Source organism: Effusibacillus dendaii, from assembly GCF_015097055.1.
GTDB lineage: Bacteria > Bacillota > Bacilli > Tumebacillales > Effusibacillaceae > Effusibacillus > Effusibacillus dendaii.
Genome location: NZ_AP023366.1, coordinates 2,706,590 through 2,752,500, shown reverse-complemented (window position 1 = coordinate 2,752,500; position 45,911 = coordinate 2,706,590). Strand labels below are relative to the sequence as shown.

Sequence of the window (45,911 nt, the reverse complement as noted above, 5' to 3'; positions counted from 1 at the left end):
AATTTCACCCCTACCCCCAGCTCATCCCCGCACTTTTCAACGTGCGTGGGTTCGGACCTCCAGTAAGTGTTACCTCACCTTCATCCTGTCCAGGGGTAGATCACTCGGTTTCGGGTCTGCGACTCCAAACTTTCGCCCTCTTCAGACGCGCTTTCGCTGCGGCTCCGCATTCTCTGCTTAACCTCGCCTGCAATCGCAACTCGCCGGTTCATTCTACAAAAGGCACGCCGTCAGACTTTAACGTCCTCCGACTGATTGTAGGCACACGGTTTCAGGTTCTTTTTCACTCCCCTCCCGGGGTGCTTTTCACCTTTCCCTCACGGTACTGGTTCACTATCGGTCGCCAGGTTGTATTTAGCCTTAGGAGGTGGTCCTCCCGGATTCCCACGGGATTCCTCGTGTCCCGCGGTACTTGGGGTCCGTCTCGGAGATGGATCTGTTTCAGATACGGGACTCTCACCCTCTGCGGTGGGCTTTTCCAAACCGCTTCTCCTACACATCCATTTTGTAACTCCTCATGAGACGCCCCGCAACCCCAACCTGCAAGCAGGTTGGTTTGGGCTTCTCCGCGTTCGCTCGCCGCTACTGACGGAATCACTGTTGTTTTCTTTTCCTCAGGGTACTTAGATGTTTCAGTTCCCCTGGTCTGCCTCCTCGCTGCCTATGGATTCAGCAGCGGGTACTGGACCATTACGTCCAGTGGGTTCCCCCATTCGGATATCCCCGGATCTCAGCCTGCGTACGGCTCCCCGAGGCGTTTCGGCGTTCGCTCCGTCCTTCTTCGGCACCTGGCGCCTAGGCATCCTCCGTGTGCCCTTTGTAGCTTAATCATCTACATCGGTTTTACTCGGTATCTTCCCAGCTAATTGTGAATTGTATACTCGCTCCCCAATCTCTTTGGGTCCCCGCCAAAGTATTCGGTGTTGCTCCAACGCTTCACTTCACTTTGGCCGGTAGATGAGTTACCTCGCAATTTTTCGTTTCTCATATTCGCTATCCAGTTTTCAAAGAACAAAATTCAACGGAAGATGTTGATATCACGGTGGCATGTGCGACCGCAACCCTCAAATCTTTCCACCTGAAGAAACTCTTCCTTCTCTCGAAGGCTGTCGTTCCTTCAAAACCAAATCGTGTAGAGAAGCCTGTGTGTTCGTGCTTGTGCTCTTTCGAGCTCCTTAGAAAGGAGGTGATCCAGCCGCACCTTCCGATACGGCTACCTTGTTACGACTTCACCCCAATCATCGATCCCACCTTCGGCGGCTGGCTCCCTTTCAGGTTCCCTCACCGACTTCGGGTGTTACCAACTCTCGTGGTGTGACGGGCGGTGTGTACAAGGCCCGGGAACGTATTCACCGCGGCATGCTGATCCGCGATTACTAGCAATTCCGGCTTCATGCAGGCGAGTTGCAGCCTGCAATCCGAACTACGAACGGTTTTCAGGGTTTCGCTCCAGATCACTCCTTCGCTTCCCGTTGTTCCGCCCATTGTAGCACGTGTGTAGCCCAGGACATAAGGGGCATGATGATTTGACGTCATCCCCGCCTTCCTCCGGTTTGTCACCGGCAGTCACCTGTGAGTGCCCAACTCAATGCTGGCAACACAGATCAAGGGTTGCGCTCGTTGCGGGACTTAACCCAACATCTCACGACACGAGCTGACGACAACCATGCACCACCTGTCTCCGCTGCCCCGAAGGGAAGGTCTATCTCTAAACCGGTCAGCGGGATGTCAAGCCCTGGTAAGGTTCTTCGCGTTGCTTCGAATTAAACCACATGCTCCACTGCTTGTGCGGGCCCCCGTCAATTCCTTTGAGTTTCAGTCTTGCGACCGTACTCCCCAGGCGGAGTGCTTACTGTGTTGACTTCGGCACTGATGGGTGGACCCCACCAACACCTAGCACTCATCGTTTACGGCGTGGACTACCAGGGTATCTAATCCTGTTTGCTCCCCACGCTTTCGCGCCTCAGCGTCAGTTATCGGCCAGCAAGGCGCCTTCGCCACTGGTGTTCCTCCACATCTCTACGCATTTCACCGCTACACGTGGAATTCCCCTTGCCTCTCCGATCCTCAAGCCATCCAGTATCCAGGGCCATCCCGGGGTTGAGCCCCGGGCTTTCACCCCAGACTTAAATGGCCGCCTGCGCGCGCTTTACGCCCAGTAATTCCGGACAACGCTTGCCACCTACGTATTACCGCGGCTGCTGGCACGTAGTTAGCCGTGGCTTCCTCCTTGGGTACCGTCACGCCATGAGCATTCCCTCTCTCAGCCATTCGTCCCCAAAGACAGAGTTTTACAACCCGAAGGCCTTCTTCACTCACGCGGCGTTGCTCCATCAGGCTTGCGCCCATTGTGGAAGATTCCCTACTGCTGCCTCCCGTAGGAGTCTGGGCCGTGTCTCAGTCCCAGTGTGGCCGTTCACCCTCTCAGGTCGGCTACGCATCGTCGCCTTGGTGAGCCGTTACCCCACCAACTAGCTAATGCGCCGCGGGCCCATCTGTCAGTGATGCCGTAGCACCTTTTACAACCCTTAGATGCCTAAAGGCTGATTATCCGGTATTAGCACCCGTTTCCAGGCGTTATCCCAGTCTGTCAGGCAGGTTACCCACGTGTTACTCACCCGTCCGCCGCTGGCTTCCAGAGAGCAAGCTCTCTTTCCGCCCGCGCGACTTGCATGTATTAGGCACGCCGCCAGCGTTCGTCCTGAGCCAGGATCAAACTCTTATATCATGGATGATATACTCCGCGTTGCCAACAGGACGTTGGCGCTCTTAGCGGAGCCACCTCTGTGAATGGATCCCGTTCCATAGGAATCGGGATTTCCTTAAGAATCAATCTGGCTCCCTACACGATTCAGTTTTCAAAGAACGACTTAGATCACGGATGATCTATCCCGCGTGTTGACATGGATGTCAACGTTCTTAGCGGGGTTTCCTTATCTAATTGTGCTTAGCGTTGCTTGTGCCCCTCGGGTGCTTGTGCCCTTTGGGTACAAAGAACGACTCAGTCTTAACATTCACGAGCACCTTGAGCGCCGCGACAAATGCTATCTTACCATATCCGAACACACACTGCAACTGGTAAATTCAGTCACCAAACGGATTTTTTAGAGTTGCGATTCATTCGCTTCGTTTCGCAACAACAGATGTTATCTTATCACGCACCTGAACAGAACTCAATGATAGATACCAAACAAAACGATACAAAAGAATCCGTTTATTTTCTTTGTATGTTTATAATCACACATTTCCTTTTACTTCTTCTAGTTTTGAGGCCCAAATTCGCCTCTAAACGTTTGCTATCCTTATAATAGTACGCTTCATCCATATATAATCTCAAAAATTCTCCGTACGCAGTCTACAATTGTGTGGATGCCCACATTGCGTTTTTAGGAAAAATACGGTAGGCTAATACATAGAAAAATTCAAAACAAATATCTATTTGTGGGAGGGAATTACGCAATGGCACATCAATTACCACCGCTTCCGTATGACAAAGCGGCTCTCGAACCGCACATCGATGCTATGACGATGGAAATCCACCACGACAGGCACCACGCTACATATGTAAATAATCTGAACGCCGCTTTAGAGGGCAATGCGGACCTGCAGAACAAGAGCTTAGAAGATCTTCTTCGCAACATCAACACCGTACCTGAAAACATCCGTACCGCTGTGCGCAACAATGGCGGCGGTCATCACAATCACTCCTTGTTCTGGGAAATTCTAAGCCCGAACGGCGGCGGTCAACCGACAGGTCCTGTGGCTGACGCAATCAACAGCAAGTTCGGCGGATATGACAAATTTAAAGAAGAATTCGCTAAAGCAGCAGCCGGTCGTTTTGGCAGTGGTTGGGCATGGCTCGTAGTTGATCAAAACAAAGAACTGCAACTTTACAGCACCGCAAATCAAGACAGCCCGTTGATGGACGGTCATACTCCGATCCTCGGACTGGATGTTTGGGAACACGCATACTACCTCAAATACCAAAACAAGCGCCCGGATTACATTGCGGCATTCTGGAATGTAATTAACTGGGATGAAGTGAACAAACGTTACCAAGCAGCTCGCGGCTAATTAGCACGAACACTTTTCCACATACAAAAAGCCCATTTTCTCCTGATCGGAAAAAATGGGCTTTTACCTTTAAGAAACACAATACACTTCCTAGTCTCCCGTTTTATTCCCTACCTGTTGACGCAAATACGCATCAATAAAAGTGTCAATGGCTCCATCTACTACAGCGTGGACATTCCCTACCTCTTCCCCTGTTCGGTGGTCTTTAACCAACGAATACGGGTGAAAAACATAAGACCGAATTTGACTGCCCCACGCAATATCCCGTTGCTCTCCCCGGATATCAGCCAGCTCTTTTTCACGTTCTTCCAATTGCCGTTCATACAATTTAGCCGCCAAAATCTTCATGGCAGCAGCCCGGTTTTTAATCTGTGACCGTTCACTTTGACAGGTTACTACAATGCCTGTTGGAATGTGGGTGATACGAACAGCCGAGTCAGTGGTATTGACATGCTGCCCCCCTGCCCCGGAAGAACGATAGGTATCAATCTTCAAATCTGTTTCGCGGATTTCCAGATCCACATTTTCATCCATTTCCGGCATCACATCAACTGAAGCAAATGATGTATGCCGTCTACCCGATGCATCAAACGGCGAAATGCGAACCAGCCGGTGCACGCCCCGTTCCGCTTTCAGGTATCCATAAGCGTTATATCCTTTAATTAATAACGTAACACTCTTGATTCCTGCTTCTTCACCCGGCAGGTAATCGAGAGTCTCCACCTTATACCCTTTATCTTCCGCCCACCGGGTATACATGCGAAGCAAAATAGACGCCCAATCCTGCGACTCCGTTCCGCCCGCACCAGGATGAACCTCCAGAATCGCATTGTTTTGATCATACGGTTCGCTCAACAACAATTGCAATTCAAAATCGGCCATCTCCGCCCCGAGTTTCTCAATTCCCTGCTCCACTTCATCGAGGAGACTTTCGTCCCCTTCCTCACGGGCCAGTTCCATTAAAACGTCCAAATCCTCTTGCTGGCGCGATAGCTTTTCCATCCGATCAACAAGCGATTTCATCGCATTGGATTCATTAATTACTTTTTGTGCCGCATCCTGGTCATCCCAAAAATTCGGCTGGGCCATCTGCTCCTCCAGAGCCGCTATCCGATCTTTTTTATCAGGCAGGTCAAAGAGACCTCCCAATATCAGCCAACCGCTTGGCCGTATTTTGCAACTCTTGCCGAAGTTCCCCCATTGTTTTGCTTGCCAAAATCCTTCACCTCTTACTGAATGTTTCCAAACGCTGACCCTTCAAATTTGGCGTTTTGTGGTTCTGCTTCAGGCGTTTTGTGGTTCTTGCTCATGAACCGAAATATTCGTCTTAAATATATAGAATACCACTTCTTCCCGGATGCTATGAATCATCTCGTCAAACATTCGGTATCCCTCAAACTTATATTCCACCAGGGGATCACGCTGACCGTAAGCACGCAGATGAATCCCTTGTCGGAGATGATCCATCGCGTCGATGTGGTCCATCCACTTTGCATCCACCGTCCGAAGCAGTACCATTTTTTGCAGCTCCCGCATGAAAACGCCCAATCGGTTAGTCCGGTCTTCGTATTCCTGCATGGCAAGATCTAACAAATACTCACGCAGTTCCTCTGGATCCGTTCGTCGGGACAACTCCTCCAGATTGGTTTTGCCATCGGACAGGATCTGACGCTCCATATACGCAAGCAGACCGTTCAAATCCCAATCCTCCGGAATCGTGTCCGCTGAACAATAGGTTTCCACCGCATATTGCACCAGATCCTCGACCATGCTTTTTACAGCATCGGACAGATCATCCCGTTCCAACAATTCGCGACGCTGTTTGTACATGACTTCCCGTTGCTGATTCATGACGTCGTCATATTTTAATACGTGCTTCCGAATATCAAAATTGTTTCCTTCCACCTTCTTTTGCGCACTTTCAATGGCGGAAGTAACCAAACGGGCTTCAATTGGCTGATCTTCTTCCAGACCCAACCGCTCCATCATGTTCATAATCCGTTCTGATCCGAACAAACGCATCAGATCATCTTCCAGCGACAGGAAAAATTGGGAAGAGCCCGGATCGCCCTGGCGCCCCGCCCGTCCCCTCAACTGGTTATCGATCCGTCTGCTTTCATGACGTTCTGTACCAATAATATGCAGTCCACCGAGTTCCGCCACACCATCTCCCAAAATGATGTCAGTCCCCCGCCCCGCCATATTGGTTGCAATCGTAACAGCCCCCCGTTGACCGGCAAGCGCAATAATTTGTGCTTCCCGTTCATGCTGCTTCGCATTCAACACTTCATGTTTGACGCCACGTTTTTTCAAAAGCTCAGACAGATATTCCGACTTTTCAATCGAAGTGGTACCCACCAAAATCGGTTGCCCTTTCGCATGGCGCTGGACAATCTCCTCAACCACCGCATTGAACTTGCCCCGCACATTTTTGTAAACTACATCCTGCAGGTCAATCCGTTGGTTGGGTTTGTTTGTCGGGATCACCACTACATCCATGCCATAAATGGAGCGGAATTCTTCTTCCTCCGTTTTGGCAGTACCGGTCATACCGGATAACTTTTCATACATCCGGAAGTAATTCTGCAAAGTAATGGTAGCCAGTGTTTTACTTTCGTTTTGAATCTTGACTTTTTCCTTTGCTTCTATGGCCTGATGCAGCCCCTCGCTGTAGCGGCGTCCATGCATGAGACGGCCTGTGAACTCGTCAACGATGATGATTTCATCACCCTGCACGACATAATCCTTATCCCGCTTCATCATATGATGGGCTTTCAAGGCCTGCGTGACATGATGATGGATCGCGGTGTTTTCAGGGTCAAACAGATTTTCAACATGGAAAAACCGTTCCGCCTTCTGTACACCCTGTTCCGTCAGAACCACAGAGCGAGCTTTTTCATCATGTGCAAAATCGGCCTCGCGTAAACTGGAGACAAAAATATTGGCACGCACATACAATTCATTCGATTCTTCCGCTTGACCGGAAATAATCAAAGGAGTTCGCGCTTCATCAATCAAAATCGAATCCACTTCGTCCACGATGGCATAGTAAAGCGGACGCTGCACCATCTGATCAAGCGACACCACCATATTGTCACGCAGATAATCAAATCCGAATTCATTGTTGGTTCCGTACGTGACGTCACAGGCGTACGCTTGTTTTTTTTTGCGCGGGTTCCATTCCGTTAATGTTCAGACCGACCTGCAAACCGAGAAAACGATGGACTTGTCCCATCTCCTCGGCGTCACGACGTGCCAGGTAATCGTTCACCGTAATGACGTGGACGCCTTTACCCGTCAATGCGTTCAGATAAGAAGGCAGTGTTGCGACAAGCGTCTTACCTTCCCCGGTACGCATTTCCGCGATACGTCCTTGATGGAGTACAATCCCCCCCAACAGCTGCACATCATAATGGCGTTTGCCAAGTACACGTTTCGCCGTCTCCCTTACAACAGCGTATGTTTCGGGCAGCAAATCATCAAGCGGTTCCCCATTGGCAAGCCGCTCCTTAAATTCAATCGTGCGGGCTGCCAACTGTTCGTTTGATAATCCTGCCACCGAGGGCTCCAAGTGGTTGATAATCTCCACCACTTTATACAATTTTTTAACTTCTCGTTCGTTTGTGTCTCCAACAATTTTCTTCAGGAGTCCGATCATAGTTTGGTTCCACTCCTCTCCTTCTCTAAATTCATCTATATTGAATGAACCGGATTTTTGAGCTTTTATACAACGTCTAGTATACCATCCTTTTCGTGTGTGTCCAAAAGAAAAAAAGGTGACAATGTCACCGAAATTTAACATGCCTACCTGGTTACCCGCTACCGAAACTTCCTGTCAGTCGCCCCGCTTGCTTCCTGATCCCCCCGCACGGCCCCTGCAATCACAGACACACTGAGTACCAGTCCCCATACATTAGATGTGAAATGTACCAAAATCACAAACAAGATCGCAAGAATCGTTTCGGTCAACCAGGAATGAATCGGATATACCTTTTTTAGGTTCCAATAGAGGATATGAGCCATTTTTACTGCTAAAAGAAAAACAACGACTTGGGCTGCACCGACAACGAACGACATTGTCGTTCACCTCCTGCTCCATCGTATGCAAGAGGGAATAGGTTAGTGCCTAATACAAAAAGACCAACCTTTCGGCTGGCCCTTGTCGCTTTATCTTTCTATTCAAAAGCTGGGTTCGATCAAACCGTAGTTGCCGTCTTCCCGTCTGTATACGACATTCACTTCATTCGATTCTGCATTCGAGAATACAAAGAAACTGTGGCCAAGCAAATCCATCTGCAGCACCGCCTCCTCTGCCGTCATTGGCTTAAAGGCAAATTTTTTGACGCGAACAATTCTGCCCGTTTCGTCGTCTTCTTCCACTGCCACAGCCGGCCCCGCACCATTTTCCTGAAACAGCGTTCGAATTCCCGCTTCCCGAAAACGGCGATTCAACTTTGTTTTGTGCTTCCGGATTTGACCTTCCAGCTTTTCAGCCACCAAATCTATGGAAGCGTACATGTCATCCGAACGTTCTTCCGCTCGCATGATGATGCCATTCAGTGGCATTGTCACCTCAACGATGTGCAAATCGCGAATCACCGATAAGGTTACCTGCACTTGTTTGGGAGGTGTGTCGAAGTACTTTTCCAAGCGTCCAATCTTCTTTTCCACATAGCTGCGCAACGCCTCTGTAACATCAAGATTTTCCCCACGCAATTGGATATTCATAGGGTACTCCTCCTTCCCTTGTTCTATTGTTATTCTCGATGCGCCCCATAAAAACCTTCCTGAAACAGAAATTTCACATCGAGAACATATACCTTTCACAATTTTCACAATCCGGTTTGTGCTCACATCTAGTTTTACCGAACCGAATCAAAAAAAGACCTCGGAATCAAATTAATTCCGAGATCCTCTCTGCCAAAAACCTAAAGCACCTTGCTTAAAAATTCGCGCGTGCGCTCGTGCTGCGGACTGCCAAACAGTTGCTCAGGCGCCGCATCCTCCAAAATCACACCCTGATCCATAAACAGCACACGATCACCCACTTCGCGGGCAAATCCCATCTCATGCGTGACCACCACCATCGTCATGCCTTCTTGCGCCAGAGACTTCATGACATCAAGAACTTCCCCCACCATTTCCGGGTCCAACGCCGAGGTAGGTTCATCAAACAGCATCACTTTCGGCTGCATAGCCAATGCTCGCGCAATCGCCACACGCTGTTGCTGACCGCCTGACAGTTGGTTCGGAAGCTGTTCCGCTTTATCGGACAAACCGACTTTTGCAAGCAGATCGCGCGCCCGTTTTTCAGCCTCCTGCTTCGATACCTTGCGGACCTTCAGCGGAGCCAGCATGATATTCTCAAGCACGGTCATATGCGGAAACAGATTGAACCGCTGGAACACCATCCCCAATTCTTCCCGCACTTTATTAATATTGGTACCCATATCATGAATGGCCTTCCCGTCCACTTCCACTTGACCGGATGTAATCTCTTCAAGACCGTTCAGGCACCGTAAAAATGTGCTTTTTCCTGAACCGGAAGGTCCAATCACACACACCACTTCACGCTCTTTAATCGTACAAGTTACACCTTTCAACACTTCATGTTTCCCAAAAGACTTGCGGAGATCCTTAACGCGAATCAACTCCGTACCTCCTTTCAAGCCACGCAACAAGCAAAGACAGTCCGAGTGTCATAACCAGATAGAAAGCAGAAATGGTCAGATAAGGTTCCCATACACGCGTGGTGGAACCGAACACCGTCCTTGCCGCATATGCCAATTCTCCCAAGCCAATCGCTGACACGAGCGACGAATCCTTCAACAGAGCGATCGCTTCATTCCCAAGCGGCGGGAGCATGCGGCGAAACGCTTGCGGAACAATAATATAACGCAGCGTCTTGGGGTAAGATAATCCCAAGGAACGAGCTGCTTCTGCTTGTCCTTTGTCAATCGACTGGATGCCTGCACGGAAAATTTCCGCAATATAGGCCCCGGAATTAAGCGTCAACGCCACAATGGCTGACAGAAAAACGTTCCAATCAGACAGTTTGATCGTCCGGGCCAGATCACCCGATATAATCCACCCATCCGTTTGGTTGATCAGCAGCGGCATCAAGCCGAAATGAACGATAAGAATCTGAACGAACAGCGGTGTGCCGCGAAAAAACGTTATATAAACAATCGCCGGCCAACGGAATAACAAAGTCACGATATACTTCCAAATTCCGTGCTTTACATAGGCCAAACGTCCGATTCCCGCAAACAGACCGATAATCGTACCCAATACGACAGCGATGACCGTCGCTTCAATGGTGGTTACGGCACCTTTTACAAATAACGGCCAATATTCACCAATAATCTCCCAACGAAAATGCATCCTACACACCCTTCGCTATGCAAAAAGTAAATCTCCCCATAAACACTCGAAATTACTATAGCATATCAAAGGGTAACTTACTAGAATTCATTAAATGGAAAAAGCACGACCGTTTGCTGTACAAACAGGCCGCGCTTCTCACGCATAAAACAACCCCTTATTCCTTGTTACCGAAATATCCTTACTGTTTCTTGCCAAATATCCTTACTGTTTCTTGCCGAAGTATTGCTCATAAATTTTGTCGTAAGTGCCGTCCGATTTGATCTTCTTCAAACCGTCGTTTACTTTGTTCAACACGTCTGTATTGCCTTTTTTAACGGCAATTCCGTAATATTCCTTCTCAAACGCAGGATCATCCACCATTTTGAACCCTTGTGCCGTGTTGTTCTTGACGTAGTTGATAACAACTCCGTTGTCAGCTACAACTGCTTCCACCCCGCCGTTTTGCAATTCTTTCAAAGCGAGCGGCGTACTTTCAAAACGCTTGATGTCCGGGCTGTCTTTGCCAAGCAGTTTGGTAACAACTTCATCACCAGTAGTTCCTGTTTGAACGCCTACTTTTTTCCCTTTCAGATCATCGAATTTGGCGATCTTCGAATCTTTGGAGACCGCAATCAATTGCTTTGCTTCAAAATAAGGGTCGGAGAAATCCATATCCTTTTTGCGGTCATCCGTAATCGTAATGGCAGAAATCAGCATATCGCGTTCACCGTTTTGCAATGCTGTAAAAATCCCTTCCCAAGGCGTATTGACAAACTTGACTTTGAATCCAGCCTTGTCTGCCACCGCTTTCAACAAATCAATATCAAAACCGACAATTTCCTTCTTTTCCGTTTCCGATTCAAACGGCGCGTAGGCAGCATCGGTACCTACCACGTATTCTTTCGCTTGCGGTGCCGAACCCCCACCGTTGTTCGGAGCGGGTGCCTGTCCCACATTTCCGCCACCACAGGCGGTAAGCGTTGTTCCCAACAGTAAAGATGCTACAGTCAGTGCAAATCCTCTTTTCATTTGCATCATTTTTCCCCTTTTCCAATAAAAAATGGTTTTCTTCTTTTGATCGTACATCAGAATACAAGATTAGAATACATGAATTAAAATACACTGCGAGGAATGAAATTGCAATTATAAGCGTCGAGGTCCCCTCTGGAAATATATTACATCCCAACTTGTCTGCTGATCATCCAGCCCACCATTTGCAAATCAGTTTCACTGTCAATGTCCCATGACCGTTCCTTTGGCATCAAACAGGCAACCGTTTCTCCGCTTAAAAAGGTTCGATTTTTCAACAACCACTCACAATTCGCCACATAAACGGCCCCATTAAGCACATATACACTGGGCAAATCCTGCCTTCTGGAAATGGCTGAACCCTTGTCCAAAATCGGCACAAGCCGTTCCTGCCTGTCCAATTCATACATCCAATAGGGACTTTTATCCGGACAGGTAACCGTCACGCAGGCATTTGCCTGTTTTTCCAAACACCGTTCTATGCAGCTATCAATATCATCCACCGTCCGCAATGGAGAAGTAGGCTGCAACAACACCACATAATCGTATTTTTCAGGAAGAGTCTCCATTGCGTGTAAAACAGGATCGATACCCGGTGTTGTATCTTGTGCGAGTTCTGATGGACGAACAAAAGGAACCTCACATCCCCATTGATTTGCCACGCGTATGATTTCGTTATCATCAGAGGAGAGAATGAGCCGATCTATATACTTTGACTTTTTAGCTTCCTCAATCGTCCAGGCAATGAGGGGTTTCCCACCCACATCTCTAATATTTTTGTGTGGTACCGCCTTCGAACCGCCGCGAGCAGGAATCATGGCTAAAACCGTTTTTCCTGCAATCATCCGAACACCTCCCAAAACTCCCCATTTGCCCGATCAAAATCATCCTTGCGGCCAATGTCCATCCAATATTCCCGAATCGGAAAAACAACCGTTTCACAGTTAAGCTCCATTAATTTTTCATACAGACTTGGCATATCAAAGTACTCGCCTTTGGGGATTAGTTCCAGCGCGGCAGAATCCAATACATAGATACCCGCATTGACAAAAAACTTGTGTATTGGTTTTTCATCTATTCCTATGAGTTTCAGTTTATCAACTTTAACAACGCCGTAAGGGACCTGAAAATCATATTCACGAACACACATGGTAGCCTGCGCATGGTGTTCAAGATGAAAATCAAGCAACTGTTGAAAATTCACTTTTGTAAGCAAGTCACCGTTCATTACCACGATTGGATTCGAAGGTTTTTCCGGCAGCAAGCCTAACGCTCCAGCCGTTCCCATCTGCTTGTCCTCACGGATATAGCGAATTTCAACACCCCACCGGGAACCGTCACCAAAATACTCCTCAATCATTTCAGCCTTATAATTCACTGACAAATAAAACTTCCGAAACCCATATTCAATAAAATTTTCCATAATCGTTTCAAGAATGGGTTTGCTTCCCACCCGCAGAAGTGGTTTGGGCGCCTCATCTGTCAAAGGTCGCAAGCGAGTTCCCAGTCCGCCTGCCATTAACACTACCCAATTGTCCCTGTAATTGGATTTTAACAAATTGTCCAGGATTTCAATTCCGACCACAACCCCTTGCTCGTTCACAATCGGAATCTGGTGAAGACGTTTTAATTTCATTATGGCAAGAACTGTTTCTTTGGCTTCCGTTGACCTGGCTGTTATAGGATTCGAGTTCATTACTACTCGAACTTCTTCATTTAATGAAATACCTTTCAGGATCCCGCGTCGAATGTCTCCATCCGTAACTGTACCCAATAAACGATTCTGTTCATCAGCTACCAAAGCAATTTTCATTGCTCCTGCGTCTATAATCTCTATTGCCTTTAAGATAGGTGTTGATGGGGAAATCAATATTTCTTTCCAACGGGTCATAGTTGAACCTCCTTTGCAGGTACACCGAAAACTGTGGCACCTTCAGGCACATCCTTTAGCACCAATGCTCCTGCACCTATTATGCTGTTTGCACCAATTCGAACCCCTTGAATTACGGTAGCCCCTGTACCTATATGTACTTCCGCTCCCACTTTTACGCCGCCAGAAAGCGTAACCCCTGGAGCCAGATGAACATGATCCCCAATTACACAATCATGATCAACAGAAGCTCTTGTATTAACGATTGTATTGTTTCCGATTGAGCTTCCAGTCTGAACAATAGCGCCAGCCATAATCTGTATACCTTCGGAAAGTTCAACTTCCCGTCCAATTACCGCAGCAGGATGAATTACGCTCGAAAAATGATACCCTTTTTCTTTTAATTGTTGAAACAGCCGTTTCCGTTGATTCGGTACTCCCACCGATCCCAATCCATTAACCAATTCGACTGCGCTTGGCAAATAATTTGTGACAGCATCATCGGTGCCGATACACGGGACCCCTAATAGTGCATTTGATAATTCGGGATTTGGAACCGTAAAACCTAATAAAGGCAGTTTTAGTTCCAATAATGTATCAATCAGTACTCTGGCGTGTCCGCCTCCACCCAGAACGATGATCGGAAATTTCATGTACTCACCTTTTCATCCGGCTCATAATTTTTCTCCGCTTTTTTCCCTAGCCACTCCCAATAAAGCATGGGCGAAATACCACCACCGGGACGCTTGACAGTGAGATTCTCTTCCGTAAATATTTCGCCTTTTTGAATGACTCGTGCAGCCACCAAGCTTTTCCTGGCAACAGATAAGTTTTTTAATTCGGACGGTGCCGGAGATTTAACAGGATTTCCTATCGCAGCCTCTACCTGCCGAATGGCTTGTATCATATTATATAGCTCATCAGGCTCCAAAGAAGCTTTGTGGTCTGGTCCGGGCAGAGTCTTGTCCAAAGTGAAGTGCTTCTCAATAACAACGGCGCCACGTGCTACTGCTGCCGCCGGAACTGCAATGCCTGGGGTATGATCAGAAAATCCAACAGGCAAACCAAAAGCGGCAGATAAGGTATCCATTACACTGAGATTTACATCTTCAAACGGAGTGGGGTACTCAGTTGTACAATGCAGCAAAACCACATTTTCTTGCAATGCGCGCTGCCCTTCTGTTGAACAATACGCTTGATTAAAAGCATTGATTGAAGGTATAGCGGATCCGTTTGTATAACCAAACGCCAACACAGCCAACGCTTGTTCCACATCCCCTAACGTCGACATTCCTGTTGATAAGATAATAGGTTTTCCTGACCTGGCTGCTTTTAGTAATAGTGGAGCGTTCGTGATTTCACCGGAAGATATTTTGAGTCGAGGCAGATTGAAGCTGTTTGCCAATAAATCCACGCTTTCCAAATCAAAGGGAGTTGATAGAAACTGAATCCCCTTTTCAAGGCAGTAGTCGATAAGAACACGATGCGCCGTTTCATCCAGCTCCAGCTTTTTGATCATTTCAAATTGGGACTCGAAGACGTCAGTGGTTTTTGTCTGATACTCCGCTTTAGGGGCATTTTGACCGACAAGTTTCTCTGCTTTAAAAGTTTGAAATTTTATAGCGTCCGCTCCGGCTTCACACGCAACATCGATCAATTGCTTGGCGATCTCGAGTGAACCGTTATGATTTACTCCTGCTTCAGCAATAATATAGACTCTTTCGGTTCGGAGCATCTTATCAGTTCACCTCAAAAAAATGTTTTCGTACCAAATCTTCTAGGTTCGGTAACTCCTTTAGTACGGATAAAATCCTTTCTGAACTGTTTCCATCTCCATATGGGTTGACCGCATTTGAACAATCTTTGACAAATCCTAATTGAATCGCTTCCATGATGTCACTCGCGATCGGTTTGCAATTTATTACGGAACTCGCTTGCAAACGCCCCTTTTGTCGATCCCCAATATTAATAGTAGGTTTTTTAAACGAAGGTACTTCATAAAGTCCGCTGGAGGAATTTCCCACCACGGCATCGACCTGTGCAACTGTACTGAGATATCGAAGCTGCCCAAGCGATGCATAGGATTTGGCATTGGCATGAGCCGCTACATACTCATCTATCATTTGAATAATAATTCTTCCGCCGTTATCTGAGTTGGGTTTCGTAAAAATAATCCCGACATCTTCACCCAGTTCTTCCAACGCATTCAAAAGTTCCCGAAACTGCTGCTGTGCAGGCTCAATATCTAGTGTCACGGGATGAAAAGTAATTAGCAAATTTCGAACTCTAAAATGAAAATTGAGCTGTTCTTCCAACTCTTGCCTACTCAGCAGTTTTAGACGTTTGATTTGATCGATTCCAGGACTCCCTACACTGTAAATATGGGAAGGGTTCTCTCCCATTTGTCGAACTCTTTTTGCTGCAGCTTCGTTTGTCACGAAATGTATATGAGACATTTTGGTTATACTGTGCCGTATAGATTCATCATAAGCACCTTCCGTTGTGTCTCCACCCGCAATATGGGCTATCGGTATTTTCGCTACCATTGCAGCTTGAGCCGCCGCCAGGATTTCATATCGATCGCCAAATAATACCAGAATATCGGGTTTCAATCTCGCGAAAGCCTCTGCGAATCCAATCACTCCAAGGCCAATTGACTTAGCGATACCGACTGACGTATCACTGGATAAAAGCATTTCTATTTTTTCATCAATAACAAAACCATCTTCTTCTATATCCCGATAAGTGAGCCCAAATTCCGGAGACAAATGCATGCCTGTAACGAGTAACTGAAGTACCAATTCATTATCTTTCTTGATCCCCTGCATAAGCCAATAAAGTAACCCGTATTCAGCTCGCGTACCGGTAACAACACAAATTTTACGTTTGGCCATAAGTCCCTCCCAGAAACACACTGCTGGGGATGTTAATCAAACGTGTCTCCAGACTTTCGGCGCTTGCTAAATCCATTGCCGGACAATCCTTAAACATAGGCAGTTTGTGCATTAAAGTCCATGCAGGCCGAGTCATTATCCCCTGGACATTCGAAATTTCCAAAAGAACATCTCTTTCGTGCACATGATCTTTATCCAGTAAGAGTGCATTAAGCCAGTAATTGCTGCGTGCAAACCCAGGTTCTTCAAACCATCTAACGCCGGAAATGTTTTGAAACACTTCCCTATAACGCAAAGCCAAAGCTCTCTTTTTTTCAAGAAAAGCGGGAAGTTGTTCCAATTGTGCACATCCCAAAGCAGCATTCAGATTGGGAAGGCGATAATTATATCCAATTTGATCATGATAAAATTCCCATTTATGTGGAACCTTTGCAGTTGTTGTTAAATGCTTCGCCAACTTCCCTAATGATTCATCGTTGGTCAAAATAGCCCCGCCGCCTCCGGTTGTTATCACTTTATTTCCGTTAAAGCTCAAAGCTGACATCCGACCCCAGTTTCCCGTATGCCGACCTTTGTAAAAAGAACCTAAAGACTCTGCCGCGTCTTCAACCAACTCAAGATGAAAACGTTGGCATACATCGAGAAGCGGTTCCAAATCCACCGGATGTCCAAAAGTATGCATAGGCACGACCGCTTTCATCCTTCGCCCCGTTATTCGATTAAAACAGCTTCCACCTCGGATTTCCGCAATGTCCGAAAGGTAATGGCCAAGTTTGCAAGGGTCCATTCCTAATGTTTTCTCTTCGCTGTCCACAAAATGGGGAATGGCGCCGCAGTAAACCACCGCATTTGCCGTAGCAATAAATGTTAGTGCGGGGATCAACACTTCATCCCCTTGTTCGACACCTGCCAATTTGAGGCAAACGTGCAGAGCGGCTGTTCCGTTTACGACTGCAACAGCCCGTTTGACTCCCGTAAACTCAGCCAACATCTCCTCAAACTTCTCAACATACTGTCCTATCGATGATACCCACCCCGAATCAAGACACTCTTTCACATAATTCCACTCGTTACCCGTAAAATACGGTTCATGTAAACCAACAAAATCCCGATCCGGCGGCAAACAACTTTTGATGGCCGCCACGACTTTTTGAACATCCAATTCAAACGGTGTACTCATATGTTGTAGAAATCGGCTTTGTAGCGGTTCAAATTATCGGGATTTGTGAACCACTTCACCGTTTCCTCCAACCCCCTTCTGAAACCGTCTCGACCCGCATAGACAGGTTCCCAACCAAGCAATAGCTTGGCTTTGGAATTATCGGCCCACAGTCGTTCAACTTCGCTTTTTTCCGGCCGCAAACGGATTTCTTCCGTTTCGATCTCGATTTGAACCCCCATCACTTCCGAAATCATTTGTACCGTCTCACCAATCGAGACCTCATAGTTGCTGCCGATATTGATAACCTCACCAATCGAACGGTCCGATTCAGCAACCGCGATAAATCCATTTACCGTGTCTTGTATATAGTTGAAATCACGGGTTGGATGCAGGGCACCCAATTTTAATTTCTTCCTCCCGCTTGCGATTTGCGTGATCACGGTAGGGATAATGGCCCGCGCAGACTGACGGGGCCCATACGTATTGAATGGACGAATGACTGCTACCGGTGTTTCAAATGACCTGTTGAACGACAAGGCAATTTGATCGGCACCGATTTTAGATGCAGAATAAGGAGACTGACCCTGCAGAGGATGATCTTCAGTTATTGGAACAAACTGTGCCGTCCCGTACACCTCACTGGTAGATGTATGGACTACTTTGTAGATCTCCAATTCGCGGGCAGCCTGCACAACATTTAACGTGCCTTTCACATTGGTGTCCACATACGTGTCCGGCGAATGATAGGAATATGGAATCGCAATCAGAGCTGCAAGATGAAAAACCACATCGCAGCCTTTCATTGCTTGTTTTACACCATGCGGATCCCGGATATCACCTGCAAACACATCCAGATTTCTTCGGATTTCCGGCTCAGAATGATCTAACCATCCCCAAGAGTTAAAAGAATTGTATTGTACAAAAGCCCGAACATCACACCCTTGCCTGATCAATTCCTCCGTAAGATGGGAGCCGATAAAACCATCGGAGCCAGTCACCAGTATTTTTTGGTTTTTCAGATTCACACTGCTTCCCCCTCTTGCAAAAGCCGATGTTTCCTATTCTTTCCGATCAAAAAATCTGGATTCCACGTTTTGATTCACATTGGCGTATTTGGAGGCGACTAGGCTGATTTGTTCCAGCTCCTGATTCATTTCATGAATTACGGCGAGCCGCTCCCGAAAATAAGAATCATGTTTCTTGATTTGGGAATAAAGACTCTTCATCTTGCCCTGCATGGATTCGGCACAATCAAGATATTCAGCAGATTGTTGCCATCCGTCTTCAAATGACGCCGATATTTCTTCCCATAACTTATCCAAACGCGCACAATCCTCAATTAATTTTCCGCGTTGATCCAAAAGATCTTTTACGCGTTCCCATTGAGCTGTTCCCAGAAAATTTTCGATTTGATCCGTTATTGCTTGCAATTCATCCAACCGCATTAGCTTTTCTTTTAATAGAGCGGTATCCATCATCATTCCACCATTTTCAGATTCAATAATTTTTCATTTTTTCAGTTGCTTGACAGCCTCATGAAAACCTTCACGCAACTCTTGCAGCAAGCTGATTACTTCCAGCAGGCATTCGACCGATTTCGAAACGTTTGCTTCAATCAGCTTGCGATCTATATATCCGTACAAACGGAGTAAATTTTCGGCAACTTCTCCACCGCGGTCACGGTCCAGCGTAATAATCAACTCATTGACAATATCCTGCGTCCTGCGAATTTTCTCATGAACCCGAGGAAAATTTTTCTGTTCGATTGCTGAAATCGCCTCTTTTGAAAAACGAAGCGCACCATCGAACAACATAATCAGCAAACGCTCCGGACTGGCTGTTTGTATGGACGTATTCATATAAACATTTTGGGGATTCATCATCTCGCACTCACTCCTCTGCAGCTGATGTATTTCTTAAGATGGTTGTCACCTGTTCTTCCGCATCCTGCATATATTTATGCATTGTGTCTGCTGCTTCCATTACGCCTTGGTAAAACAAACAGGAGTTTTTGGAGATCCGAATTGCTTCTTCCTGTTCCGTTTCACCTTCCGGTTGAATCGTATATTTGCCCCGGGTAACGTTGAGCAGGACTCGCTGCATGATTTGATCAATCATTTCGTCTTCATTCGCTTGTTGAATCCATTGATCGATTCTCTCCAGTCTTTGTAAAACTTCGTGAACAGGTAATCTGCTTGACTGTTCCGTCAGATAATAAGCAAGAAGAGACTCGGACCGTTTCAATCCGACCCATCCGGCACGTTTTATTCTGCGAAGCATTCTGCAAATCTGTTTGATCCCTTGCAAAAACTCATCGATTCCCTTTGGTTCATAGTTGGTAAGAATTGCATCAATAGTTGGCGCAATGGGTCTTTCTTCTTTGCAATAAGCAGCCAGCACATCCGACAGAGTAAGAAGTTTAGTGCCGTGGATCAGTGCTCCTCCTTCCGTAGCGTCAATGATTTCACGCTCGACTTTGATCGAGGCAATCCGGTTTTCAAACCATTGAAGATACATGCGCAAGGTCAAATCGGTTAACACCGGTTTTCCGTCAATTCCCTCCACGTACACCATGTTCCTGTCTGTTTCCTTCTTCCGAATTTCTTCAAAAATAGTCCCATCCGCATGCGATTTTCCATCCGGATAAGCGAGATCCTGGCCGATGAATATAATGGGATCCCCGCCGACGAGATAAGCGAATTCAAACGCTGTAGTTGCAACGGATCCCCCGGTGGATAAACCGGCTTTTTCGGGAAAAAATTTTTGAAAAAAAACAAGCAATTGATTCCCGCCTAATGAAACAATCGCACGGGAACCAAATTCGGAAATGATACGAGGATGTGTTGTAGGCATAAAAATGAGCGGAATATCAAGATTAGGAAGCCCTTCAAAATGTCGGTAATTCAATTCGGAACCGTCAATGGCCACTACAAAATCGGGCATAATATCATGTTTTATCATTGCCCGCAACGCGGTATCCACACAGATAATAAGCGCTTTTCCCTTCGCATCTTTCAGCAAATGGATATTTTTATTCAACGACGGTCCTGCGGAAACGATAATAGTTGGAACTTTTTCGAACTTGCCGATGAATTCCCTTACACTTGGACTTTTACTGATGGCGCCGGCATTTTGCAGGATGTTTTTGGGCCATTGTTCTGCAAAATAGAGCAACGTATTCTGTTCAATGCGAACAGAGGTGGAAAGCTCAATAAACCTCTTTCTCCAATGTTGTACGGCCTCCGGAAACAACCTGGCATACGGAGACCACTCTACCACCTCAACATCCAATACATATTGTTTAATAATATCGCCAATTTCTTCATCGATGTGGACCAGGTCATCTGCTACAAACAGATTTAATCTTGGATTTTGCAAAAGATCCGATATGTCGAACAAACTGATAAAGTGGGCAAAAATTTCATATGATGGTTCCACAACTGTAACGGAAATCTCCTCGGGCAAATCTTCCAAAATAGCGGTCAGAGGAAAGCCAAGCCCCAGTCCGTACAGAAATACGTGTTTTGTTCTTTTCCAATCTTTGTTTTCCTTTTGCTGTTGCCACCACCGTCTCGCTTCTTGCACCGGATCATATTGGCTGTGCAGAAATCCTGTACAAGATTCTCCGACAACTTTTAAAGTCGGAAAACCTTTTGACCCGGTGATCACGGTGACCGAGTTCCCCTGTCTTGATGCCCGCAAACGTTGTGCAACATCTGACAAATGCTGCTCGAGCAACTGAATGTTTTCTTCAAAACAATCAACAACTTTCATTCAGTTTGATCCTCCATTCCTGTACCACACCGTTTCCGGGCAATTCCCTTACTATGTCCTCAATCTTGCGATTCTTAGTGCCCACAATTCGGGATCCCTTTAGGCTCGTATTCCATACATCAACGTTTTTTTCATTTTCCAATCGTCTTTCAATCCAGCGCAGAAATAGTTTCCAGGAATGAGTCGTATAAACCTCCTCACCGTTTTCCCCTGCGACTCGAATCGATCTGCTTACGTCTGCATAACTGTTATCGTACATAGTCCCACGACTGTGCGTTGCACCTTCCGGTGAAAAAGCCAAATCCTGTCCGATTAAAATTAACGGATTCCCATTCCAGCGTAACGCGATATCCAGCATCAATGTGGAAACGGAGCCTCCGCTCTGGTATAAATTTTTTCCGTAACAGGCGGCCATCTCTTCCAATTCCGGGATCCCCTGTTGCCATGCAAACATTTTTTTCGGAAATCGTTCTAAAACTTCCGGGTGAACGGTGGGTAACGCGATCAGCTTCAGATTTGAACAGTCCGCAGGCAACTGTTTCATAAGAAGTTTGTCCGGGTCAGCCAATATGACAAAATCGGGTTGAACTCCCGCATCAAGCAAGACACGCAATGCCGTACCAACAACAAACAATAATGATTTTTCCCGCAATTGGCTCAGGTAGGGCAGCGCAAGTTCCAATGAAGGGCCCGCAGAAATTAATGTGCAAGGAATATTCTTTAATCGTCCGTCCCAGTAATCAGCGGAAGGCACGGATAAAACCAGATCCATATTTTGTTGCAACTGGGATACAAGTCTCGGGGCATTGCGTTGTATGGTTGCAGTACGCAGACGATAATGTTCCAGCACTTCAAGCAAACTGTCATGCTCGGGCGAGATTGCACGGAGCATTGGAGGAAAGATTGCGATTCTTCCGTCCCTCCCCAAGACGTGATCAATCTTTTGAACCAGCTGGATGGCCAGTTTCACCGGATTGGATTCCAGAATTACATGCAATGCAGGGTGTTGCAGCAGCGAATCCCAATCTCTCTGTTCCAAACTCTGTTTCATTATTGCAGTGTCTGTTTCAAATACCCAAAGTTCACCGGTTGGTCCAACACAGTCCAGCAGCGCGGCAATGTGATACCCCAATCCAACCCCAAATGTAAGAACGGAATCTCCCGTTGTGATGCCTTCTTGAACAGCCCACTTTCTGGCTTCCTGAACCGGATCGTATTGACTGTGCAAAAAAACCTTGCGGTTGTCATAAGTCTCAATCCGCCAAGTGAGTGCTCCCGACTTGCCATAAACCGGTTCTATTCTGGAAGCAATACTTCCTGAATCATTCTTGGAGCTGGTCAATTGTTTCAGCCACTCATGCCGTTCCGCAAACAGGGTACAATATTCGTCAATCTGTTTCCGCATTATGCAACATTTAGCAACTGATCTGTAATGGTTATCCATCTTTCAACAAACGGCGCCAGTTCATAGGCGGTAATATCGGCAATCCAGACGAAATCCCGCGACTCCATCGCTTCAGTCAAGTTGTTGTAGATATTGACCAATTCATGAATTGTATCGCTTTGATCAACAGTTGCACCGTACTTTGCTCCATAATGGGTAATCCCCTGCACATAAGCCGAGAACCATTCCAGACCCTCCACGATTTGCTGTAACACGATCATGGCTTCTCCTTCAAAACCCCTTTGAATCGAATCGCTGACACTGATTAAAGCTTCATATAACCTAGGCAGGTACTCTTGCGCATCTTGAATACTTTCCGAAATTAATTCCTGAATCGGCTTCGTATCAATTTCAATCTTTGATATGTCAGACCAAGAACCGTTATAATCTTGAATATTTCTCAAAGGTACTCCATCAATATTCAGCGCGGTTATTACTTTTTGTTCCTTTTCTATTTGCAGCAGAGATTGATGATAGGTCTCAACAAACGTACCGAGCGGATAGTACTTTTCCTGCCCGTCCACCACAAAGGTGATTTGGTCATTTTTCACAATATAGTACCCTCCTTTCGCCCCCTGCGCACCGCAATCTTGCGTTCCTCTATCAACCATTTCATTTGTTCCCTTACATAGGATGGGGTCAAATTTAACTGCTGGCTAATGACTTCGGAAGTAATCGGACATCCGTACGTCGGCTGCTGTTCAAGCAAAAAATGATAGATCTCTTGTAAGATAGGAGATCGAGTCAATTTCTTCATACCCGCTCCTTTCCGACACAAGTCGACAATTAAATTTTATAAAAAAGACCTGTTTCAACATACAGGTCTTTTGTACTAATTTCGGAATCTACTTGGCAGGGGCTGTCGCCTGTGTAAAGTAACTCAATTGCGATTGGTTTTGTGACAGCAATACTTCCAAACTGCTGAATTGTTTTTCCAAACTTTGTCTTCGCATGTCCAATCGCGTTTGGAATTCTGAGATTCGATTGTCATAATCCTTAATAATGCTGTCGATCGAATTCATAATTGCCGGCAACAGACCTTTGCTTGCGCTGATGCCTCCATAAAGTTGAGTGTTGCTGTTGGTGGCATTATCCAATTGATTGTATAATGTCGCGGCAACACCGGCAGCAGCTCCCGTGTCAGCCGGATCCAACCGGCCGTTTCCGTTTGTATCAGTAAAGAAAAGCTTCATGACTTCCTGCGGGTTAGCCTTTAAAGCATCGCTCAATTTTGTATCATCTACAGTTAACTTTCCAGATTTCCCACGATCTATTGAATCGTCGATTTGAATTCCAATCGAATATAAGGTTTTATATACGGAACTGCCAGAGTACATATTGGCAACATTATTACGTAAAGTGGTTTGCAGCGAAAGCAGGGTCGGATCGGCATTTAAAAGACCCTTTCTTGTTTCCGCATCGGTCGTAGGATTCTGAATTGTCTTTTCGGTCAGCCTTGTATTCAATAAATCGAGAACACTGTTGTATTGATTGACAAAATCGTGAACTGCCTTGACGGCTTTGTCAGTATCCTGAGCAACAGTCACCGTTGTTGTTCCCGCTTTCACGAGATTTAGAGACAACCCTGAAACAACATCTGTCAAATTCGTATTAGAGGATCTTGTCATCGTGATACCATTCACGGTTAAACTCGCATCGACACCTTTTGTAACATTTAATTGGTTATTACTAGCGTCAACCAGCCCTAAAGACTGGGCGATGCTGTTTGGCGTACCCGGACCGGGTCCAGGAATTGTAACTGTATGGGTACTTCCGGTGTCTGTGGCGTTTATAATCAATGTGGTATTAACCACCGTTGCCGATACTTTCATCGGTTTGCCCGACGTGTCCAGGGCCGAATTGATTTTCGAAGCAATATTGGTTAAGGAGTCGCTGGCTGTCACATTGATCACCTGCGACGTGACTCCATCTACATTCACTGAGAAACTCCCGTTTAAATTCAATGCTGCGGTTGCACTCGTTTGAGCTGCCGACCGCCAGTCAAATTTGGTTGCCAGGTTACCAACGGTGATGTTGTAAGTGCCGGCTACCGGCTGGCCGGATGATGCTACGGACGCTGTGACAATCGTCTGATCAGCGGAAGTGACCGCTTTTTGGTTCATAACAGCCGGATCCGTCAACGCCTGTACTTTTGACTGCAGCGCCAACAGGGCTGAATTCACCTCATTGTAAAGGCCTTTTTTCAGATCTTGAATATGTTGTCTTTGCTGCATTTGATAGAGCGGCTGAGCCTCGAGCTGCATTAATTGGTTAATTATGGTTTTGGTATCCATACCCGAGATCAAACCGCCGAGACCGCCCAATCCTGAAATCGACATTTTCCGTCACCTCCTAAACCTTCAAATCAATTATCATTCCTAAAGCTTCTTTCAGCTTTTCCGCAACCTGTAAAATACCATCCGGAGGCATTTGGTACAGCACCCGGTCCCCTTCTTTTTCCACCAGTTGAATCACATAAGTATTGTTTTTATACTCCAGCTGGTACCGGACTTTGCTCTGAAACGCTTCCAGCGCCGTGTTTATCTGTTCCATCGCTTGCCGAACTTGTTGTTCCTTCGATTTACGGTGCATTTCTTGCGTGAAAGAATCGGCTGGAGACCCGGCGGCATTATTACCAATCAAAGTCCCGGACGGCAAAGAAGCTTCAGGTGTCAATGTTTGAGACGCCATTTTCGTGCGCAAATCTACCGCATCAACACCGGGCACTTTCATAGGAATCCTCCTCTTGAAAAACAGGGCCAGCCGGCAAACGCCAGCCAGCCAAGTTTCAAGTGATTAAACAGATTAACGAAGCAACTGCAGAACAGTTTGCGGAGCCTGGTTCGCTTGCGCCAACATAGCTGTAGCTGCCTGGGTAAGTATCTGATTCTTGGTGAATCCGACCATCTCCTGTGCCATGTTCGCGTCACGAATACGCGATTCTGCGGCAGTCAGGTTTTCAGCGGAGGTGGTGAGGTTGTTGATAGTATGCTCCAGACGGTTTTGGTAAGCACCAAGCGCAGAACGCTGTTTGGAAACAGCCTTAATCCCATTGTCTGCAAAAGCGATCAATGCATTCGCTACTGATTTCTGTTTAGCCGCAGATCCGCCGGAAATACTGAGTCGAGCCGAAGTAATGGACAACGCTTGTGCATTCATTGTCTTGATTGCAACAGTCATGCGCTGGCCGGTGTTTGCGCCTACTTGGAATACCGCTCCGGTTAATTTACCATTTAACAGTGTTTTTCCGTTGAATTGAGTAGTGGTTGCAATCCGGTCAAGCTCTGCCTTTAACTGCTTCAATTCGTCCTGAATATTTGCTCGGTCTGCAGTGGTGTTCGTATCGTTGACAGCTTGTACCGCCAAAGTACGAATCCGTTGCAGAATGCTTTGCGATTCATTCAGCGCACCTTCGGCTGTCTGAATCATAGAAATGCCGTCTTGTGAATTGCGGACAGCTTGGTTCAAACCGTTGATTTGGCCGCGCATCTTTTCCGAAATGCCCAAGCCTGCAGCATCGTCACCTGCACGATTGATCCGGTAACCGGACGACAACTTTTCAAGAGACTTTTGAAGATTGGCTTGGTTGAAGTTCAGTCGATTTTGAGCAAATAAAGCGGACAGGTTGTTCTGAATAATCATCTTTTCATCCTCCTTGGATTGAGACCATGGCATCCGTGCCCTGGTTTTGAAAGCCCTCATTCTTTAGCCGGCTGTTGAGTGAGGCTTCCTTACATATAATTTATCGTACATACAGCAGCAATTATTTAGCAGCAAATCCTTTCAATTTTCCCGTATTTTTTTGTTTTTGCGGAAAAACATGCGATTATCTTTTGTTTTCAACTCAATTCTGCTCGTTATAATTTTTTAGTTCAGGGAGCTTCCCACGCAGCGTTTCCCATACCTGGTTTAATTTGTCAATATCTCTGGCCGATTGTACAGCATGCCGGTTTTCCGATTGAATTTCAAGATAAATCTCTTTCCGAAAAATCGATACATCGGAAGGTGCTTGAATCCCGATCCGAACCTGATCCCCTTTCACCTCCACAACCGTAACTTCGATCCCATCTCCAAGCATGATGCTTTCGCCCTGTTTTCGCGATAATATCAGCATTGCGTATTCCTCCTAACGAAATGCGGTTCCGGAGAACAGGGGATGTCTCACTCCGTACTCGGCATTGTTAAGCAGCACCTGCTTTCCCAGCCCTTTTTCTATATTGATTACCACAGGCGCCAGCAAATTCACTGTGATCCGTGCAACATCATCAGAGAGAACGGTGACAACCAGAATTCTCGCAGCTTTTTCATCTGTTATCCCAATGCTTTCAAGCTCTGCAATCGGCAATTCCACCCGATAGTGCGGAAAAAACGGCCTGGGATCGGTCAAAACCAATGTAATCGCTTCATTTTTCAAAGATTTCAATTCAAAAAAAGGGCCTTCCGGATCAGGCAAAAACAATTGAAAATCGTGTCCCGCCTCTATTCCTGGAAGACCTTCCGGAAACTTCACGATATATTTGTTTTCATTCATCGTTCTGCATTGCTCCCTTAAATAGGTTTACTGTAACCATCTGATTTAAGCTAACGGACTGTATCGACATAACCTCCGACCGCGTGCACTGAAATACTGGGCTCTTCCCTTACATACACCTTTAGCGCCCCGGCAGTTGCTGTAATTTTCGGTGTAAAATAATTCGCTTGAATTTGTACCCCGTTCTTTTGCCATTTAACGTCCAATACGGAAGGATTTACGCGAATCGGCACAGGATTAGCCGAGGGAGGATCCGTATCTTGAATAACACTTTGGTCAAATTGGTGTTGAAACGCCAAATCCGCAAAAGCGTCCTGTTTATTCGTAATATCCATCATTCGATCTCCGTCCTGGGCAATGCTTCCAATATTGTCCAATACCTGCAGGTGAGCCTGATCACCCGCATGAGTCATGAAATCAACGATGCCTCTTTGTCCGTAAGCCGTATTGGCCGGACGATAATCAATGATCAGAACCGCCGGTGTTCGCTGAATCTTTAAATCCGCCGGAATTTGCCTGATCTGCAAATCAGCCGGACGCTGATCAATTTGAAACGTGGAGGGAGTTGTTTCAAGTCCAACCTTCCCGGTTATTTGATGAATTTCCAGTCGAAAACTTGGCACTTTCATCTTATACACCCGCCTTAGCGGAGAAAGTCAACCAACGAGGGCTGCAAGATCCGGGATCCTACTGAGAGAGAAGCGCGTTGCACCGTTTCCGCCATTTTTAAGTCCGTAATCGTTTTTGGGATGTCTGTATCCATCGTATCTGACAGTACTTTTGTCACATTCAGCTGTTGATCTCTCAACCGATTATCCACCAAATCTACGCGATTCATCAGGACCCCTACTTCGGACCAGGCGGCGTGGACTGCTGACATCCGGATATCGACAAAACCGATTGCTTGGCTGATCGCCGTCGTATTATTGGTGTTTAAAGCATTCGAGAGGTTTTTTAAGAGCATAAACGCATTATCAGAAGCCCCCGCAGTGCCAAACACAGCTTGTCCGGTTATATTACCCGGCAAATACGTATTGTCGCTTATGGTGATCATAGTCCGATTCGTGTCTGAATTTTGTGTTTCCGCGTTCGCCAAATTTGAATAGGGAATCTGATCGGTTTTTTGACCATTAAACATATATTTGCCGTTAAATTGCGAATTGCCGAGATCCACCATTTCTTTGTAAATCTGGTCAACCTCTTTGGCCATTGCTTGTCTGGCATCCTGCGGGACCGTATCGCTTGCTCCCTGTACGGCAAGCTGACGAACGCGCTGCAACAGATCATTTACTTTTGAAATATACGTATCATAAGTTTCTAAATCACTTTTGAGCGATGACAAATTGCGCTGATATTGTTGAATGCGGGAAAGCCCTTCCTCATACCGCATCGCAAATCCGACTCCGACGGGATCGTCTTCCGGTTTATTCAGCTTTTTTCCTGTCTCAAGCATTCTTTGATAGATATCTAAGTTTTTATTGTTGATTTGCACATTTTTCACAAATTGGCTATTTAACATTGATTGTGTAACGCGCACTGTATGTCACCCTTTCTTAGCGTGTCAATCCCATGCCGTTGATGATACGATCCAGAATCGAATCGATTACGGTAACCATGCGGGCCGAAGCATTATACGCCTGCTGAAATTTGATCATGTTCGCCATTTCCTCGTCAATGGAGACCCCGCTGACCGATTGCCGCTGATTGTTGACCTGCTGTACCACCGTATCCTGATTTCCCTTATAGCGAGACGCTTCCTGCGCTTGCAAGCCCAGTTTTCCGACTAATGAGCGAAGATATTCTCCCGGTGTTCCCTGGGGTACAGTGGCGCCAGGAGTCGTAAATGCAACCGTCTGATTGGCTACTTGTCCGAGCAGCAAAGCATTCGTGCCGTTCCCGACATACACGTGAGTCCCCGACGCATCCGTATAAGATGAATCAGAGGCAGCTATATATTTCACATCACTCACGATTTGACTGTTTACCTGAATGTTGGCCGCAGTAAAGGTCGAGGCTCCAGCCGGTTTTGTGAAAAACGGTATTCCTGTCAAGGTTGGATCGTGCAGAGTGTAGCCCGCCTGGTGCAATCCATTGACACCTGCATACGTTGCAGTGGTGCCATCTGGTTTGGTAATAGTGAAAGAACCTTCAGCCAAACCTTCCACGAACGCATCCAATTGCCTTTTGTAAGAAGCAACATAGGTCGTGCGGGAATCGATCAGTCCCTTTATTTCTCCGCCGACTAAAGTGACAGCAGTAGTTCCCGCAGCTGCAGGACCGGTTACATTGATGCCATTCGCAACCGGATCGTACGCCACACTGGCAGTATTATTATTGATATCTAGGAGCGTAGTTCCCGGAGTACCGCCAGTTGTAATCGAGTACATACCGTTTGCGCTTTCGGTGACTTGCACATCCATAAATTTCGATAACTGATCCACCAAAAGGTCTCTACGGTCACGCAAATCGTTTGCTTTGTCCGTACCTGTCGTCTCTACCATATTAATTTGTTTATTCAATTGTTGGATTTGACCCAAGAACGAATTTACTTGATTAACTTCCGTGTTAATGTTGGAAATCAGATCGGTATCCAAGTTTGACAGTTGATTATTCATCAGGTTGAGAGTTCCAACCAATTCCAAGCCCCGTTGTTTCACAAGTTCCCGTGACGTGGGATTGTCTGGGGCAACGCTCAGATCATGCCAAGCATTAAAAAAGTTGGTAAGAACCGTAGCCAAACCGGTATCTGAGGGCGCATTCATAATAATTTGCAGTTTATCAAGCGTCTGGCTCTTAATGTTCCATTCAGAAAGCGAACTATTCTCCCGACGATACTGCGAATCAAGAAATCGGTCCCGGAGGCGTTGAATTTGAACTACATCGACACCTTGTCCCAACTGTCCAGCTTCCGTTCCTTTGGTTACAGCAGGATACTGCAATGGCTCAAACGTCGTCATATCAACCGCTTGACGACTGTACCCTTCGGTATTGGCGTTAGCTACGTTATGCGATACTGTATTGAGTGCTGTCTGCTGGGCAAACAACCCTCGTTTGGCTACTTCAAGCCCGTGAAACGTTGAGCGCATCGCGCACCTCCATCTGTATAGCTAAATCTTTCAATTCCTAAGACATCTTCGAAATATATATCAATAGTTTTCCTTCGTTTGAAAGAAATTCCTTCTACGCTTGCGTGTCAAAAAACCTTCTTTGCCCAGCCGCTTGACCCGTATCCCCTTTCCCCGTATAGAGACCCGCTCCAGGAACATCCGTGATCATCTCAATAGTACGCTGCACTAAATCGAGAGATTGCCGAATCAGCTGACCATTCAAATCGTTCACAGCCTGCAGATCCCCTACGACTTTCGCGAATCGACCGGTTAACAGCTTAAGCTTGGCAACCTGTTCGGGGTTTTCGATCAGGGCCGCCAGTTTTGTGGCAGTCAACTCTTCCAGCTGCAGGTTATACAGTTCGGCAATCTGTTGCCCCTGCCGCATCCGCTCTTCTTCCAACGCTTCGATTTTTCGCACAAAGGAGACTTCCACATTCAGGATCTCCTGTAACGTGTCGATGTCTCCTTTAATCAGCGTCTGTTTTTTTCGTTCCGCAACCTGCAAAAACGCTTCATGTTCATGCAGCAGTTCTTCCACAACAAGAATTAATTGTCCGATCGGATCCAAACTGCATCTCTCCTACTCACCCAACAGATAGCGGGCCATTTTGTCGGCAATTTTGTGTACATCTATCGTATACGTTCCACTTTGCACTGCCTGTTTGATCTGTTCGACCCTCTCCCGCTCCACGGCATTTGTTCTGTCACGTGACAGTTCCATCGCCTCGGAAGAAATCGAAAGTTCATCCGTTCGTCCATCACCCGCAACATATTTTTCTGTTTTTGAATAGGCGGTTGCTTTCTTGTAGGGTTGGACAGAGTTCACTCCGCCGTTCTCATTCACCTTCATATCGAGTCACCTCGCAAAAAACCGATACTCTGAGCTTCTACTCTTAGTATCGGCAAAAAAGAAAAATTGTTAAGTTGCTCTTTTTTGAATCTATTTTCTCTCAAATCTCTTCTTCAGGTAGAACTCTTCCCGACTTCTTGATGAAGCGCTTCCCGATTGCTCGGAATCTTGATGCATCACCCGATCAAACTGCTGTTTTAACTCATCCGAACAAGAGCGGCAAAAACGGCCGGATTGGATAGGCAGTCCGCAACGTTCGCAGGGAAAGGTCATGGCCGGGTACTTTTCCGCGATCAATCGTCCCTCGCGAATAAAACGAAAGATCTTCTCCAACGCGACTTCCGTTTCTTCGTGTACCTCTTGCGGAGACGCTCCCCGGTTGGCCCGTAAATATTGACCGACTTTCATGAAATCCTCATCGTCTTGTTTGACACATTCCGGGCATATATCTTTCATCGTCCGATTAAAAAGACGACCGCACTGCTTACAGTTAGTCAGAGCCATGAAGAGACCCCCCTGCAGCGAAACTTTAAACAGTTCCGTTATTATATAGATACTTCCCATTATAAGGCAAAACCGGGCAACCATCCAGACACAATTCGACAAACGGCGTTCCAGCAACGATTAAAAAGGTTTGCGTATTAGAAAAAACCTTTCTTTTATCTCGCTACGGTTATCACATATACCTCTGTTGCCCCGGCCAGCCGCAAAGCACGGGCGCACGCTTCTGAAGTGGAGCCAGTGGTATATATGTCATCTACCAACAATATTCTTTGTTCCTGTACCTGACTCTGATGAATAGAATGGCATACATAAGCGGATTGCAGCGCTTTCAGTCTTTCCTGCCGGTCACGGGTTACTTGTCCTTTTAAATGAGCAGTGCGTTGCAGAGCAGACAAAACGGGGATGTTTGAATAGGAAGATAAATGGAGGGCCAGCATCTCAGCTTGGTTGTATCCCCGTTCACGCAATCGATCAGGATGCACAGGAACCGGCACCAGCCAATCGATTTGGCGGTCGGCAAAATGACGATTCCATGCTTCGTTGATGCAATGACCCAAAACAGAGATCAATTCCTGTTCACGGGTAAACTTAAAACGGTGCAGCAGATCCCGGAGTACGCCTTCGTATTTTCCATAGGAGCGGGCCATCAGGAAGGAAGTTTCACGCATACATTCGGGACAACGTGAGAACAACGGCAACTGTTCCCCGCCTTGTCGTTCCATATGTCGACCGCATAGCATGCAATAAGGAGGATCGATTAGACGAAGCTCTGCATAACATCGGGAACACAATTGAATTTGTTCCTGCCAGTTATCCGCCCGGCCATAATCACTCTCCGTTCCCGTATGTATTTTCCCGAGGCAACAGACGCATACCTCTTCCGGCGGGTATAGCAGATCCAGCAGCCCTTCCCAGAAACCTGTCCACTTACGATGAATGTGAACCACATCCTATCCGAAGTAATAAACCAGCGCTAGGACGCCGGGACCCGCATGGGTTCCAATAACCGAACCCAGTTCGCTAAGTTCCGGATTGATATCAGGAAATTCACTTATGACACGCTCCTGAAACTGCTTTGCATCGGCAAGGTTGTCCGCGTAGACGACCGCCAGATGGACAGGGGCGCCCGCCGCCTTTTGCCAGTCTTCCCGGAACAGATCGACAATCCGGTCCAATGCCTTGCGCCGGGTCCGTACTTTATCAAATACATCCAGCTTGGCTTCTGAATTGATAAACAAAACCGGTTTCACCTGCAGAAGCGATCCCAGCAACGCGGCAGCCCCCGAAATACGGCCGCCCTTATGCACATGCTCCAGTGAATCGAGCACAAAATAGGCTTTGCTGTTCCACACGATATGATCCAATCGAGCCACAATCTCGTCCTTGCTTTTGCCTGCGTCCCTCATTTCAACTGCCTCTTTCACCATCGATTCCAATACATAACTGGTCAGTCGGGAATCAATGACCGTAATATCGCCTTCCACCATTCCAGCGGCCGTTTTTGCCGAATTATACGTACCGGATAACGCAGCCGAAAGGAATACTCCGATCACCGAATCATGCGTTTTCAACAGTTCTTCAAACGCCTGCACAAATTCGCCTACAGACGGCTGTGAAGTTTTGGGCAGCGATTTTAAGGTAGGCAGCAGATTCCAGAACTCGCGTGTCGACAAATCCTCGCCTTCCCGCCTCGATTCATCCCCGAAGTTCACGTATAAGGGAACTACCTTAATTTGGTGTTTTTCAATATATTCACTCGAAAGATAGGCCGTGCTATCCGTCACAATTGCGATATTCGACATCAAAGCGCCTCCTTTAAATCCGTCTGGTTTATTATAGCAAACCGCGCAGAACTGTGTATAAGTCTAACCAGGCTTCCGCCAAAACCTTCAGCTTGGCGAAAGCCTGGTTTTCTTTACTGCTTTCCGGTTTGTCGCTTAGGGATGATAAACGAGAAAACGCTCCCTTTCCCCAACTCACTTTTCACAGAAACAGTTCCTTGGTGCGCTTCCACAATATGCTTGACGATGGCCAGCCCCAGGCCGGTGCCTCCTGACCTGCGATCACGGGCTTTGTCGACCCGATAGAACCGTTCAAACAAACGCGGGAGATCTTCTTTCGGAATCCCAATTCCCGTATCCCGCACATGAATGGTTACCTGTTCGTCGGCCTCCTCCACCACCACTTCTATTTTGCCGCCTTCCGGCGTATACGCCATGGCGTTGCCCACCAGATTGATAATCACCTGTGAAATACGGTCCCGCGCCACTTCAGCAAAAACAGGCTGCGGCGCCAAACGCGTATCAATTTGCAAATGGAGCTGCTCCGCTTGATGAGTTAATTTTTCTACTGTACGGGACACCAGTTCATTCAAATCGCACATGGAAAATTGAAAGGTCAGATGACCCGATTCAATTTTCGACAGTTCGAGCAGATCATTCACCAGCCGATGAAGCCGTCCTGATTCTTCGTAAATGATGGAGAGAAACTGCCGACGCATGAGAGGATCATCTGCCGCTCCATCGAGCAGCGTCTCTGCAAAACCGCGAACAGCCGTAATCGGAGTTCGTAATTCATGCGATACATTTGCCACAAACTCGGTTCGCATTTGCTCTACTCGTCTCCATTTTGAAACGTCATGCAATACAATAACGGCGCCCACTGCCGTTTGATGAATCCCTTTGACGGCGGCGCCATAAATCTCAACGTTTGTTTCAGGCACCGTAGGAAGCACAATCTCTTTTCGACGGGATTCTCCTGTCAACAGCACCTCATCAATCAATGTAGACAGTCCATAGGAGCGGCCGACTTCCCAATGCCACTTCCCAAGCAGATTTTTATCCGTGTGCTGAAGCAGATTCTCCGTGGCCTTATTCACAACCAGAATCCGGCCCGTCCGATCAACTACCATAACCCCGGATTCCATACTGGCGATAATCGCTTCCAGCTTGCTTTTCTCCTGCGTCAAATCTTCAATTTGATTGGACAAAGTCTCCGCCATCAGATTTACCGATTGACCGAGCAATCCAAGTTCATCCTGGCTGCCGTAACGCACCCGTTCATGGAAAGCTCCACTTGCAATTCTTCGCGTGACACGGGTGATTGCCTCAATGGGACGGGCGATTCCTGAAGCGAAATACATTCCGACTACAGATGAAATAAGCGCCACCAGCAAGAGGAAAATTCCGATTGATTCCCATATCCCCCGCAGTTCCCTGTAAGTTTCGGATAGCGGCATACTCACTCGCACAACCCCTAACACGTTGTCACCACCGGTTACTGGTACTGCCACATTTATCACGTTTGTACCAATCTGCGGATCGGGTCGAATCTCCGTTCCTACCTGATGCTGAAGCGCGTCCTGGATTTCCTTTTGTTGCGTATTAATATCTGATGTACGGAATGTCGAGTCAAAAACCAATGCCCCTTTTTGATCAAATACGGAGATTCGTTTACCGGTAGCGTCTTTCACCACCGTTGCCACGTCTGAAATCATCATTAAAGTAGATTGGGGTGCCACCATATACGGCGCCACCCAATTTGACACGATTTTTGCTTCATCGATTAACGTTTTGCGTATGTTTTCCATATACACACGTTCCACAAACTGCAGCGTATAGATTCCGGCGACCACTAGCGTCAACACGATCAAAACCAGATACGTAAACGTGATTCTGCCGCGGATCCCTCTCACTTTACGCCTCCCCTTCGACCAATTTGTACCCGACCCCGCGGATCGTTTTGATATATCGGGGATTCTTTGGCTCTTTCTCTAACTTATCCCGCAAATGGGAAATATGAACATCTACGATTCGAGTGTCGCCGGCAAATTCATATCCCCAGACTTTGTCCAACAGTTGGTCCCTGGCCAACACACGCCCCCTATTTTTCATCAGATAATGAAGCAATTCAAACTCGCGGGGCGTAAGATCGACTTTCTCACCGCGAATGGTCACTTCATATTTGTTAATGTCAACGGAAATATCCCCGCACTGATATACACCCGCCGTGTCTGCAGCATCATCCCCGCTCCGTCGCAGTACCGCTTTGACGCGCGCAGCCAATTCTCTGGGTGAAAACGGTTTGGTTACATAATCGTCCGCGCCCATTTCCAATCCAAGAATACGGTCTACTTCATCATCTCTTGCGGTCAGCATGATGATCGGGGTGGATAGACCTTGCCTCCGCATCTGCTGACAGACCTCAACCCCATTCAGCCCTGGCAGCATCACATCCAGGATCACCAAATCCGGCCGTTCCGTTTTCACCATTTCAATCGCTGTCAGACCATTATCCGCTTCCAATATTTCATAGCCTGCTTGTACAAGATTATACTGAACCAGTTTTCGAATCGATTCCTCATCTTCCACAATCAAAATCCGGAACATCTTTCTTGCACCCCCGGCGCCGACAAGTTTTCCAACCTCCGGCTCAATTGCCTATCAAGTGTATTTTACATGAAAAGGTTTAAAACCAGATAGCATCCGCCTGCCAGTACAGCCGTAATCGGAATGGTAATAATCCATGCCAGCACGATCCTGCCGGCCACTCCCCATTTAACTGCGCGAAACCGTTTGGCTGCTCCGGTCCCCATCACCGAAGAAGACACAACGTGAGTCGTCGAAACCGGCAAAGTAAGTGCGGTGGCTGCTTGAATGACTAGTGACGACGTCAAATCAGCCGCAAACCCGTTAACTGGTTCCAATTTGATGATTTTGGACCCGATCGTTTTGATAATTCGCCAGCCACCGACAGAAGTCCCCAACCCCATAGCGAGTGCAGCTGAAATTTTTACCCAAAGCGGGACATCCAGTTCTGTTTGAAACCCGCCTGCCACTAATGCAAACACCATAATCCCCATCGATTTTTGAGCGTCATTGGAACCATGCGAAAACGCCTGCATACCAGCGGAAATGATTTGGAAAACGCGAAACCATTTATTAGTCCAATGGGGCGAAGCATTTCGAACCAGTAACTTTAAAATTGTCATTATGATATAACCAGTAACAAATGCAAGTATAGGCGAAAGAATTAAAGCCTCCAGAATGGTGGAAAACCCTGTCCAGTTCACCCCGTGCAAACCGGCTCCTGTCACTACCGCACCTGTCAGAGCCCCGATCAAAGCGTGAGAAGAAGAGGAAGGAATTCCGAAATACCAAGTAATCAGATTCCAGGCAATCGCGGCCAGCAATGCCGCGATTACAATCAGAATTCCGTTCGGAATATGAGCTGGATCCGCGATCTTACCTCCGATCGATTTGGCCACACCCGTAAACACCAAGGCACCTGCAAAATTCAGAACAGCGGCATAGATCACAGCAGTTCTTGGTGGAAGCGCTTTTGTCGAGACGGAAGTGGCAATCGCATTGGCCGTATCGTGAAAACCATTGCTGAAATCAAACACAAGAGCAAGCAGTACAACGATAAAGATCAATGTCATGACAATCCTCCTTACGCGTTTGTCATGACAATCGATTCAAGAATGTCCGCTACGTCTTCGTAACTGTCCGAAATACCTTCTAACAATTCGTACAGCTCTTTGTATTTAATAATATCCACAGGGTCTGAAGTACGGGCAAACAGGGATTTGATCGAATCACGCATGAGTTTGTCCCCTACATTTTCAAGCTCATTAATGCGAACCGTGTATTGACGTATTTCTAACATTTTCCTGCGATGCAACGCTTTCATTGCCTGTTCCAGTTCATTTGCACAGTCCATAATGTTAGCGGCAAAATCATGCATAAAGTTATCCACAGCCGAAATGTGGAACAGATCAAAACGGTTTGCAGCCGCCTCCAGCCCGTCCAAAACATCGTCAAGCTTTGACGCCAGAGCAAGAATATCCTCTCGATCAATCGGTGTCATATATGTTGCATTGAGCGCCCGAATAATTTGATGTGTATATTCATCCCCTTGAGCCTCGAACGGTTTGATTGCGGCGAACAGCTGCTCTCCGTTCTGGTAATTTTTCAATCCCTTCTGAAAAGCCGCAGCTGCCGCTGAAATATTTTCCGTTACCTGCAGCAACATATCGAAAAATTGGTTCTGTTTTTTAAACACGGTCGCACCCTCCTGCGAGAAAGTAGAACTTTGTCAAAACAAAGTAATTATAATGGATTTTGCAAGTTTGTTTTTGAAAAGTTTTTGTAAAGTTTTTGTTAAGTTTTTTCGCAGGGGGTTTAATGCGACTCTGACTATATATTAAGATCCTGTCTTTTGCCGGAAATCATAAAGATCACCCATTCACCGATATTGGTGGCATGGTCCGCGACCCTCTCCAAATATTGAGCCACCATTAACAAATGGGTCAATTGACGGTTTGCAGATCGGTTTTCCCCCATCATGCCAACAATTTCTTCAAAAATAGCCGTATACAACTTATCGACTTCATCATCCTTCGCCGCCAACGCTTCTGCCCGCGCTTCATTTCTTTCCACGTAGGAAGTCAACGCTTCCCGCAGCATTTCTTTGGCAAGATCGGCCATTTTGGGTATATCGATTAACGGTTTGACAAGAGGCTCCCCCGACAAGCGTATAGTGGTCTTGGCAATATCAACCGCATGGTCAGCGATTCGTTCCAAATCGGTGACAATCTTCATTGCCATTCCAATAATCCGAAGGTCACTGGCCATAGGCTGCTGCAAGGCGATTAACCGCATGCACATCGCCTCAATGTTAATCATCATTTCATCAATCTGATCATCCTGTTCGATCGTCTGCCGCGCCAATTTCAGGTCCGATTTGGCCAACGACTTAACCGCCTGATAAATCGCCTCTTCCACAAGTGTCCCCATTTTCAAAAGAGCCGCTTTTAGTTCTTCCAGAGAATGGTGGAAATTTGAACGCGTTTCCATTTTATTCCTCCTTAACCGAAACGACCTGTAATATAGTCCTCTGTTCTTTGATCCGTGGGTGAAGTGAAGATTTTATCCGTTTCATCCGTTTCCACCAAATAACCATTCAGGAAAAACGCTGTAACATCGGAAATTCTTGCCGCTTGCTGCATATTATGCGTCACGATAATGATCGTATAACGCTCTTTTAGAGTTTGCGTCAGTTCCTCTACTTTCAGAGTGGAGATTGGATCTAATGCGGATGTTGGTTCATCCATCAATAATACGTCCGGTTCGACAGCTAACAACCGGGCAATACAAAGCCTTTGCTGTTGACCTCCCGACAGTCCCAAAGCGGATTTGTTCAACCGGTCCTTTACTTCATCCCAGAGAGCGGCCTGCATCAGACTGCGTTCCACAATCTCGTCAAGTACCGATTTTTTCTTGGTTCCATGAATTCGCGGTCCATACGCGATATTGTCGTAAATCGTCATCGGGAACGGATTGGGACGCTGAAATACCATGCCCACCCGTTTGCGCAACGACACAATATCCGTTCCATCCGAATAGATATTTTGTCCATCAACAATCACATCACCGGTGATTGTGACACCTTCAATCAAATCGTTCATTCGATTCAATGTTCGTAAAAATGTGGATTTCCCGCAACCGGACGGGCCGATTAATGCGGTAACCGAATTTTTTTTGACGCGTAAATCAATATCATAAAGAGCCTGATTTTTACCATAAAAAAGATTTAGCTTGTCGGCTCTGATTTTGTCTGTAACCTCGTTCATGATCGTCCCCCTGACAGTCGTTTCTGGATCAAGCGGCTCGGAATCGCGATTAACAGGTTAAATATCAATACTACGATAACGAGCAATGCCGCGCTCCCCTGCGCAATCTCTTTCGCATCAGGAACAATCGCCTGCGACTGAATGTACCAAAGATGAACCGACAACGTTTCCCCTATCGCCATTGGATTAAAATCGGGAAAATAGCGTGACACGGAAAGACCGGCTGTATAGATCAGCAAAGCCGTTTCCCCTAACGCTCTGCCTGCAACCAATGTGACACCGGTAATTAAACCTGGCAGCGCAGCAGGAATCAACACTTTTCGAATCGTTTGCCATTTGGTTGAGCCTAACGCAAGAGATGCTTCCCGATACGACGACGGCACCACACGCAGCGATTCTTCTGTCACCCTGACCAAAACCGGCAGATTCAGCAATGCTAAAGTCAACGCACCGCTTATAATAGAAAACTTCAAATTCAGCAGGTTAACGAACAACAATGCACCGAATAATCCCAATACAATGGACGGGACAGAAGATAGAGAATCTATTGACAACCGAATGAAATCAGTAAATCGATTTTTCTTCGAAAATTCGGCCAGATAAATGCCTGCTCCCAGTCCAATTGGCAACGAAAACAAAAGCGATAAAAATAAAATGTAAAAAGAGTTGAACAACGGTGGCCCAATACCGCCGCCTGCCAAAATTTCTTCCGGACGCCCGGTAATAAATTTCCAGGATAATTGAGGCAATCCGGTACTCAAAATCCGGTATAAGAACCAGCCCAAGATCACAACAATCAATAACCCTTGTATCCAAAAATAGACGGTTGCAATACGATCGCTTAACTTACCCTTCATTGCACTTCACTCCTTCTGGATACAAGCCGGATAATCAGGATTAAGAGCATCGAAATCAGGAGCAGAATCAACGCCATTAAGTACAACGTATTATTCCAAGCCGTGCCGTAAAACGTATGCGGCATGTCCTTCACAATTGCCGTCGTCAGGACAGTCGTAGAGTCCAGCAATGATTTCGGCATCTTTGGCGAATTTCCTAATACCATAAAAACGGCCAGCGTTTCTCCCATTGCGCGTCCCATGCCAAGGATGACCCCTGTCAAAATACCCGGTCGGGCTGCCGGCAGCAGTACCCGCCAAATCGTTTGCCAACGTGTCGCCCCCAGCGCGAGCGAAGCTTCCTCCAGACTTTCCGGCAAAGAACGCAACGCATCTTCCGACACAGACAAGATCGTCGGAAGGATCATAACAGCCAGAATAATGGCAGCCGGCAGCATTCCATAACCAATTGTGCCGGTCAACTTGGCAAGAAACGGTACAAGCACTGTCAGACCTATAAAACCGTATACGACAGACGGAATCCCAACAAACAGGTCTGTAGCAGGCCTTAAAATCTCCCGCATCCAATTAGGCGCGATTTTCGCCATAAAAATAGCACCCGATATAGCAAACGGAACTGAGAATATTACTGACAAACCGGTTAACGCAAACGTTCCGAAAATAAACGAAAACGCTCCAAATCGATTCTGGTCAGGTGTCCAATCGGCCGAGAAAAAGAATGTGCCCGGTGAAACATCCCGAAATGTCTGGAGACCTTGATATCCTACAAAGAGGATAATTGAAAAAATCACGGCAGATACGAGCACTGCACTGCCAATAAAAATCCGGTGCATGGTCCGATCCGTACGCGATTGTCTTCTGGACCATTTGTCGGACGAAGAACTTTCTAACATTGCCCTTCCGGCCTCTATAGAAGCCAATGGAACGACCCCCTTGAATAATTTTGAAACGACAGCAGGACGGTGAAAATCACCGCCCTCAGTTTACCATAAATCTGTATGCTTAAAGTTATTTAATTACTTTTGGAGCAAATTGGCAGGCAGAAACTTCAGTTGTTCTACTCTATTGTTTTGGAAATCGTTCGACAGAATGAAGTCAAGGAATGCCTTTACAGCACCTGTAGGTTCACCTTTCGTATACATCCGTTCTGATCCAAACAGCTTGTAAGTGCCATTTTTAATGTTGTCTTTGCTGAATGCCACACCATCAAACTTTACAGCTTTGATGCCCTGTTGCAGATAAGGCGTATCCACATAACCAATCGAGTTCGGGGTGCTCTTTACAGCTGTTGCAACAGCACCGCTGGAATCTTGCGTTACACCCTCTTTGGTGAACTCTTTGCCGTCCAATACAATCTGTTGCACCAGTTTACGGGAACCGGAGCTTTCCGGACGGTGCACAATTGTAATCGGAGCATCCTGTCCACCAACTTCTTTCCAGTTCTTAATTTGACCTTCAAAGATTTTTGCCGCCTGATCTTTGGTCAGGTTATCCACAGTAACTCCTTCATTTACAACGATGGCAAACGGCGCAATCGCCACAATATGCTCTTTCAGGTTTGCATCCTTAAATTCCGGACCTGCCGCGACATCGGAGTTCCCAATGTTCACAGATCCGTCAGCTACCTGCTTAAGGCCCGTACCGGAGCCGCCACCTGTCACATTGACCGTAACTTTCGGGTTTTTATCCATAAAGTCTTTTGCAGCTTGGTTAACAAGCGGCTGCAATGCGGTCGAACCGGAAGCCGTTACTGTACCAGTTAACTCTTGAGCACCGCCGCCTTGACTCGGTGCCGGTGATCCCTGCTGGTTCGAAGATCCACAACCGGTCAACACACCTAGACCCAATGTAGCAACCATTGCAAAACCAATCGCTCTTTTCGACAATACGCTTAACATCCAGTTAAATCCCCCTTCAAGTCTTAAGTTCCTCTTCATTGTACTTGCCCATTGTAAACAAACCATGTCAGTATTGTTAAGAAATTGTAAATACACCCTAAACGACAAATTGTCGGGCTTTATCATTTAAACGATTCATTACATCAACCAATTCCTCTGCCCCGGTCTGCAGCTGTTTCGATTTTTCCAGTTGTTCGGCACTGATCGACTCAATCTGCATAGAACTGGATAATGTATTGTGCGACACCTGCCGCACGGAAAATAACGTCTGTTCAATTTCCTGGACTTGTGATGCCCACTGTTCCATTACACTCACCGTGTCGGCCACCATTTTTTGTGTCGATTCAATGCCCTTATAAACTTTTTGCATAGTGTCCCTCGCATAAACTGCCTCCGAAACACCTTGTTCCGCCTCTTGCTTACCGACCAGAGTCTTCTTTACCGCCAGTTCCGCTTCACGTTCAATCGATTGTGTAAACTGTAAAATTTCTTCCGCTGCCACTTTGCTCTGATCAGCCAACACTCGTACCTCCTCCGCTACCACAGCAAATCCCCGCCCGGCTTCACCTGCCCTGGCAGCTTCAATCGATGCGTTTAAAGCCAACAAGTTGGTTTGTCCGGCAATCCCTTGGATGGTCGCAAGAATGTTCCTGATCTGCTTCATTCCATCCGCCAATCGCAGTACCGTTTGATTGATTTCTTCCGTTAGATCGGAAACCAGCTGCATACGGTCCGTGTTTTTTTCAACAGCAACCAATCCCTGTTCAATCTCGTCTTTCATTTGAGTTGTAATGCTGCTGCCCTCCTGCATAATACCAACCAACTGAACAACCCGACGACTCATCGATTCCATTGATGAAACAGAAGTATCCAAGGCACTGGCCTGCTGTTTGGCCCCTTGCCCCATCACATTCATCGATTCGGAAGTCGAGCGGAACTGTTGAGCGAATTCATCAATCGCTTGCAACATAGAGTTTGCTGACCTTTTCCCTGAATCAATTCCCTGTTCCAGTACTTGCACCATCTCATTAATGCTTTCCAACATAAAATTTAAACCTTTCGCCACATCCGTAATCTCTCTGACACCGTTCGTTTCATCCATTCGGTCCCGCAAGTCGCCATTCGCCACTTGTTCCATCACTTTTCTGATCCTTGCCAAAGGCTTTATCCATAACCGAATCAACCAAATCATAGCCAGTACGGCCACCGCCAATACTGCGACACCTATACATAATGTGACCGTCCGGATATAGCGGACAGGAGCCAAGTAACCATCTTGTGAAACGTCAAGCACATAGCACCATCCTTTTTCCGGAATGGCCTCAAAAAAAATGGTCCGATTTTGACCGTTTCTTTTGACTTGCAATACTCCCTCTTGGCTGCCCCTGATTTGTTTCAGCAAATCGGGTGCAGGTTCTTCTTTCGCTAAATTAATGACAGTTTTCCCGCTATTTGTATCAATCATCCACTGTTTTGGCTCCCAGCCTTTCTGATTCATTCGAGTGGACTCTTTTAGCATCTCAAATTCCATTTGACCCGGAAGTTGGGCCGAATCAATCGAACTAATGAGCAGTGTGACTTTCTCTTTCATAATCATCCCCGTACGTTGCAGATCGGTTATGACCATTGCCCGCATCACTTTTTCCGCTTGAAAATAGACTAATCCGGCCGTGAGTAAAACGGCTGCCGTCACGCAGACAGCTACCGCCAAAGAAATTTGACCGCTTAACGTTTTCTGCTTTTTCATCGCCACGCCCCCGTGTTGTGCCGAAAATCGCAAAATGTGACATCATTGTAGCATCGAAATGTTGAGCAATTGTTAAGCAATATTTAAATCATATTTTCTACTTGCAAGTTTTCGATCCCAATCAGTTGGTTTTCCTGAACGAGTCGAGTAGACAGTTTATGCAGAAAATCATGACGACAATTCCGAATGGCTTCGTGAAGCCGTGCGACTTTCAGACGTGCTTTCTCACGATTGCTGCCCCCTTTCTGGCGACGGGACAAAATACGTTGCCATTTCGCAAGTTGCTTTTCATACTTGCGCAAATATTTGGGATTATCGATCTTGTCTCCGATAGAGAGAGTGGCAAAATGCGTAATGCCAAGGTCAATTCCAATCGCTGAATCTGGCGAGGGTAAGGGTTGAATCTCGACTTCACAAAGAATCGATATGAAATACTTGCCTGTTGGATTCCTGCGGATCGTAGCGGATAGGATACGTCCTTCCGCCTCGCGCGATTTGGAAAATTTGACCAGACCCAATTTCGGAAGTTTCATCCGGTTTCCGATGACTTCAATATTCCCGTTCGTGAATTTGGTTGTGTAGGATTGAGTGGGATTTTTCTTGCTCTTAAAGCGCGGGGCACCATTTTGCTTCTTGAAGAAATGCCGATTCCTCCCCTCCTTACTTCATTGAAGAAGGGATCTTCTCGGCAGTGTAGATAAAAAGGAACCGTTTTTCAAAAACTGGAGAGGAAAATGAGATATTCGGGAGGGGCGGGCGTGAAAAAAATAGGACTAGCATTAGGCGGAGGCGGCGTGGCAGGTGGCGCGCACCTTGGAGTCCTGCTTGCATTGGAAGAAGCAAACGTTCAGATCGATTGTTTGACGGGAACAAGCGTCGGAGCGATTATCGCATCACTTTATGCATATGGAATTACAAGCAGCCAATTAATTAAGCTAATTCCTACTATCGGAAAACATTACCTGGATTTTGATTATTGGTCCATTCTCCGCTCAATGGGGAGGCAGGCACGATTTACCGGTTTAATTAAAGGAAAACGGCTGCGCAATATGATCGCAAAGAAAACCCGAAACGTTTCAATGTCCCAACTAAAAATGCCTGTCGCATTTCTCGCAACAGACATTATACAAGCCAAACCTGTCATATTCTCTTCGCGCCCATTGCACACGGACGACACCGCTCGGGACATCGTGACAGACATCTTGTTAGCTGACGCCGTGCAGGCAAGTTTCTCGATACCGATTCTATTCCAACCTGTTATGTACCGCAACAGAATGTTTGTGGATGGCGGCCTCCTGGAAAACTGTCCGGTTGACGCGGCACGCTTGTTAGGCGCTGACAAGGTGATTGCGGTGAATCTGGTATTTGCCAATCCGGTTCGCTCCCGCTTCGATTCGCTGTCCTCGCTTATGACCCGAGTGATCAACATCAACCTGGCGACCCAATCGAAGTCAATCCGCAAAAAGGCAGACTTTGTGCTCCACCCGGAAGTAGATTCAATCGACATTCTGGACTTTTCAAAATTGGAACTCTGCATCCAAATCGGTTATACACATACCCAAAAACAGATTTCAGAAATTAAAAATCTTATCACATAGCTAAGACATTTCTCTTTCCACAAAAGCGCTGCCAGCCTGGCTCTTTGCGATCTTCTTTATTTGAACCGCCTGGTTCGACAACTGTTCGGCGGAAAACCCCTTCAGGTCATTTCCCGAACAGCGCAAGAGCGCCAGTGAAATGGTGGGGCCGTGTCCGGATTGTTCGTTGTCAAAACGTTCTATAATTTGGCGGCAAATTTCCTGCGGGCTCGGATGATTTGTGATAATGATAAAATCATCGCCGCCAATATGGCCCAGAAAATCATCTTTCACCGAAGCATTTGACAAAACGCTCAGCAACAAGTTGGCCAATCCACGAATTACCTGATCTCCCTCCCGAAAACCACATCGATCGTTAAATTCCTTAAATCGATCCAGGTCGGCATAAATAACAGAGAAATCCTGGCCAAGTTGAATACGTTTATCCAATTCAATCTCTATCAATCGGTTACCGGGCAATCCGGTCAACGGATTCATGTCTCTTGCATACTCAAGTTTCGCGTTTGTAATCGTATCCAAAATGGAGTGAATCGTCACCACGCCTAAAATGTTGCCTTCCCGGGTGACAAT

The 45,911-nt window shown here is 46.7% G+C and carries 45 protein-coding genes, 2 rRNA genes and 2 pseudogenes (2 of these 49 running past the window's edge); 2 read left to right on the top strand and 47 right to left on the bottom strand.

All coding sequences use genetic code 11. From position 1 onward, the window contains the following. Together skT53_RS14730 and skT53_RS14725 are read right to left on the bottom strand one after the other, a co-directional pair. A 23S ribosomal RNA gene (locus skT53_RS14730) occupies positions 1–830 on the bottom strand; it reaches 2,104 nt to the left of the window's first position. A 349-nt stretch (positions 831–1,179) separates the two neighbouring features. Then, positions 1,180–2,728, bottom strand: a 16S ribosomal RNA gene (locus tag skT53_RS14725). Together the 16S and 23S rRNA genes form the textbook arrangement of a ribosomal RNA operon. Positions 2,729–3,459: 731 nt before the next feature. Between skT53_RS14725 and skT53_RS14720 the strand changes: the two genes are divergently transcribed. Next, positions 3,460–4,074: a superoxide dismutase gene (locus tag skT53_RS14720; RefSeq protein WP_200758378.1), complete on the top strand. Its 615-nt coding sequence runs from the start codon at positions 3,460–3,462 to the stop codon at positions 4,072–4,074. Between the two features lie 90 nt (positions 4,075–4,164). On the opposite strand, the gene prfB is transcribed toward skT53_RS14720, so the two are convergent. The 44 genes and pseudogenes from prfB to skT53_RS14500 all read right to left on the bottom strand — a co-directional run. Further along, positions 4,165–5,275 (bottom strand): peptide chain release factor 2 gene (gene prfB / locus skT53_RS14715; protein ID WP_200761002.1). Its coding sequence is split into 2 segments (ribosomal slippage): positions 4,165–5,208 and positions 5,210–5,275, totalling 1,110 coding nucleotides; the frame shifts between segments, so codons are not numbered across the junction. 83 nt (positions 5,276–5,358) lie between these two features. Next, positions 5,359–7,732: pseudogene (secA, locus tag skT53_RS14710) on the bottom strand (preprotein translocase subunit SecA). 161 nt (positions 7,733–7,893) lie between these two features. Then, positions 7,894–8,151, bottom strand: a complete 258-nt coding sequence (locus skT53_RS14705; RefSeq protein ID WP_200758376.1) for a hypothetical protein — start codon at positions 8,149–8,151, stop codon at positions 7,894–7,896. 102 nt (positions 8,152–8,253) lie between these two features. Beyond that, positions 8,254–8,802: a ribosome hibernation-promoting factor, HPF/YfiA family gene (gene hpf, locus skT53_RS14700; protein WP_200758374.1), complete on the bottom strand. Its 549-nt coding sequence runs from the start codon at positions 8,800–8,802 to the stop codon at positions 8,254–8,256. A 200-nt stretch (positions 8,803–9,002) separates the two neighbouring features. Further along, positions 9,003–9,725, bottom strand: a complete 723-nt coding sequence (locus skT53_RS14695; protein ID WP_200758372.1) for an amino acid ABC transporter ATP-binding protein — start codon at positions 9,723–9,725, stop codon at positions 9,003–9,005. Continuing rightward, positions 9,712–10,458, bottom strand: a complete 747-nt coding sequence (locus skT53_RS14690) for an amino acid ABC transporter permease (protein WP_200758370.1) — start codon at positions 10,456–10,458, stop codon at positions 9,712–9,714. The genes skT53_RS14695 and skT53_RS14690 overlap by 14 nt, the downstream gene beginning before the upstream one ends. Before the next feature lie 204 nt (positions 10,459–10,662). Then, positions 10,663–11,475, bottom strand: a complete 813-nt coding sequence (locus skT53_RS14685) for a basic amino acid ABC transporter substrate-binding protein (RefSeq protein WP_226375234.1) — start codon at positions 11,473–11,475, stop codon at positions 10,663–10,665. Positions 11,476–11,615: 140 nt separating this feature from the next. After that, positions 11,616–12,314: an acylneuraminate cytidylyltransferase family protein gene (locus skT53_RS14680; protein ID WP_200758368.1), complete on the bottom strand. Its 699-nt coding sequence runs from the start codon at positions 12,312–12,314 to the stop codon at positions 11,616–11,618. Continuing rightward, positions 12,311–13,360, bottom strand: coding sequence for a nucleotidyltransferase family protein (locus skT53_RS14675; protein WP_200758366.1), 1,050 nt, complete (start codon positions 13,358–13,360; stop codon positions 12,311–12,313). The genes skT53_RS14680 and skT53_RS14675 overlap by 4 nt, the downstream gene beginning before the upstream one ends. Then, positions 13,357–13,992 (bottom strand): acetyltransferase, encoded by a 636-nt coding sequence (locus skT53_RS14670; RefSeq protein ID WP_200758364.1) that lies wholly within the window; start codon positions 13,990–13,992, stop codon positions 13,357–13,359. The genes skT53_RS14675 and skT53_RS14670 overlap by 4 nt, the downstream gene beginning before the upstream one ends. Then, positions 13,989–15,074: an N-acetylneuraminate synthase gene (gene neuB / locus skT53_RS14665; protein WP_200758362.1), complete on the bottom strand. Its 1,086-nt coding sequence runs from the start codon at positions 15,072–15,074 to the stop codon at positions 13,989–13,991. Before neuB ends, skT53_RS14670 begins: the two co-directional genes overlap by 4 nt. Positions 15,075–15,078: 4 nt before the next feature. Next, a complete protein-coding gene (neuC, locus tag skT53_RS14660) occupies positions 15,079–16,233 on the bottom strand; it encodes a UDP-N-acetylglucosamine 2-epimerase (RefSeq protein ID WP_200758360.1) in 1,155 nt (384 codons plus the stop codon). Then, entirely contained in the window at positions 16,220–17,413 is a 1,194-nt protein-coding gene (locus skT53_RS14655; RefSeq protein WP_200758358.1) for a LegC family aminotransferase, read from the bottom strand. The genes neuC and skT53_RS14655 overlap by 14 nt, the downstream gene beginning before the upstream one ends. Then, positions 17,410–18,420 (bottom strand): NAD-dependent 4,6-dehydratase LegB, encoded by a 1,011-nt coding sequence (locus skT53_RS14650; RefSeq protein ID WP_200758353.1) that lies wholly within the window; start codon positions 18,418–18,420, stop codon positions 17,410–17,412. The genes skT53_RS14655 and skT53_RS14650 overlap by 4 nt, the downstream gene beginning before the upstream one ends. Positions 18,421–18,453: 33 nt before the next feature. Continuing rightward, on the bottom strand, positions 18,454–18,870 hold the full coding sequence (locus skT53_RS14645) for a hypothetical protein (protein WP_200758351.1): 417 nt from the start codon (positions 18,868–18,870) through the stop codon (positions 18,454–18,456). 33 nt (positions 18,871–18,903) lie between these two features. Next, positions 18,904–19,278, bottom strand: a complete 375-nt coding sequence (gene fliS, locus skT53_RS14640) for a flagellar export chaperone FliS (protein WP_200758349.1) — start codon at positions 19,276–19,278, stop codon at positions 18,904–18,906. 7 nt (positions 19,279–19,285) lie between these two features. After that, the gene (locus skT53_RS14635) at positions 19,286–21,169 is read right to left on the bottom strand and encodes a motility associated factor glycosyltransferase family protein (protein WP_200758347.1); all 1,884 of its coding nucleotides are present in this window, start codon (positions 21,167–21,169) and stop codon (positions 19,286–19,288) included. Further along, complete coding sequence (locus skT53_RS14630; protein ID WP_200758345.1) at positions 21,156–22,574, bottom strand: motility associated factor glycosyltransferase family protein; 1,419 nt, start codon at positions 22,572–22,574, stop codon at positions 21,156–21,158. Before skT53_RS14630 ends, skT53_RS14635 begins: the two co-directional genes overlap by 14 nt. After that, entirely contained in the window at positions 22,574–23,164 is a 591-nt protein-coding gene (locus skT53_RS14625; RefSeq protein WP_200758343.1) for a DUF8042 domain-containing protein, read from the bottom strand. The genes skT53_RS14630 and skT53_RS14625 overlap by 1 nt, the downstream gene beginning before the upstream one ends. After that, positions 23,161–23,370 carry a helix-turn-helix domain-containing protein gene (locus tag skT53_RS14620; protein ID WP_200758341.1) on the bottom strand — a complete coding sequence of 70 codons (210 nt, stop codon included), beginning with the start codon at positions 23,368–23,370 and terminating at the stop codon, positions 23,161–23,163. The genes skT53_RS14625 and skT53_RS14620 overlap by 4 nt, the downstream gene beginning before the upstream one ends. Before the next feature lie 88 nt (positions 23,371–23,458). After that, positions 23,459–24,952 (bottom strand): flagellar filament capping protein FliD, encoded by a 1,494-nt coding sequence (fliD, locus tag skT53_RS14615; RefSeq protein ID WP_200758339.1) that lies wholly within the window; start codon positions 24,950–24,952, stop codon positions 23,459–23,461. Between the two features lie 13 nt (positions 24,953–24,965). Beyond that, the gene (locus tag skT53_RS14610; protein ID WP_200758331.1) at positions 24,966–25,346 is read right to left on the bottom strand and encodes a flagellar protein FlaG; all 381 of its coding nucleotides are present in this window, start codon (positions 25,344–25,346) and stop codon (positions 24,966–24,968) included. Positions 25,347–25,418: 72 nt separating this feature from the next. Beyond that, a complete protein-coding gene (locus skT53_RS14605) occupies positions 25,419–26,255 on the bottom strand; it encodes a flagellin N-terminal helical domain-containing protein (RefSeq protein WP_200758329.1) in 837 nt (278 codons plus the stop codon). Between the two features lie 202 nt (positions 26,256–26,457). After that, complete coding sequence (gene csrA, locus skT53_RS14600) at positions 26,458–26,727, bottom strand: carbon storage regulator CsrA (protein WP_200758327.1); 270 nt, start codon at positions 26,725–26,727, stop codon at positions 26,458–26,460. 12 nt (positions 26,728–26,739) lie between these two features. Continuing rightward, positions 26,740–27,144 carry a flagellar assembly protein FliW gene (fliW, locus tag skT53_RS14595; protein WP_200758325.1) on the bottom strand — a complete coding sequence of 135 codons (405 nt, stop codon included), beginning with the start codon at positions 27,142–27,144 and terminating at the stop codon, positions 26,740–26,742. Between the two features lie 50 nt (positions 27,145–27,194). Further along, complete coding sequence (locus tag skT53_RS14590; RefSeq protein ID WP_200758323.1) at positions 27,195–27,773, bottom strand: DUF6470 family protein; 579 nt, start codon at positions 27,771–27,773, stop codon at positions 27,195–27,197. Positions 27,774–27,787: 14 nt separating this feature from the next. Further along, positions 27,788–28,681: a flagellar hook-associated protein FlgL gene (flgL, locus tag skT53_RS14585; RefSeq protein ID WP_200758321.1), complete on the bottom strand. Its 894-nt coding sequence runs from the start codon at positions 28,679–28,681 to the stop codon at positions 27,788–27,790. A gap of 16 nt (positions 28,682–28,697) precedes the next feature. Then, positions 28,698–30,230 (bottom strand): flagellar hook-associated protein FlgK, encoded by a 1,533-nt coding sequence (gene flgK / locus skT53_RS14580; RefSeq protein ID WP_200758319.1) that lies wholly within the window; start codon positions 30,228–30,230, stop codon positions 28,698–28,700. Positions 30,231–30,324: 94 nt separating this feature from the next. Continuing rightward, positions 30,325–30,822, bottom strand: coding sequence for a flagellar protein FlgN (locus skT53_RS14575; protein WP_200758317.1), 498 nt, complete (start codon positions 30,820–30,822; stop codon positions 30,325–30,327). A gap of 12 nt (positions 30,823–30,834) precedes the next feature. Continuing rightward, entirely contained in the window at positions 30,835–31,104 is a 270-nt protein-coding gene (gene flgM, locus skT53_RS14570; protein WP_200758315.1) for a flagellar biosynthesis anti-sigma factor FlgM, read from the bottom strand. A gap of 90 nt (positions 31,105–31,194) precedes the next feature. Beyond that, positions 31,195–31,608, bottom strand: a complete 414-nt coding sequence (locus tag skT53_RS14565; protein ID WP_200758305.1) for a TIGR03826 family flagellar region protein — start codon at positions 31,606–31,608, stop codon at positions 31,195–31,197. Positions 31,609–31,763: 155 nt separating this feature from the next. Next, positions 31,764–32,330, bottom strand: a complete 567-nt coding sequence (locus tag skT53_RS14560) for a ComF family protein (RefSeq protein ID WP_200758303.1) — start codon at positions 32,328–32,330, stop codon at positions 31,764–31,766. A gap of 228 nt (positions 32,331–32,558) precedes the next feature. Continuing rightward, positions 32,559–33,410 (bottom strand): DegV family protein, encoded by an 852-nt coding sequence (locus tag skT53_RS14555; RefSeq protein WP_200758301.1) that lies wholly within the window; start codon positions 33,408–33,410, stop codon positions 32,559–32,561. Between the two features lie 113 nt (positions 33,411–33,523). Continuing rightward, the gene (gene pnpS, locus skT53_RS14550) at positions 33,524–35,302 is read right to left on the bottom strand and encodes a two-component system histidine kinase PnpS (protein WP_200758299.1); all 1,779 of its coding nucleotides are present in this window, start codon (positions 35,300–35,302) and stop codon (positions 33,524–33,526) included. A 1-nt stretch (position 35,303) separates the two neighbouring features. After that, positions 35,304–35,996 carry a response regulator transcription factor gene (locus skT53_RS14545; RefSeq protein WP_200758297.1) on the bottom strand — a complete coding sequence of 231 codons (693 nt, stop codon included), beginning with the start codon at positions 35,994–35,996 and terminating at the stop codon, positions 35,304–35,306. A 65-nt stretch (positions 35,997–36,061) separates the two neighbouring features. Next, positions 36,062–37,048 carry an inorganic phosphate transporter gene (locus skT53_RS14540; protein WP_200758295.1) on the bottom strand — a complete coding sequence of 329 codons (987 nt, stop codon included), beginning with the start codon at positions 37,046–37,048 and terminating at the stop codon, positions 36,062–36,064. An 11-nt stretch (positions 37,049–37,059) separates the two neighbouring features. Next, a complete protein-coding gene (locus skT53_RS14535; protein ID WP_200758293.1) occupies positions 37,060–37,671 on the bottom strand; it encodes a DUF47 domain-containing protein in 612 nt (203 codons plus the stop codon). A gap of 134 nt (positions 37,672–37,805) precedes the next feature. After that, positions 37,806–38,465, bottom strand: a complete 660-nt coding sequence (gene phoU / locus skT53_RS14530; protein ID WP_200758290.1) for a phosphate signaling complex protein PhoU — start codon at positions 38,463–38,465, stop codon at positions 37,806–37,808. Positions 38,466–38,476: 11 nt separating this feature from the next. Further along, positions 38,477–39,241 (bottom strand): phosphate ABC transporter ATP-binding protein PstB, encoded by a 765-nt coding sequence (gene pstB, locus skT53_RS14525; RefSeq protein ID WP_200758288.1) that lies wholly within the window; start codon positions 39,239–39,241, stop codon positions 38,477–38,479. Beyond that, complete coding sequence (gene pstA, locus skT53_RS14520) at positions 39,238–40,098, bottom strand: phosphate ABC transporter permease PstA (protein WP_200758286.1); 861 nt, start codon at positions 40,096–40,098, stop codon at positions 39,238–39,240. The genes pstB and pstA overlap by 4 nt, the downstream gene beginning before the upstream one ends. After that, complete coding sequence (gene pstC, locus skT53_RS14515) at positions 40,095–40,991, bottom strand: phosphate ABC transporter permease subunit PstC (RefSeq protein WP_200761000.1); 897 nt, start codon at positions 40,989–40,991, stop codon at positions 40,095–40,097. The genes pstA and pstC overlap by 4 nt, the downstream gene beginning before the upstream one ends. A 123-nt stretch (positions 40,992–41,114) precedes the next feature. Then, a complete protein-coding gene (locus skT53_RS14510; RefSeq protein ID WP_200758284.1) occupies positions 41,115–41,996 on the bottom strand; it encodes a phosphate ABC transporter substrate-binding protein in 882 nt (293 codons plus the stop codon). Positions 41,997–42,093: 97 nt separating this feature from the next. Next, positions 42,094–43,743, bottom strand: a complete 1,650-nt coding sequence (locus skT53_RS14505; RefSeq protein ID WP_200758282.1) for a methyl-accepting chemotaxis protein — start codon at positions 43,741–43,743, stop codon at positions 42,094–42,096. A gap of 86 nt (positions 43,744–43,829) precedes the next feature. Further along, a pseudogene (locus skT53_RS14500) lies at positions 43,830–44,384 on the bottom strand (RNA-guided endonuclease TnpB family protein); the annotation flags it as partial. Between the two features lie 117 nt (positions 44,385–44,501). Between skT53_RS14500 and skT53_RS14495 the strand changes: the two are divergent. Next, entirely contained in the window at positions 44,502–45,341 is an 840-nt protein-coding gene (locus skT53_RS14495; RefSeq protein ID WP_200758278.1) for a patatin-like phospholipase family protein, read from the top strand. Here skT53_RS14495 and skT53_RS14490 read toward each other — a convergent pair whose 3' ends face one another. Then, on the bottom strand, positions 45,342–45,911 hold the final stretch of the coding sequence (locus tag skT53_RS14490; protein WP_200758276.1) for a GGDEF domain-containing protein. The gene runs 1,611 nt beyond the window's last position; only the last 570 of its 2,181 coding nucleotides appear in the window; the start codon falls outside the window, past its right edge — the gene reads right to left on this strand; the stop codon is at positions 45,342–45,344.

Coding starts and splice junctions, on each gene's coding strand:
- skT53_RS14720 (WP_200758378.1), top strand. CDS start 3,460: ATGGCACATCAATTACCACCGCTTCCGTATGACAAAGCGGCTCTCGAA.
- skT53_RS14705 (WP_200758376.1), bottom strand. CDS start 8,151: ATGTCGTTCGTTGTCGGTGCAGCCCAAGTCGTTGTTTTTCTTTTAGCA.
- hpf (WP_200758374.1), bottom strand. CDS start 8,802: ATGAATATCCAATTGCGTGGGGAAAATCTTGATGTTACAGAGGCGTTG.
- skT53_RS14690 (WP_200758370.1), bottom strand. CDS start 10,458: ATGCATTTTCGTTGGGAGATTATTGGTGAATATTGGCCGTTATTTGTA.
- skT53_RS14685 (WP_226375234.1), bottom strand. CDS start 11,475: ATGCAAATGAAAAGAGGATTTGCACTGACTGTAGCATCTTTACTGTTG.
- skT53_RS14680 (WP_200758368.1), bottom strand. CDS start 12,314: ATGATTGCAGGAAAAACGGTTTTAGCCATGATTCCTGCTCGCGGCGGT.
- skT53_RS14675 (WP_200758366.1), bottom strand. CDS start 13,360: ATGACCCGTTGGAAAGAAATATTGATTTCCCCATCAACACCTATCTTA.
- skT53_RS14670 (WP_200758364.1), bottom strand. CDS start 13,992: ATGAAATTTCCGATCATCGTTCTGGGTGGAGGCGGACACGCCAGAGTA.
- neuB (WP_200758362.1), bottom strand. CDS start 15,074: ATGCTCCGAACCGAAAGAGTCTATATTATTGCTGAAGCAGGAGTAAAT.
- neuC (WP_200758360.1), bottom strand. CDS start 16,233: ATGGCCAAACGTAAAATTTGTGTTGTTACCGGTACGCGAGCTGAATAC.
- skT53_RS14655 (WP_200758358.1), bottom strand. CDS start 17,413: ATGAGTACACCGTTTGAATTGGATGTTCAAAAAGTCGTGGCGGCCATC.
- skT53_RS14645 (WP_200758351.1), bottom strand. CDS start 18,870: ATGGATACCGCTCTATTAAAAGAAAAGCTAATGCGGTTGGATGAATTG.
- fliS (WP_200758349.1), bottom strand. CDS start 19,278: ATGATGAATCCCCAAAATGTTTATATGAATACGTCCATACAAACAGCC.
- skT53_RS14635 (WP_200758347.1), bottom strand. CDS start 21,169: ATGAAAGTTGTTGATTGTTTTGAAGAAAACATTCAGTTGCTCGAGCAG.
- skT53_RS14630 (WP_200758345.1), bottom strand. CDS start 22,574: ATGCGGAAACAGATTGACGAATATTGTACCCTGTTTGCGGAACGGCAT.
- skT53_RS14620 (WP_200758341.1), bottom strand. CDS start 23,370: ATGAAGAAATTGACTCGATCTCCTATCTTACAAGAGATCTATCATTTT.
- fliD (WP_200758339.1), bottom strand. CDS start 24,952: ATGTCGATTTCAGGATTGGGCGGTCTCGGCGGTTTGATCTCGGGTATG.
- skT53_RS14610 (WP_200758331.1), bottom strand. CDS start 25,346: ATGAAAGTGCCCGGTGTTGATGCGGTAGATTTGCGCACGAAAATGGCG.
- skT53_RS14605 (WP_200758329.1), bottom strand. CDS start 26,255: ATGATTATTCAGAACAACCTGTCCGCTTTATTTGCTCAAAATCGACTG.
- csrA (WP_200758327.1), bottom strand. CDS start 26,727: ATGCTGATATTATCGCGAAAACAGGGCGAAAGCATCATGCTTGGAGAT.
- fliW (WP_200758325.1), bottom strand. CDS start 27,144: ATGAATGAAAACAAATATATCGTGAAGTTTCCGGAAGGTCTTCCAGGA.
- skT53_RS14590 (WP_200758323.1), bottom strand. CDS start 27,773: ATGAAAGTGCCAAGTTTTCGACTGGAAATTCATCAAATAACCGGGAAG.
- flgK (WP_200758319.1), bottom strand. CDS start 30,230: ATGCGCTCAACGTTTCACGGGCTTGAAGTAGCCAAACGAGGGTTGTTT.
- flgM (WP_200758315.1), bottom strand. CDS start 31,104: ATGAAGGTGAATGAGAACGGCGGAGTGAACTCTGTCCAACCCTACAAG.
- skT53_RS14565 (WP_200758305.1), bottom strand. CDS start 31,608: ATGGCTCTGACTAACTGTAAGCAGTGCGGTCGTCTTTTTAATCGGACG.
- skT53_RS14560 (WP_200758303.1), bottom strand. CDS start 32,330: ATGGAACGACAAGGCGGGGAACAGTTGCCGTTGTTCTCACGTTGTCCC.
- skT53_RS14555 (WP_200758301.1), bottom strand. CDS start 33,410: ATGTCGAATATCGCAATTGTGACGGATAGCACGGCCTATCTTTCGAGT.
- skT53_RS14545 (WP_200758297.1), bottom strand. CDS start 35,996: ATGTTCCGGATTTTGATTGTGGAAGATGAGGAATCGATTCGAAAACTG.
- skT53_RS14540 (WP_200758295.1), bottom strand. CDS start 37,048: ATGACATTGATCTTTATCGTTGTACTGCTTGCTCTTGTGTTTGATTTC.
- phoU (WP_200758290.1), bottom strand. CDS start 38,465: ATGGAAACGCGTTCAAATTTCCACCATTCTCTGGAAGAACTAAAAGCG.
- pstB (WP_200758288.1), bottom strand. CDS start 39,241: ATGAACGAGGTTACAGACAAAATCAGAGCCGACAAGCTAAATCTTTTT.
- pstA (WP_200758286.1), bottom strand. CDS start 40,098: ATGAAGGGTAAGTTAAGCGATCGTATTGCAACCGTCTATTTTTGGATA.
- pstC (WP_200761000.1), bottom strand. CDS start 40,991: ATGTTAGAAAGTTCTTCGTCCGACAAATGGTCCAGAAGACAATCGCGT.
- skT53_RS14510 (WP_200758284.1), bottom strand. CDS start 41,996: ATGTTAAGCGTATTGTCGAAAAGAGCGATTGGTTTTGCAATGGTTGCT.
- skT53_RS14505 (WP_200758282.1), bottom strand. CDS start 43,743: ATGAAAAAGCAGAAAACGTTAAGCGGTCAAATTTCTTTGGCGGTAGCT.